The 57414-nt window shown below is 69.5% G+C and carries 51 protein-coding genes (2 of these 51 cut by a window edge); 31 read left to right on the forward strand and 20 right to left on the reverse strand.

All coding sequences use genetic code 11. From position 1 onward, the window contains the following. A protein-coding gene (locus tag ACXJJ3_RS36795) for a hypothetical protein (protein ID WP_458166529.1) crosses the window boundary here: on the forward strand, nt 1–501 show its 3' portion. The gene continues 189 nt to the left of window position 1, outside the view; 501 of the gene's 690 nt are visible here — the last part of the coding sequence; the start codon falls outside the window, past its left edge; the stop codon is at nt 499–501. A gap of 9 nt (nt 502–510) precedes the next feature. Then, the gene (ggt, locus tag ACXJJ3_RS36800; RefSeq protein ID WP_458166530.1) at nt 511–2310 is read left to right on the forward strand and encodes a gamma-glutamyltransferase; all 1800 of its coding nucleotides are present in this window, start codon (nt 511–513) and stop codon (nt 2308–2310) included. On the opposite strand, the gene ACXJJ3_RS36805 is transcribed toward ggt, so the two are convergent. Further along, nucleotides 2297–3376, reverse strand: coding sequence for a M20 family metallopeptidase (locus tag ACXJJ3_RS36805; protein ID WP_458166531.1), 1080 nt, complete (start codon nt 3374–3376; stop codon nt 2297–2299). The genes ggt and ACXJJ3_RS36805 overlap by 14 nt on opposite strands. Nucleotides 3377–3445: 69 nt before the next feature. Between ACXJJ3_RS36805 and ACXJJ3_RS36810 the strand changes: the two genes are divergently transcribed. The 3 genes from ACXJJ3_RS36810 to menC are packed head-to-tail and all read left to right on the forward strand — an operon-like array spanning nt 3446 to nt 5847. Then, on the forward strand, nt 3446–4102 hold the full coding sequence (locus ACXJJ3_RS36810) for a GNAT family N-acetyltransferase (protein WP_458166532.1): 657 nt from the start codon (nt 3446–3448) through the stop codon (nt 4100–4102). Beyond that, nucleotides 4095–4730: a MurR/RpiR family transcriptional regulator gene (locus tag ACXJJ3_RS36815; RefSeq protein ID WP_458166533.1), complete on the forward strand. Its 636-nt coding sequence runs from the start codon at nt 4095–4097 to the stop codon at nt 4728–4730. The genes ACXJJ3_RS36810 and ACXJJ3_RS36815 overlap by 8 nt, the downstream gene beginning before the upstream one ends. Next, nucleotides 4720–5847, forward strand: a complete 1128-nt coding sequence (menC, locus tag ACXJJ3_RS36820) for an o-succinylbenzoate synthase (RefSeq protein ID WP_458166534.1) — start codon at nt 4720–4722, stop codon at nt 5845–5847. The genes ACXJJ3_RS36815 and menC overlap by 11 nt, the downstream gene beginning before the upstream one ends. Nucleotides 5848–5945: 98 nt before the next feature. On the opposite strand, the gene ACXJJ3_RS36825 is transcribed toward menC, so the two are convergent. After that, nucleotides 5946–6206, reverse strand: a complete 261-nt coding sequence (locus ACXJJ3_RS36825) for a hypothetical protein (RefSeq protein WP_458166535.1) — start codon at nt 6204–6206, stop codon at nt 5946–5948. Between the two features lie 24 nt (nt 6207–6230). On the opposite strand from ACXJJ3_RS36825, the gene dapF reads away from it, so the two are divergent. Together dapF and hflX are read left to right on the forward strand one after the other, a co-directional pair. Then, entirely contained in the window at nt 6231–7070 is an 840-nt protein-coding gene (gene dapF, locus ACXJJ3_RS36830; protein WP_458166536.1) for a diaminopimelate epimerase, read from the forward strand. 44 nt (nt 7071–7114) lie between these two features. Next, nucleotides 7115–8587, forward strand: coding sequence for a GTPase HflX (gene hflX / locus ACXJJ3_RS36835; protein ID WP_458166537.1), 1473 nt, complete (start codon nt 7115–7117; stop codon nt 8585–8587). 52 nt (nt 8588–8639) lie between these two features. Here the strand turns inward: hflX and ACXJJ3_RS36840 are convergent, their stop codons facing one another. Further along, nucleotides 8640–11003: an immune inhibitor A domain-containing protein gene (locus ACXJJ3_RS36840; protein WP_458166538.1), complete on the reverse strand. Its 2364-nt coding sequence runs from the start codon at nt 11001–11003 to the stop codon at nt 8640–8642. 188 nt (nt 11004–11191) lie between these two features. On the opposite strand from ACXJJ3_RS36840, the gene macS reads away from it, so the two are divergent. Then, the gene (gene macS / locus ACXJJ3_RS36845) at nt 11192–12310 is read left to right on the forward strand and encodes a MacS family sensor histidine kinase (protein ID WP_458166540.1); all 1119 of its coding nucleotides are present in this window, start codon (nt 11192–11194) and stop codon (nt 12308–12310) included. Further along, nucleotides 12307–12939, forward strand: a complete 633-nt coding sequence (locus ACXJJ3_RS36850) for a response regulator (protein ID WP_458166542.1) — start codon at nt 12307–12309, stop codon at nt 12937–12939. The genes macS and ACXJJ3_RS36850 overlap by 4 nt, the downstream gene beginning before the upstream one ends. A gap of 56 nt (nt 12940–12995) precedes the next feature. Here the strand turns inward: ACXJJ3_RS36850 and ACXJJ3_RS36855 are convergent, their stop codons facing one another. Further along, nucleotides 12996–13841, reverse strand: coding sequence for an oxidoreductase (locus ACXJJ3_RS36855; RefSeq protein ID WP_458166543.1), 846 nt, complete (start codon nt 13839–13841; stop codon nt 12996–12998). 187 nt (nt 13842–14028) lie between these two features. Between ACXJJ3_RS36855 and ACXJJ3_RS36860 the strand changes: the two genes are divergently transcribed. The 4 genes from ACXJJ3_RS36860 (at nt 14029) to ligD (ending at nt 20481) form a co-directional block, all read left to right on the forward strand. After that, the gene (locus tag ACXJJ3_RS36860; RefSeq protein ID WP_458166544.1) at nt 14029–15063 is read left to right on the forward strand and encodes an AraC family transcriptional regulator ligand-binding domain-containing protein; all 1035 of its coding nucleotides are present in this window, start codon (nt 14029–14031) and stop codon (nt 15061–15063) included. A gap of 93 nt (nt 15064–15156) precedes the next feature. Continuing rightward, the gene (gene secD, locus ACXJJ3_RS36865; RefSeq protein ID WP_458166546.1) at nt 15157–17457 is read left to right on the forward strand and encodes a protein translocase subunit SecD; all 2301 of its coding nucleotides are present in this window, start codon (nt 15157–15159) and stop codon (nt 17455–17457) included. Nucleotides 17458–17512: 55 nt separating this feature from the next. Beyond that, nucleotides 17513–19510 carry an ATP-dependent DNA helicase gene (locus ACXJJ3_RS36870; RefSeq protein ID WP_458166547.1) on the forward strand — a complete coding sequence of 666 codons (1998 nt, stop codon included), beginning with the start codon at nt 17513–17515 and terminating at the stop codon, nt 19508–19510. Then, a complete protein-coding gene (gene ligD / locus ACXJJ3_RS36875; protein ID WP_458166548.1) occupies nt 19507–20481 on the forward strand; it encodes a non-homologous end-joining DNA ligase in 975 nt (324 codons plus the stop codon). Before ACXJJ3_RS36870 ends, ligD begins: the two co-directional genes overlap by 4 nt. Before the next feature lie 107 nt (nt 20482–20588). Here ligD and ACXJJ3_RS36880 read toward each other — a convergent pair whose 3' ends face one another. Both ACXJJ3_RS36880 and lexA read right to left on the reverse strand, forming a co-directional pair. After that, nucleotides 20589–21098: a glutathione peroxidase gene (locus ACXJJ3_RS36880; protein WP_458166549.1), complete on the reverse strand. Its 510-nt coding sequence runs from the start codon at nt 21096–21098 to the stop codon at nt 20589–20591. Between the two features lie 48 nt (nt 21099–21146). Then, a complete protein-coding gene (gene lexA, locus ACXJJ3_RS36885; protein WP_458166550.1) occupies nt 21147–21911 on the reverse strand; it encodes a transcriptional repressor LexA in 765 nt (254 codons plus the stop codon). Nucleotides 21912–22278: 367 nt separating this feature from the next. On the opposite strand from lexA, the gene ACXJJ3_RS36890 reads away from it, so the two are divergent. Beyond that, on the forward strand, nt 22279–22767 hold the full coding sequence (locus ACXJJ3_RS36890; protein WP_458166552.1) for a LysM peptidoglycan-binding domain-containing protein: 489 nt from the start codon (nt 22279–22281) through the stop codon (nt 22765–22767). Here ACXJJ3_RS36890 and ACXJJ3_RS36895 read toward each other — a convergent pair. Beyond that, complete coding sequence (locus tag ACXJJ3_RS36895) at nt 22727–23332, reverse strand: GNAT family N-acetyltransferase (RefSeq protein ID WP_458166553.1); 606 nt, start codon at nt 23330–23332, stop codon at nt 22727–22729. The two genes, ACXJJ3_RS36890 and ACXJJ3_RS36895, sit on opposite strands and share 41 nt — an antisense overlap. A gap of 343 nt (nt 23333–23675) precedes the next feature. Here ACXJJ3_RS36895 and ACXJJ3_RS36900 point away from each other — a divergent pair, with 343 nt between their 5' ends. Next, nucleotides 23676–23834, forward strand: coding sequence for a hypothetical protein (locus ACXJJ3_RS36900; RefSeq protein WP_458166554.1), 159 nt, complete (start codon nt 23676–23678; stop codon nt 23832–23834). Here ACXJJ3_RS36900 and ACXJJ3_RS36905 read toward each other — a convergent pair. Together ACXJJ3_RS36905 and ACXJJ3_RS36910 are read right to left on the reverse strand one after the other, a co-directional pair. After that, nucleotides 23827–24783, reverse strand: coding sequence for a nucleoside hydrolase (locus tag ACXJJ3_RS36905; protein ID WP_458166556.1), 957 nt, complete (start codon nt 24781–24783; stop codon nt 23827–23829). The genes ACXJJ3_RS36900 and ACXJJ3_RS36905 overlap by 8 nt on opposite strands. Beyond that, a complete protein-coding gene (locus tag ACXJJ3_RS36910) occupies nt 24780–25094 on the reverse strand; it encodes a metal-sensitive transcriptional regulator (RefSeq protein ID WP_458166557.1) in 315 nt (104 codons plus the stop codon). The genes ACXJJ3_RS36905 and ACXJJ3_RS36910 overlap by 4 nt, the downstream gene beginning before the upstream one ends. Nucleotides 25095–25427: 333 nt before the next feature. Here ACXJJ3_RS36910 and nrdR point away from each other — a divergent pair, with 333 nt between their 5' ends. From nrdR to ACXJJ3_RS36950, 8 genes are all read left to right on the forward strand, one after another. After that, nucleotides 25428–25916, forward strand: coding sequence for a transcriptional regulator NrdR (gene nrdR, locus ACXJJ3_RS36915; protein WP_458166558.1), 489 nt, complete (start codon nt 25428–25430; stop codon nt 25914–25916). Between the two features lie 96 nt (nt 25917–26012). Beyond that, entirely contained in the window at nt 26013–28919 is a 2907-nt protein-coding gene (locus ACXJJ3_RS36920) for a vitamin B12-dependent ribonucleotide reductase (protein ID WP_458166559.1), read from the forward strand. 435 nt (nt 28920–29354) lie between these two features. Further along, a complete protein-coding gene (locus ACXJJ3_RS36925; protein ID WP_458166560.1) occupies nt 29355–29984 on the forward strand; it encodes a hypothetical protein in 630 nt (209 codons plus the stop codon). An 88-nt stretch (nt 29985–30072) separates the two neighbouring features. Beyond that, nucleotides 30073–30726 carry a Crp/Fnr family transcriptional regulator gene (locus ACXJJ3_RS36930; RefSeq protein WP_458166561.1) on the forward strand — a complete coding sequence of 218 codons (654 nt, stop codon included), beginning with the start codon at nt 30073–30075 and terminating at the stop codon, nt 30724–30726. Nucleotides 30727–30820: 94 nt separating this feature from the next. Next, nucleotides 30821–31654 carry a hypothetical protein gene (locus tag ACXJJ3_RS36935; RefSeq protein WP_458166562.1) on the forward strand — a complete coding sequence of 278 codons (834 nt, stop codon included), beginning with the start codon at nt 30821–30823 and terminating at the stop codon, nt 31652–31654. Next, entirely contained in the window at nt 31651–33711 is a 2061-nt protein-coding gene (locus ACXJJ3_RS36940; protein ID WP_458166563.1) for a hypothetical protein, read from the forward strand. The genes ACXJJ3_RS36935 and ACXJJ3_RS36940 overlap by 4 nt, the downstream gene beginning before the upstream one ends. Beyond that, complete coding sequence (locus tag ACXJJ3_RS36945) at nt 33708–34634, forward strand: hypothetical protein (RefSeq protein ID WP_458166564.1); 927 nt, start codon at nt 33708–33710, stop codon at nt 34632–34634. The genes ACXJJ3_RS36940 and ACXJJ3_RS36945 overlap by 4 nt, the downstream gene beginning before the upstream one ends. Nucleotides 34635–34881: 247 nt before the next feature. After that, nucleotides 34882–35739 carry a hypothetical protein gene (locus tag ACXJJ3_RS36950; protein WP_458171988.1) on the forward strand — a complete coding sequence of 286 codons (858 nt, stop codon included), beginning with the start codon at nt 34882–34884 and terminating at the stop codon, nt 35737–35739. A 59-nt stretch (nt 35740–35798) separates the two neighbouring features. Here the strand turns inward: ACXJJ3_RS36950 and ACXJJ3_RS36955 are convergent, their stop codons facing one another. Further along, entirely contained in the window at nt 35799–36092 is a 294-nt protein-coding gene (locus tag ACXJJ3_RS36955) for a hypothetical protein (RefSeq protein ID WP_458166565.1), read from the reverse strand. A 140-nt stretch (nt 36093–36232) separates the two neighbouring features. On the opposite strand from ACXJJ3_RS36955, the gene ACXJJ3_RS36960 reads away from it, so the two are divergent. Next, nucleotides 36233–36571, forward strand: coding sequence for a helix-turn-helix domain-containing protein (locus tag ACXJJ3_RS36960; protein WP_458166566.1), 339 nt, complete (start codon nt 36233–36235; stop codon nt 36569–36571). On the opposite strand, the gene ACXJJ3_RS36965 is transcribed toward ACXJJ3_RS36960, so the two are convergent. The 5 genes from ACXJJ3_RS36965 to ACXJJ3_RS36985 all read right to left on the reverse strand — a co-directional run bounded on the left by ACXJJ3_RS36965 (nt 36572) and on the right by ACXJJ3_RS36985 (nt 42937). Then, nucleotides 36572–37222: a hypothetical protein gene (locus tag ACXJJ3_RS36965; protein ID WP_458166567.1), complete on the reverse strand. Its 651-nt coding sequence runs from the start codon at nt 37220–37222 to the stop codon at nt 36572–36574. Between the two features lie 217 nt (nt 37223–37439). Beyond that, the gene (locus ACXJJ3_RS36970) at nt 37440–40550 is read right to left on the reverse strand and encodes a chromosome segregation ATPase (RefSeq protein ID WP_458166569.1); all 3111 of its coding nucleotides are present in this window, start codon (nt 40548–40550) and stop codon (nt 37440–37442) included. Continuing rightward, complete coding sequence (locus tag ACXJJ3_RS36975) at nt 40547–41203, reverse strand: hypothetical protein (RefSeq protein WP_458166570.1); 657 nt, start codon at nt 41201–41203, stop codon at nt 40547–40549. The genes ACXJJ3_RS36970 and ACXJJ3_RS36975 overlap by 4 nt, the downstream gene beginning before the upstream one ends. After that, nucleotides 41196–41750: a hypothetical protein gene (locus tag ACXJJ3_RS36980; RefSeq protein ID WP_458166571.1), complete on the reverse strand. Its 555-nt coding sequence runs from the start codon at nt 41748–41750 to the stop codon at nt 41196–41198. The genes ACXJJ3_RS36975 and ACXJJ3_RS36980 overlap by 8 nt, the downstream gene beginning before the upstream one ends. Continuing rightward, nucleotides 41747–42937, reverse strand: a complete 1191-nt coding sequence (locus ACXJJ3_RS36985; protein ID WP_458166572.1) for a hypothetical protein — start codon at nt 42935–42937, stop codon at nt 41747–41749. The genes ACXJJ3_RS36980 and ACXJJ3_RS36985 overlap by 4 nt, the downstream gene beginning before the upstream one ends. Nucleotides 42938–43242: 305 nt before the next feature. Here ACXJJ3_RS36985 and ACXJJ3_RS36990 point away from each other — a divergent pair, with 305 nt between their 5' ends. The 4 genes from ACXJJ3_RS36990 to ACXJJ3_RS37005 all read left to right on the forward strand — a co-directional run bounded on the left by ACXJJ3_RS36990 (nt 43243) and on the right by ACXJJ3_RS37005 (nt 46069). Further along, nucleotides 43243–43983, forward strand: a complete 741-nt coding sequence (locus ACXJJ3_RS36990; RefSeq protein WP_458166574.1) for a TrmH family RNA methyltransferase — start codon at nt 43243–43245, stop codon at nt 43981–43983. A gap of 43 nt (nt 43984–44026) precedes the next feature. Next, on the forward strand, nt 44027–45013 hold the full coding sequence (locus ACXJJ3_RS36995) for a GDSL-type esterase/lipase family protein (protein WP_458166575.1): 987 nt from the start codon (nt 44027–44029) through the stop codon (nt 45011–45013). Between the two features lie 80 nt (nt 45014–45093). Continuing rightward, nucleotides 45094–45726 (forward strand): hypothetical protein, encoded by a 633-nt coding sequence (locus tag ACXJJ3_RS37000; protein WP_458166576.1) that lies wholly within the window; start codon nt 45094–45096, stop codon nt 45724–45726. Nucleotides 45727–45730: 4 nt separating this feature from the next. Further along, a complete protein-coding gene (locus tag ACXJJ3_RS37005; RefSeq protein ID WP_458166577.1) occupies nt 45731–46069 on the forward strand; it encodes an iron chaperone in 339 nt (112 codons plus the stop codon). On the opposite strand, the gene ACXJJ3_RS37010 is transcribed toward ACXJJ3_RS37005, so the two are convergent. From ACXJJ3_RS37010 to ACXJJ3_RS37020, 3 genes are read right to left on the reverse strand one after another with little or no spacing between them, the layout of a single operon-like run. Then, complete coding sequence (locus ACXJJ3_RS37010; protein ID WP_458166578.1) at nt 46060–46956, reverse strand: hypothetical protein; 897 nt, start codon at nt 46954–46956, stop codon at nt 46060–46062. The genes ACXJJ3_RS37005 and ACXJJ3_RS37010 overlap by 10 nt on opposite strands. 23 nt (nt 46957–46979) lie before the next feature. Continuing rightward, entirely contained in the window at nt 46980–48221 is a 1242-nt protein-coding gene (locus ACXJJ3_RS37015) for an SWIM zinc finger family protein (RefSeq protein ID WP_458166579.1), read from the reverse strand. Then, nucleotides 48214–51006: an SNF2-related protein gene (locus ACXJJ3_RS37020; protein ID WP_458166581.1), complete on the reverse strand. Its 2793-nt coding sequence runs from the start codon at nt 51004–51006 to the stop codon at nt 48214–48216. The genes ACXJJ3_RS37015 and ACXJJ3_RS37020 overlap by 8 nt, the downstream gene beginning before the upstream one ends. A 91-nt stretch (nt 51007–51097) precedes the next feature. Between ACXJJ3_RS37020 and ACXJJ3_RS37025 the strand changes: the two genes are divergently transcribed. After that, entirely contained in the window at nt 51098–52069 is a 972-nt protein-coding gene (locus ACXJJ3_RS37025; RefSeq protein WP_458166582.1) for a zinc-binding dehydrogenase, read from the forward strand. Here ACXJJ3_RS37025 and ACXJJ3_RS37030 read toward each other — a convergent pair. Further along, the gene (locus ACXJJ3_RS37030) at nt 52059–53288 is read right to left on the reverse strand and encodes a GGDEF domain-containing protein (RefSeq protein ID WP_458166584.1); all 1230 of its coding nucleotides are present in this window, start codon (nt 53286–53288) and stop codon (nt 52059–52061) included. The genes ACXJJ3_RS37025 and ACXJJ3_RS37030 overlap by 11 nt on opposite strands. 241 nt (nt 53289–53529) lie before the next feature. Between ACXJJ3_RS37030 and ACXJJ3_RS37035 the strand changes: the two genes are divergently transcribed. Further along, complete coding sequence (locus tag ACXJJ3_RS37035) at nt 53530–53673, forward strand: hypothetical protein (RefSeq protein ID WP_458166585.1); 144 nt, start codon at nt 53530–53532, stop codon at nt 53671–53673. 80 nt (nt 53674–53753) lie between these two features. Here ACXJJ3_RS37035 and ACXJJ3_RS37040 read toward each other — a convergent pair whose 3' ends face one another. Next, entirely contained in the window at nt 53754–54992 is a 1239-nt protein-coding gene (locus ACXJJ3_RS37040) for an MFS transporter (RefSeq protein WP_458166586.1), read from the reverse strand. 360 nt (nt 54993–55352) lie between these two features. On the opposite strand from ACXJJ3_RS37040, the gene ACXJJ3_RS37045 reads away from it, so the two are divergent. Next, nucleotides 55353–57414, forward strand: the 5' portion of a protein-coding gene (locus tag ACXJJ3_RS37045) for an MXAN_6230/SCO0854 family RING domain-containing protein (protein ID WP_458166587.1). Its footprint extends 533 nt past the window's final position; 2062 of the gene's 2595 nt are visible here — the first part of the coding sequence; the start codon lies at nt 55353–55355; its stop codon lies off the right edge, out of view.

A 57414-nucleotide genomic window follows, 5' to 3' on the forward strand; every position in this document is an offset into this window, starting at 1 on the left:
GTGAAGTGGTGGGGCAACGGCAGCGAGGTCGCCGACGGTCCGGCCCCGCGCGAGACGGCCGCCGCGGCGCCGGGTCCGTCGACGCTGCCGCCCGCGACGCCGGACTCCCAGCACACGATCTCGGCGTTCGGCGTGCCGGTCGTCCAGTTGGTCGAGAACAAGCAGGCCTGGAGCACGATCCACTGCGGCCTCGCCCCGGAGGGCTGGTCGGCCGAGTCGCCGATCAAGGCGAACCACGTGGTCTTGTCGCAGCCGGAGATGCGGACCGCGGACACCGCGGCGAAGGTGGTCCTGCAGGCGGCACCGCAGGCGCGCAGCCTGGTGCGCCCGCGGGTCAGCGACGCGAGCGGCAAGACGTTCCAGATCGGCACGCTCGGCGGCCGGCTGGCCGCGCAGGTGAAGGTGTCACAGCAGTGGCTGCTGGTGTCGTTCCCGTCCGGGACGGCCGAATGGCCCGATGATGCGGTCAAGCGCTTCCTCGACTCCTGTGCGGTGCGGTAGGAAGGCTTCGTGAAGAAGCTGATCGCCTCTCTGTCCGCAGGAACCCTCGTTCTCACCGCCTTCACCGCGACGACCAGCGCGCAGGCGCAGGCCCCGGCGAGGCAACCGGTCTCGATCGGGTACGGCGGCGCCGTGTCGTCGGTGGATCCGGACGCGACGAACATCGGTCTCGACGTACTGCGCCGTGGCGGGAACGCCGTCGACGCGGCCGTCGCGACCGCTGCCGCGCTCGGCGTCACCGAGCCGTACTCGGCCGGTATCGGCGGCGGTGGGTACTTCGTGTACTACAACGCCAAACGCCATCAGATGTTCACGCTCGACGGCCGTGAGACCGCGCCCGCGACGATGCCGGCGGACGCGTTCATGAACAAGGCGACGAACCAGCCGTACCCGTTCGCGCAACTCGTCACGTCCGGCGTCTCGATCGGTGTCCCCGGGACGCTCGCCACCTGGGACAGCGCGCTCAAGCAGTGGGGCTCGCTGCCGCTCGGCAAGGCGTTGACGCCGGCCGCCGACCTGGCCGAGCGCGGCTTCGTCGTCGACCCGACGTTCCGCCTGCAGACGCTGGAGAACAAGGACCGGTTCGCGCAGGTCGTGCCGACCGCGAAACTGTTCCTGCCGAACGGCGACGCGCCGCAGGTCGGCTCGCTGTTCAAGAACCCGGAGCTCGCCGCGACCTACAAGCTGATCGGGCAGCAGGGTCCGTCGGTGTTCTACCGCGGTCCGCTCGCGGGCGAGATGGCGGCCGTCGCGAAGAACCCGCCGAAGACGCCCGGTGCCACGCTGCCGTTCTTCCCCGGGTACCTGCAGACCAGCGACCTCGCGGCGTACGGCGCGATCGACCGCGCGCCGACGAAGGTCCGGTACGACGGGCTGGACGTGTACGGCATGCCGCCGTCGTCGTCCGGCGGAATCACCGTCGGCGAGGCGCTGAACATCCTGCAGCCGCAGCACCTGCGGCAGATGTCGACGACGCAGGCGTTGCACACGTACCTCGAGGCGTCGGCGCTCGCGTTCGCCGACCGGGGCGCGTACATCGGCGACTCGGCGTACGTCGACGTACCGCAGAAAGAGCTGCTGTCGAAGGGCTTCGGGGCCGAGCGGTCCTGCCTGATCGACCCGCGGAAGGCGGCCACCAAGCCGGTGCCGGCCGGGTCGCCCGACGGGAAGTACTCGCGGTGCGGCAAGGGCAGCGCGGTCGAGCCGCGCCCGGACACCGAGGGCCGGTCGACGACGCACCTGGTGACAGCCGACAAGTGGGGCAACGTGGTCTCGTACACGCTGACCATCGAGCAGACCGGCGGCAGCGGGATCACCGTGCCGGGCCGGGGCTTCCTGCTCAACAACGAGCTCACCGACTTCTCCGCGGTACCGGACCCGAAGGACCCGAACATCGTCGCGGGCGGGAAGCGGCCGCGGTCGTCGATGTCGCCGACGATCGTGCTGCGCGGCAACCAGCCGTACATCGCGATCGGCTCCCCGGGTGGTTCGACGATCATCACGACCGTCCTGCAGACGCTGACGAACCGGCTCGACCGCGGGATGACGCTGCCGCAGGCGATCGCGGCGCCGCGGGCGTCGCAGCGCAACACCGCGTCGGTGACGGCGGAGCAGTCGTTCATCGACAAGTACGGCGCTGCGCTGGCGCCGTACGGTCACACGTTCACGCCGGCCGGTGCGCCGGGGAGCTCGGCCGCGGAGATCGGTGCGGTCGCGGCGCTCGAGTTCCTGCCCGGCGGCGCGATTCTCGCGGCGGCGGAGCCCACCCGGCGCGGTGGGGGAGCGGCCGGAGTGGTCACAGGGAAGTGATGATCGCGGCGACCAGGGCCGCGCGTTCGGCCAGGGTCGCCGCGATCACCTGTTCGTGGACGGCGTGGGCGCCTTTGCCGACCGGGCCCAGGCCGTCCAGCGTTGGGATGCCCAACCATCCGGTCAGGTTCGTGTCGGCGGCGCCGGTCGCGGGGGCGCCTCCGATCTGCTGACCGATGGACTGTCCGGCCGCGACCACCTTCGCCAGTAGCTCGTCCGTCGCGGCGGACGGCTCCCACGCCGGGCGGTTCGACAGGATCTGGACGCTCAACCGGGCGTTCCCGGTCGGCTCCAGGGCCTTGATCGCCGCCAGGACCGCATCCTCCGTTGCCGGGTCCATGAAACGGAACCCGATGTCGGCGGCGGCCGATCCCGGGACGACGTTCGTCCGTCCGCCGCCGCTGATCGTGCCGACGTTGCACAGCACGTTCTCGTGCGCGGCGACCACGCGGCGTACGGCGATCAGCTGGTCGACGAGTTCGTCGATCGCGGAGACACCGCTGTCCGGATCCAGTGCGGCATGCGCCTCGCGTCCGGTCACCTCGAGGCGGACCCGCGTACTGCCCCAGCGGGACGTCTTCAGGTCGCCGTTCGGATGCGGCGGCTCGAAGCCGAAGGCGGCGTACGCGCCCTCGGCCTCCGCGGTCACGAGTGCGCGGGCGGACGGCGAGCCGATCTCCTCGTCCGCGACGACCACGACCCGCAGCGGGCGGTGGTCGCGGTCGGCGACCTGTTCGAGCGCGGTTTCCAGGACGACCAGGCCGCCCTTCATGTCGAAGACGCCCGGCCCGTGGATCACACCGTCCGCCTCGCACCACGGCATCCCGCCCCCGAGCTGGCCGATCGGCCAGACGGTGTCGTGGTGGGTGAGGAAGAGCAGCGGCGCCGCCGTACGCCCGGGGAAGTCCGCGATCAGGTGATCGCCAGACGGGTGCGGGTCGCGGCGGACGGTCGCGCCGAGGTCGGCGTACCGCGTCGCCAGCCGGTCGGCGAACGCGTTCAGCGCGGCCGCGTCACCGGTCGGCGTCTCCACGCCGACGTACTCCCGGAGTCGCTCGATCATCATAGATAGCCAACGTATCATCATCCGATCCACGGTTGGCGAGCGTTCATGAGTCGGGGATACCATCCAGATATGAATCGTATCTCGGAGGTGAGCTTTCGCGCGGTCTCGCTCACCACGGCGTCCCGGTTCGCCGAGGCGTCGGCGCTCTACCGCGAGGTGTTCGGGTACCTCGACCCGGCGTACGGGCTGAATCCGCGGCTGCTCGGGGCGCTCGCGAGCAACGGCGGCTCGGTGGTCGGCATCCTCGACGAGAGCGATCAGCTGGTCGCGTTCGCGTACGGCTTCTGTGCGACCGATCGGCGCGGGTTCTACCACTACTCGCAATCCGCAGTGGTCGCCCCCGGGCAGCAGGGGCGCGGGCTCGGGCGGATGCTCAAGCACGCTCAGAAAGAAGTCGCCCTGAGCCACGGGATGACCCGGATGCGCTGGACGTACGACCCGGCGCAGATCCGCAACGCGCACTTCAACCTCGACGTTCTCGGCGCCCGCGGGCGCTGGTTCGCGCCGGACATGTACGGTCCCGGCACCGATCGCGTCGTGGTCGAATGGGACCTGACCCGCGAGCAGCCGTCGGCCCTGGTGGCGGTCGCCGAGCTGGCCGTGCCGACGACTGACCTGCGCGGCTCGTTCGAGGAGCTGCTCGGTCAGGGGCTCGTCGCCGTGTCGTGTCAGCGGCAGCTGGACGGTACGGCCGTCTACTACTTCGGGCCGGCCGACGATGCGTGACAACCGCGAGCTCACCAGCCCCCAGGAGCGGTACGACGCCCGCCTGCAACGGCGCTCGTCGACGCTGCTGCAGCGCCGCGTCGTCGAGCAGGAACGGGCCTCGATCGACGAGGCCCTGGACCAGATCCTCACCGACGGGTCGATCGCGCAGGCGGCCGCCCGGATCGTCGCGGCCCGCCGGCGATTCATCATCGGGTCCGCGAAGTCGTTCTCGTACGCGTCGTTGCTGGCCTTCGACCTCGGCGCCGGGCTGTCCCAGGTGACGCTCGTCGACGGCACGGTCGTGCGCGGCGTCGACGTCCTCACCGACGTCCGGTCGAACGACCTGATGGTCGCGTTCTCGTTCCGCCGGTACCGGCGCGACACCGTCGAGGTCGCGCGCCGGTTCGTCGAGGCCGGCGGCGAGCTGGTCGCGATCACCGACTTCGAGGATGCGCCACTGGCCGAACTCGCCGACCAGAGCATCTACGTCGCCACCGGGAGCGCGTCGTACGTCGACTCACCGACCGTCGTCGCGTCCGTCCTGCACGTCCTGGCGACGCTGACCACCGCGAGCGCGAAGGGCGCCCGCCGCCGGCTGGTCGAACGGGACCGGCTGAACACGGAGCTGGGGCTGTATGTCAACTGAACCGAAGGTGGTCGCGGCCCGGCTGCACCGGGTACGGATGCCGCTGGTGCACGAGTTCCGGACGAGCTCGCACCGCAAGGCGTTCCTGGAGCACGTCCTGGTCGAACTCGAGGATGCGTCCGGCGCCGTCGGCTGGGGCGAGATCGCGTCCCCGTCCGATCCGTACTACGCCCCGGAGACCGTCGAGAGCTGCTGGCACGTCGCCTCGAAGTACCTGCTCCCTGCCGTCCTCGGGGGATGGACCGATCCCGGCGAGCCGGCGACGTCCTGGTCGAAGATCCGCGGCAACAACTTCGCCAAGGCCGGCGTGGACCTGGCCGCCTGGGTGTTGTGGGCCGAGCTGCAGGCGGTGCCGCTGGCAACAGTTCTGGGAGGTACGCGGACCGAGGTGGTCGCGGGGGTTTCGCTCGGCATCGAACCGACCATCGACGAGCTGCTGGCCCAGGTGCAACATCAGGTCGAGGCCGGGTACCCGAGGGTGAAGCTGAAGATCGCCCCGGGCTGGGACGTAGAACCAGTGCGCGCGGTGCGGGCGGCGTACCCCGGACTGGATCTGCACGTGGATGCGAACGGGATCTACAGCGCGGATGACGTGGAGCACTTGCGGAAGCTCGATCACTTCGAGCTCACGATGATCGAACAGCCGTTCGCGCCGCGCGACCTGATCACGCATGCCGAGCTGCAGCGGACCATCGCGACGCCGGTCTGCCTGGACGAGAGCGTCGAGACCCTCGCCGACCTGGAGACGGCGCTCCGGCTCGACGCGCTGCAGGTGCTGAACATCAAGGTGTCGCGGATGGGCGGGCTGACCGCGGCGCGGGCGGCGCACGATCGGGCCCGGGAGGCCGGGATTCCGGTGTGGTGCGGCGGCATGCACGAGTTCGGCGTCGGCCGGCTCGCGAACGTCGCGCTATCCAGCCTCCCCGGATTCACCCTCCCATCGGACGTGTCCGCCTCGGAGAAGTACTACGCCCGGGACGTCGTCGAGCCCCCCGTGTCCGCCGTCCACGGCGTCGTCCAGGTACCCGACGGGCCAGGCCTCGGGCATCAGGTCGACCGCGAACTCGTCGCAGCTCACACCGTCGGCGAACTGACTCTCCGCCCAGGCCAGGAGTGATTCGACCGAAGTAATCGATGCCACGGGCAACAGTCTGGCACTGCGGTGCGGCGCTCCGCACGCACTGGCGGATTGCAGTCTTGGCACAAAGACCGGGGCTATCGCTTGAATCGCTTCGGCTCCGTCGGGAGCGGCGGCGCCGGCGTGGGTGCGACCTCGTCCTGCGACTCCAGCCAGCCGTCGTGATCGGCCAGCAACCCGTCGAGTTCGTCCCGGTCGACGTCCGCCAGCACCACGCTCCACGGGTGGTCCTCGTCGTCGTCCTCGCCGTGGAAACGCCCACGGCGTACCTGCCCGCCCAGCCGGTCAGCGACGGCCGCGGCATCGTCCCGCTCCCAGAAGCACGCGATCAGCTCCACAAGGCAACACCGTACGCTGTGCGCATGAGTACGTTTCCCTGGCTCAAGGGGCACGGCACGGAGAACGACTTCGTGATCCTGCCCGACCCGGACGGTTCCGTGCACGGCGACCTCGACGCGGCCGTGGTCCGGTTCCTCTGCGACCGGCACGCCGGCCTCGGCGCGGACGGCGTACTGCGGGTGATCCAGGGCGACAAGCAGTCGTACGTCGAGGACGGCGGCGACTGGTTCATGGACTACCGGAACGCGGACGGCTCAATCGCGGAGATGTGCGGCAACGGCGTCCGGGTGTTCGTGAAGTACCTCGCCGAGGCGGGCCTGATCGACGGCAAACCGGTCCGGGTCGGCACCCGCGCCGGCGTCAAGGAGGTCGCGCAGAACGACGACGGCACGCTCACCGTCGACATGGGCGCGCCGAAGCTCCCGGACGCGGCCGGGATCGTGGTCGAGGCCAACGGTCACCAGTGGCCGGCCCTGCACGTCGACATGGGCAACCCGCACGCGGTCGCGTTTGTCGACAGCCTGGACGAGCCGGGCAATCTGTGCGACCAGCCGACGTGGACGCCGGCGGCCGCGTTCCCGCGGGGCGTGAACGTCGAGTTCGTCGTCCGGCGGGACGCGTACGACGTCCAGATGCGGGTCCACGAGCGCGGCGCGGGGGAGACCCGGTCCTGCGGTACGGGGACCTGCGCGGTCACGGTGGCCGCGGCGCGGCAGGCGCGGGACGAGCTGCCGGTCACGTACCGGGTCGGCGTACCAGGCGGTGAAGTGAGCGTGACGTGGCGTGCGGACAACCATTTGGAACTGACAGGTCCCGCGGTACTACACGCGCGGGGTGACTTCGATCTAGCCTGGTTGCCTTAAACGAGTCGCCGGTCCTTGGTGGCCCGTGCCACCATGGAAGGCATATGACGACCCATTCACAGGCATACGACGAGACCTCCGACGTCGAACTTGACCTCATCGAGGGCGAGGACTCCGGCGATTCGTTGACGGGTCACGATTCCGAGCTGAGCACGGACGGACTGGAGCTCGAAGAGCGCCAGGCGCTCCGCCGTGTCGTCGGCATGTCGACCGAGCTGACCGACATCAGCGAGGTCGAGTACCGCAAGCTGCTGCTCGAGCGGGTGCTGCTGGTCGGCGTCTGGACCGAAGGCAGCGCCGAGGACGCGGACAACTCGCTGGCCGAGCTGAAGCTGCTCGCCGAGACCGCCGGCTCCGAGGTCCTGGACGGCGTGATCCAGCGGCGGAAGAAGCCCGACCCGGCGACGTTCATCGGCTCCGGCAAGGTCACCGACCTGCGCAACCTGGTCGCTGCGCTCGGCGCGGACACGGTGATCGCCGACGGCGAACTCGCCCCCGCGCAGCTGCGCAACCTGGAAGACCGGCTCAAGGTGAAGGTGGTCGACCGGACCGCGCTGATCCTGGACATCTTCGCGCAGCACGCGAAGAGCAAGGAAGGCAAGGCCCAGGTCGAGCTGGCGCAGCTGCAGTACATGAAGCAGCGCCTGCGTGGCTGGGGTGGCAACCTGTCCCGCCAGGCTGGTGGCCGCGTCGGTGCGGCCGGTGGCGGTATCGGTGGCCGTGGTCCCGGTGAGACCAAGATCGAGACCGATCGGCGCCGGATCAACACCAAGATCGCCAAGCTCCGCCGCTCGCTCAAGGAAATGAAGAGCACCCGCTCCACGATGCGTCAGGAGCGCCGCCGGAACCTGGTTCCGTCGGTCGCGATCGCGGGGTACACCAACGCCGGCAAGTCCTCGCTGCTGAACCAGATCACCGGCGCGGGCGTGCTCGTCGAGGACGCGCTGTTCGCCACCCTGGACCCGACGACCCGCCGTACGACGACCTCCGACGGCCGCGTGTTCACGCTGACCGACACGGTCGGCTTCGTCCGGCACCTCCCGCACGACATCGTCGAGGCGTTCCGCTCGACGCTGGAGGAGGTCACCGACGCGGACCTGCTGCTGCACGTGGTGGACGGTTCGCACCCGGACCCGGTCGCCCAGATCCAGGCGGTCCGCGAGGTGCTGGCCGAGATCAACGCGACCGACGTGCCGGAGATCGTGGTGATCAACAAGGCCGACGCGGCGGACCCGCTCGCCCTGGCCCCGATCCTGCACCGCGAGCCGACCGCGATCGTCGTCTCCGCCCGCACCGGCGAAGGCATCGACAAACTCCGCGAACTCATCGAGGGAGCCCTACCCCAGCCGCACGTCGCCGTCGAGGTCCTCCTCCCGTACGACCGCGGCGACCTGGTCTCCCGCATCCACTCCGAAGGCGCAGTAGACCAGCTCGAACACACCGCCGACGGCACCCACATCACCGGCCGGGTCCACCCCGCCCTCGCCGGCGACCTGACGCCGTACGCGACCGTCTGAGTTCTGTCGCAGAACAGCCCCCGAGGAAGCTCCTCGGGGGCTGTTTCCGGTTCTACTTGCGCTTGCTGACCTGGATCTTCATCGAGGTGCCGGCCTTGGAGAGGACCTTGATGTTGACGCCGTTGTTCGGGACCTTGACGCTGCTCGTCGGCTGGTCGGCGGACCAGTACGAGTTGCTGTCGTTGAACGTCGGTACGGCGTTCTGGCCGCGGATGTAGCTGGCCTGGCCGTTCACGTGGAGGGTGAACGAGTCCGCCTTCTCCAGGCCGAACGGTGCGTCGTACGCCGCGACCCGGGGACGCCAGAGTTGGCCGTCGAGGCGGTTGATCGGGGTCGGGTGGGCGTCGACCGGGAGGATCAGGCCCGCGCCGGGGTGGGTGTTGGTGTTGTTGTCGGACTGCGAGGTGTCCCAGTACCAGATCAGCAGGCCGTCCTGGTACGGGAAGTGCTCGACCTTGTCCGACAGGGTGCTCGCCCAGCCGAAGTTGTACGGGCCGGTCTTCAGGTGCGCGTCGTAGTCGACGTAGTTGATGTTCGACGCGAGGTAGTAGTTGTCGTGCTGGCTCGTGTACGACGACCCGACCGCGCTGAACCCGTTCAGCGTCCAGCCGTCCGGCGAGGTCTCCGCGCCGGAGTCGAGGACCGTGATGGTGCCCGAGGTGATCTTGATGTCGTCGGCGAAGAACCCGAGTCCGCCGGTCGCCGGGTCGGTGGCGTACCGGAACTGCAGGGTGATCGTCTTCCCGGCGTACGCCGACAGGTCGAAAGTGGCCGGCTTCCAGCCGTTGCTCTTCCCGTCGATACCGTTGCCTTCGGCATCGTTGGTGATGTTGCCCTTGATCGGCTTGGCGCCGGTGCCGTCGTTGACGTCGACGTAGGCGTAGTCACAGGCCGTCGTACCGCAGTCCTCGATGTCCCAGTTCGCCTGGAACGTGAGGCTCGCGGGCTGCCCGGCCGGGAGCGTCACCTGGCGGCTCATCGTGTGCGTGAAGTTGTTGCCCTGACCGCTCCACCAGTCCTTCGTCCCGGACGGGGGCTGGACCAGTTGATGCTCGACCTGCTTCTTCGGCAGCGTCACCACCAGGCCCTGGGCCTTCTTCGAGTTGTACTCGTGCGGGCCGAGGTCGACGGTACGGTTCTGGCCGGCGTTCACGATCTCGTAGTCCAGCCAGCCGAGCTGCAGCTTGTCCCACGCGTTGAAGTCGGCCGCCTGTTCGCCGATCCCGCCGTCGGACGGCTTGCCGACCCGGCTCTGGGACATGATCGTCCACCAGTTCACGCCGTTCTCGACGGCCGCGCCGGAGGTGTCGTACTCGTCCGGCAGCCCGAGGTCGTGGCCGTACTCGTGCGCGAACACGCTGATCCCGCCGTTCTCCGGCTGGATCGTGTAGTCGCCGACGTACAGCCCGGTGTCGCCGATCTGCGCGCCGCCGTTCGGGTTGGCCGCCGGGCCGCCCGGGAAACCGGCGTACCAGCGGTGCGACCAGATCGCGTCCTCGCCCTGCCACGGGTCGCCGTCGGCCTGGTCGCCGCCGGCGTGCACGATCTGGAAGTGGTCGATGTACCCGTCCGGCTCGTTGAAGTTGCCGTCACCGTCGTAGTCGTAGCGGTCCCACTGGTCGAACGACTTCAGGTCCGCGGTGATCTCGGCCTTCGTCCGGCCCTGCGCCTCCTGGTCGGCGACCCACTGGTTCACGGCGTCCTGGATCAGGTTCCAGGTGTTGTTGCAGACGTTGCCGGCACACGGGTAGCCGTTCGACCGGCCGTACCGCGCCTCGTTGTACTTGACCTTGACCCAGTCGGTGACCTCGCCGGACACCGAGTACCGGCCGGACGACTGCTTCTCGTAGTACTTCTTCACCGAGTTGCCGTTGCCGAAGTACAGGTCCTGGAAGTGCTGACGGCTGTAGTCGGACTGCCAGACGGTCGAGTTGTCGACCGAGCGGTCCGGGGCCGGGATCTCGTTGTGCAGCGGCCCGTCGAAGCGCGCCGGGCCGGGGAAGTTCGGTGAGGTGTCCTGGTCCGGGTACTTCGGGTCGCGCTCGTTGCCGAACTCCGCGAGGATCACGAAGATCCGGTCGGTCTTCTCCCGGGACAGCTCGACGTACTGGTCGGCCTTGGCCTTGGCGTTCTTGGTACCGCCCTTGGCTCCCAGGTTGACGACCGTACTGCCGTTGCGCTGCTCCGGCGTGGCCTTGCCGTTGATGACCTGGGTCAAGGCCTCCTGCCGCAGCTCACGGCGCTTGTCCTCGAGCGGGCTGGACAGCTCGTCGGGCGCCGGTGCGGCCTCGCTGGTGATCGGCGCCGACCCTTGCGTGGGCGGTGTGGCGGCGTTGCCGGCCGAGGCCGCGGCGATGCCGAGCCCGGTCGTCGCCGCCAAGGCCAGGCTGAACAGCCCGGCGGGTAGCTTGCGCACGATTCCCCTCCGTGGTTGATTACGCTGTGTGATCAAAGCTCCCCCGAGCGTGAATTGGAGCGAGATTACGGGGAAAATCCGGTGATCTGAAGTGGAACTGAGGAAATCCTGTGAAGCTGCGGGGAAACCTGCGTCCTGAGTAGAACGGCTCACGCGTGCCGCGCCGTCGGCTTGGCAGACTGTTCCGGGTGGAGCGCCAGACCGTCGACCTGCTGCAGCCGCTGTGGCGTGCGCTGGTCGTGTTCCGGGTGCTCACCTGGGCGTTCGCCTGCGTCGGCGTGTGGACCCGGTGGGACGGCATCGTGCGGCCGTACGGCGCGGTTCTGCAGCTCGCGGTGATGGGCGTGTGGACGGCTGTCTCGTCGTACGGCTACAGCGTCCGGTGGGGGCGGCGCAACACCCGGCTCGCGTACGCCGACCTGGTCGTCTCGGTCGGTTGCATGTACGCGACGCTGTGGGCGCAACCGCTGGTCGACATCCGCGCGGGCGCGTCCGTCCTGACGTCGGTGTGGGTGGCCGGCCCGGTGCTCGCGCTCGCGATCGCCCGCGGGCGCGACGGCGGGCTGGTCGGCGCGGTCACGATCAGCCTGGCGCTGCTGTCGCTGCGGGGCCTGGACCACATCTCGAAGATCCTCAGCAACGTCCAGCTGCTGCTGGTCGCCGGCCTGGTCGTCGGGTACGCCGCCACCACCATGCGCCGGGCGGGGGAGCGGCTGCGGGCGGCGATCGCCGCGGAGAGCGCGACCGCGGAACGGCTCCGGCTCGGCCGTTCGATCCACGACGGCGTACTGCAGGTGCTGGCCCAGGTCCAGCGGCGAGGTACGGCGATCGGCGGCGAGGCGCTCGAACTCGCCGAGCTGGCCGCCGAGCAGGAGGTTGCCCTGCGCACCTTGATGTCCTCGCGGGCCGCAGTGGCCTCGGACGGTGGCCGGGTCGACCTGTGCGGGTTGTTGTTGCCGTTGGCCACCACCCGCGTCGACGTCGTCGTACCGGCCGGACAGGTACTGCTGCCCGCCGCGACCGCCGCCGAACTGGTTGCCGCCGTCAAGGAAGCGCTGAGCAACGTCAGCAAACACGCCGGCCCCGCCGCGCACGCCTGGGTCGTCGTCGAGGAACTCGGCGACGAGGTCCTGGTCTCGATCCGCGACGACGGCATCGGCACCACGCCCGCCCGCCTCGACCAGGCCCGCGCCGACGGCCACCTCGGCGTCAGCCAGTCCATCCGCGGCCGCATCACCGACCTCGGCGGCACCGTCACGGTCCGCACCGCCCCCGGCGAAGGAACCGAATGGGAGCTCAAACTATGACCCGCGTGATGATCGTCGACGACCACCCCATGTGGCGCGAAGGCGTCGCCCGAGACCTCGGAAGCCGCGGGTACGACGTCTGCGCGACCGCCTCGGATGTGGCGAGCGCGGTCAAGATCGCCCTCGCGACCCGACCCGACGTGGTCGTGATGGACCTCCAGCTGGGCACCGGCTCCGGCGTCGACGCCACCCGCGAGATCACCACCGCCCTCCCCGACACCCGCGTCCTCGTCCTGTCCGCCAGCGCCGAACAGGACGACGTACTGGCCGCCGTCAAGAACGGCGCCTCCGGGTACCTGGTCAAGTCCGCCTCCCTCGACGAATTCGACGACGCCGTCCGCCGTACCGCCGAAGGCGACGCGATCTTCAGCGCGGGCCTCGCCGGGCTGTTGCTGGGAGAGTACCGCCGCCTCGACACCACCGGCCCCGAAGTCCCGCACCTCACCGACCGCGAAACCGAAGTCCTCCGCCTGGTCGCCCGCGGCCTGACCGCCAAGCAAATCGCCACCCGGCTCGTCCTCTCCCACCGCACCGTCGAGAACCACGTCCAGAACACCCTCCGCAAACTCCAACTCCACAACCGAGCCGAACTCGTCCGCTACGCCATAGAAAACGGCCTGAGCGAGTAATCGCTGCCCATCCGGCTCCTGAGCGGTAGGACCACATCGACTCGGATCGGTTGGCATCAGTTCGATGGCACTCCGGTGGCGCGGCGGATGAACGCGTCGAAGGTGCGGTCGGGCAGGACGTCGCGGAGGAAGATCATCGGTTTGGCGCCGTACCCGACGGCGTAGCGGGTCTTCGGGCTGCGGGTGGTGACGGCTTTGGCGATCGTGCGGCCGATCAGTTCCGGTGGTGAGGAGCGCCGCCGGGTGGAGTCCGAGGCGAGGGAGTCGGCGACGGCGTTGCCCTGTGGTGCGTAGGCGCTGTCGGAGGAGACGGCGCGGACCTTGTCGGCGGCGATGCCGGCCCATTCGCTTCTGATGCCGCCGGGCTCGATGACGACGACGTCGATGCCGAAGGGTGCGACTTCGAGACGCAGGCAGTCGCTGATGGCTTCGAGGGCGAACTTGGTGGCGTGGTACCAGGCGCCGAGCGGGGTGTGGATCTTGCCGCCCATGGAGGTGATGTTGACGATCTTCCCGGCGCGACGGGCGCGCATGTGCGGCAGGACGAGTTGCGTCAGCCGTGCGGCTCCGAAGACGTTGACCTCGAACTGGTAGCGGGCCTCGTCCAGGGGCACATCCTCGAGGGCGCCGTAAGAGCCGTAGCCGGCGTTGTTGACGAGAACATCGATGCGGCCGGCTTCGGCGATGATCTTGGCGACGGCTTCTTGCAGGGAAACATCGTCGGTCACGTCCATCCGGATCGGGCGGATGCCGTCGTCGGTGAGGTGCGCCATCCGTTCGACGCGGCGGGCCGCGCCGTAAACGGTGTAGCCGGCGGCGGCGAGCTCGCGTGCGGTGGCTTCCCCGATACCCGACGAGGCGCCGGTGACGAGGGCGATCTTGGCCGTGGGGTCGTTGCTCATGGTGTCGGTCCTTCCTTGACTCGTGTCGTGGACTTCAGCCGCAACGCTATGAATCGACAGCACGGCCGGCACTAGCAGCAGACGCCGTCCGGCTTGCGGATCACGCCAAGCAGGGTCGGCGCGATCTGCAAGCCGAATGGCGCCCGATGCATGTCCGTGGAGCGGCCTCGGCGGCTAGTCTCGACACATGGCCGGCGAACGCTTCGACCTCGAGCCGAGCATCACAGCCCTCCTCCGCGATCTCGGTATCTCCACGGCGAGGGTCCTTCGGCGAGCCGCCCTGCCGGCAGACCTGTTCGTCCGGCGGCCCGTCGAACTGTCGGTTCCGGAGTACTACCGGTTCTGGGACGCGCTGGACGCCGAAGGCCGTGCTTGCGACTCTGATCGAGACCTCGCGGTAACCATCGGGAACGCGATCTCGGTCGAGCTCTTCTCGCCACCGATCTTCGCCGCGCTCTCCAGTCCGGACCTCGGCACCGCAGCACAACGCCTTGCCGCCTACAAACCCCTCATCGGACCGGTCAAACTCGACATCGCCACCGCCGACGAAGTGACGATCACCTATCAGTGGCCGACCGGTCTGAGGCCGCCGGCGCTCCTGGCCACCACCGAGCTCGTCTTCTGGGTTGCGCTGGCCCGCATCGCCACTCGAGAACACATTCGTCCCGTTCGCGTCACCATGCCTTGCCCGCCCGTGAACCGCATGCCACTGGAGAACTACCTCGGCAGTCGAGTCCGAAAAGATGACGGCTACTCCGTCGTCTTCACCGCCGCCGATGCCTCTCGCCCCTTTCTGACCCAGAACGACCAGATGTGGCGTGTCTTCGCCCCCGACCTTCGCCGACGGCTCGCCGACCTCCAAGCCTCGGCCACAGTCGCCGAACGAGTACGCGCCGCCCTCGTCGAAACCCTTCCGGCGGGCGATCCTTCGATCACCGCGGTCACCAACCAACTGGCCACGAGCGCCAGGACCCTGCAGCGCCAGCTCAGCCAGGAAGGCACCTCTTTCCAGGCGGTCCTCGCCGGCACCCGCGAACACCTCGCCCGGCACTACCTCGCCAACGGCAACCTGCGCACCTCGGAGATCGCGTTCCTCCTCGGCTACAACGACACCAACTCGTTCTACCGAGCCTTCAAAACCTGGACAGGATCCACCCCCGACGCGATCCGCGCGAGCACACGGGCTGCTCCGGTTACGGTTGCGACACGGTCGCTTGTGTGATTGTGGGGCGTTCGTACACTGGGCGTTCCACGGCTGCGTGGATGCTCTGTGTCATGACACCCCTACTGCGGGTGCCCACCTCCGGAGGCTTCGGTGAACCGGTCGTCCCTTGTCCGTGCTCTTCTCGCGTTCCTGGTGCTGGCGGCGTCGACGTACGTCACGTTGACGGCGAAACCACAGCTCGGTCTCGACCTGCGCGGTGGGACGCAGATCGTGTTGGAGGCGAAGGATTCGCCCACGGTGAAGGCGACCCGGGAGACGACCGACAAGGCGACCCAGGTGCTGCACCGGCGGATCGACGCGCTCGGGGTGAGTGAGCCGAACGTGACCCGCCAGGGTGAGAACCGGATCATCGTCGAGCTTCCCGGTGTGCAGGATCCGCGCGAGGCCGCGAAGGTGATCGGGAAGACCGCGCAGCTCACGTTCCACGAGGTGCTCGATCAGGTCGCGGCGAAACCGGCCAAGCCGGCGGCGGGGGAGACGTACCTGCAGAGCGACCAGGGCCAGGGCTTCCTCCGGCTGGCGAAGCCGGCGATGACCGGTGAGATGGTCAGCGGTGCGGACGGTTTGCTCGATCCGCAGCAGGTCGCGCAGGGCTGGTTCGTGCAGATGAAGTTCAAGGGCGACGGCGGCAAGATCTGGGCGAACATCACCGGCAAGGCGGCCTGTCAGCCGGTCGGTACGCCGCAGCGGCTGATCGCGATCGTGCTGGACAACGAGGTGATCAGCGCCCCGCAGGTCGACCCGAACGGTGGCAACCAGCTCTGCAACCTGGGCATCTCCGGCGGTACGACGACGATCTCCGGCTCGTTCACCGAGGCGGACGCGAAAGACCTGGCCGCGCTGATCTCGGGTGGCGCGCTGCCGGTGCCGGTCGAGGTCATCGACCAGCGGACCGTCGGGCCGTCGCTCGGCCAGGACGCGATCCAGGCCAGCGCGCTGGCCGCGATCATCGGCCTGGCGTTGACGGCGCTGTTCATCGTCGTGGTCTACCGCCTGGTCGGCCTGATGGCGGTCGTCGGCCTGATCGGGTACTCGGCGATCTCGTACGCCGCCCTGACCGCGCTCGGCGCGACCCTGACCTTGCCGGGGCTGGCCGGGTTCGTGCTGGCGATCGGTATGGCGGTCGACGCGAACGTCCTGGTCTTCGAACGCGCCCGCGAGGACTACATCGCCGGCCGCACCGACGGCCTGCGCCGCTCGTTGCGGAGCGGTTTCCAGAACGCGTTGTCCGCGATCGCCGACTCCAACATCACCACGCTGCTCGCCGCCGGCCTGCTGTTCTTCCTGGCCGCCGGACCGGTCCGTGGCTTCGGGGTCACGCTGTCGATCGGTGTGATCGCGTCCATGCTGTCAGCGCTGGTGGTGACGCGGGTGTTCGCCGAGTTCGTGGTCTCCCGCGGGTTCGTCCTGCGGCGTCCCGGGCTCAGCGGGATCGCCGGCCACGGCCGCGTCCGTACTTGGCTGGAAGCCCGGCAGCCTGCGCTGATGAAGCACAGCAAGCGCTGGCTGGTGATCACCGCGGTCGCGATCATCGTCAGCGTCGCCGGTGTCGCCGTCCGCGGGCTGAACCTCGGCATCGAGTTCACCGGCGGCCGGCTGCTCGAGGTCAGTACGGCGCAGCGGATCACGCCGGACCAGGCCCGCGCCGCGGTCGCCGAGGCCGGGTACCCGACCGCGGTCGTGCAGGCGTCCGGGGCCGACGACTTCACGATCCGGACCGGGACGATCAGCGACGACGAGGCGGAGAAGATCCGCGAGTCGATCTCCCGGACCGCCGGCGACACCGAGGTGATCCGGAACGAGAGCATCGGCCCGTCGCTCGGCAAGGAGCTGCGGAACAAGGGCCTGATCGCGCTGGGGATCGCGTTGCTGGCCCAGCTCGCGTACCTCGCCGTCCGGTTCCGCTGGACGTTCGGCGCCGGCGCGGTGCTCGCGCTGCTGCAGAACGTCGCGGTCGTGGTCGGGATCTTCGCGTGGACCGGGAAACCGATCGACGGTATCTTCCTGGCCGCCGTACTGACGATCATCGGGTACACGGTCAACGACTCGGTCGTGGTCTTCGACCGGATCCGCGAGACCCGCAGCGCCCGCGCGGCCGGCAACCTCGGCAAGATCATCGACACCGCGATCGTGAACGTGCTGCCGCGGACCATCAACACCGGCATCTCGACGCTGTTCATCCTGGCCGCGCTGCTGTTCCTCGGCGGCGACTCGCTCGCCGACTTCGCGCTCGCGCTGCTGCTCGGCATCGTCGTCGGTACGTACTCCTCGAACCTGACTGCCGCGCCGCTGCTGCTCGAGCTGGAACGCCGGTTCCCGGCCCCGCCGCCGCGGCCGAAGCGGGCGCAGGTCGACCGCGACGCCCAGCCGGACCGCGGCGCGGTCGTCTAGGTTGTCCACACCCCAGCCCGCCGACCGGAAATCTGTCGGCTCCGCGGGCTAGGGTGTGGCGGTGGGTGTTGATGTCAAGGAACTGCTGGAAGCTGCCGTGTCCGGGATCGCCGGACAGACCCGGCCCGGGCAGGTGGAGATGGCGCAGGCCGTCGACACCGCGATGCACGAGGGCTCGCACCTGCTCGTCCAGGCGGGCACCGGCACCGGCAAGTCCCTCGGGTACCTGGTGCCCGCGCTGGTGCATGCGATCGAGGACCGCCGGGTGGTGGTCTCGACGGCGACCCTCGCGCTGCAGTCCCAGCTGGTCGACCGCGACGTACCGGCACTGCTCGACGCGACCGAGAAGCTGCTGCCGCGGCGGCCGAAGTACGCGATCCAGAAGGGACGCAACAACTACGCCTGCCTGCACCGGATCCGCGAGGGCGCGCCGGACGACGACGGCATGCTCGTCGACGTGCCGCCGGCCGGCGAGGTCGGTCGTCAGGTGGTCGAGCTGCGCGACTGGGCCGAGCAGCAGCTCGCGGACGGCGAGGCCGGCGACCGCGACCATGCGCCGTCGCACCAGTACCAGGCCTGGCAGCAGGTAGCGATCGCCGCGCGCGAATGCCTCGGCGCCCAGAAGTGCCCGTACGGCGAGGAGTGCTTCGCCGAGAAGGCCAAGGATCTCGCCCGCAAGGCCGACATCGTCATCACCAACCACGCGCTGCTCTCGATCGACGCCTTCGAGAACCGGACGGTCCTGCCGGAGCACGACGTGATCATCGTCGACGAGGCGCATGAGCTGCCCGCCCGGGTCACCGGCGCGGCGGGTGACGAACTGTCGCCGCAGATGGTGGAGCGTGCCGCCAAACGGGCCCGCCGGTTCGTCGACGACGACAAGGCCGACGACCTGATCGACGCCTCGGACGCGCTCCGGGCCGCCCTCGACGGCACCCGTGAGGGCCGGATCGAGCCGAGCAACACGCTCGTTCTGGAGGCCGCCGGCCTGGTCCGGGACGCGGCCCGCGGGTTGTACTCGGACCTGAACAAGAAGTCCGACGACAAGGACGACGACCCGGACGGCGCCAAGCGGCAGTCCAAGGGCGCGGTCAAGGAGATCTTCGACGTCGCCGAGCGGGTCGCCGCGCTGAGCGACGCGGACGTGGTCTGGATGATCGACCGGGACCGGTTCGGCCGCGAGCTCCGGATCGCCCCGCTGACCATCGCCGGCCTGCTCCGCGAGCTGGTCCTCCGGGACCGGACGGCGGTGCTCACGTCCGCCACGCTGACGCTCGGCGGCGACTTCGACGCGATCGCCCGGCAGGTCGGGCTGAAGCCCGGCGACAAGCTCGAGGACGACGCCGAGATGCCGGAGCTCGACGCGGAGGACGAGCGCGGTCCGCTGCCGTGGCGCGGCCTCGACGTCGGCTCCCCGTTCGAGTACGAGAAGCAGGCGATTCTGTATGTCGCGAAGCACCTGCCGGCGCCGCACCGCGACGGGCTCGGCAAGAAGCAGTTCGAGGAGATCGTCGACCTGATCACCGCGGCCGGCGGCCGGACGCTCGGGCTGTTCTCGTCCCGCCGCGCCGCCGAGGCCGCGACCGCCGCGGTCCGCGAGGCGACCGACCTGAAGGTGCTCTGCCAGGGCGACGCGCAGCTCGGCGAGCTGGCCCGCGAGTTCGTCGACGACCCGGAGACCTCGCTGTTCGGCACCTTGTCGCTGTGGCAGGGGATCGACGTTCCTGGCTCGACCTGCAACTTGGTGATCATCGACCGGATCCCGTTCCCGCGCCCGGACGAGCCGCTGATGGCGGCCCGGCAGCGCGCAGTCGACGAGGCCGGTGGCAACGGCTTCATGTCGGTCGCCGCGACGCATGCCGGGCTGCTGCTCGCGCAGGGCACCGGCCGGCTGATCCGCCGCAGTACCGACCGTGGCGTGGTCGCGATCCTGGACCCGCGGATCGTCACCCAGCGGTACGGCGGGTTCCTGCGCGCCTCGCTGCCGCCGATGTGGCCGACCGCCGACCGGGAGAAGGTGCTCGGCGCCCTGAAACGACTGCAGACGTCATGAGCCCGGTGGCCGGTCCGCCGGTGCTGCCGATGATGGCGTCGCTGGGGGAGATGCCGTCCGGCGCGGGCTGGTCGTACGAGCTGAAGTGGGACGGCATCCGGGTGATCGCCGACGTCGACGACGGCGTCTGCCGGCTGTGGTCCCGGAACAGCCACGACGTGTCCGGCGGGTACCCGGAGCTGATCGGCCTGGCGGAGGCGCCCGGCCTGCGGCTGCCCGCCGTACTGGACGGCGAGATCGTCACGCTCGACGAACACGGGGCGCCGTCGTTCGGCCTGCTGCAGCGGCGGATGCACGTCCGCGACCCGCGGCACCTCCGGCACCTGATTACCGAGGTGCCGGTGTCGGTGCGGCTGTTCGACCTGCTCCGCTTCGACGGCGAATGGTTGCTAGAGGCAACGTACGACGATCGGCGCGGGCTGCTCGACTCGCTGGACATCGGCGACCCGTTCTGGGAGATCCCGCCGGCCCTGAGCGACGGCGACGAGGCGCTCCGACTCTCTGCGGAACAAGGGCTCGAGGGCGTGGTCGCGAAGCGCCGCAAGTCGCGGTACCTGCCGGGGCGGCGGAGCTCCGACTGGATCAAGATCAAGCCGGTGCAGACCCGGGACGTCATCCTCTGCGGCTGGCATCCGGGGGAGGGCAACCGGGAGGGCAAGATCGGCTCGTTCTACTGCGGCGCGTACGACGGCGACGACCTGGTGCTGATCGGCAAGGTCGGCTCCGGGCTGGACTTCGCGACCCTGGACATGCTGAGCGCCGAGCTGACCGGGCTGGAGGTCGAGCGGCCCGCGTTCGACCCGGCGACGATCCCGCTCGCCGACCGGCGCCGGGCGCACTGGCTCGACCCGGTGCTGGTGGCCGAAGTCACCTTCTCCGGCTGGGGCGGCGACGGCCGGCTGCGACATCCGGTCTGGCGCGGTCTGCGGCTCGACATCGACCCGGATTCGGTCCTGCTGGACCGTTCCTGAATACATTTGCCGACATGCAGCGGTCGGCGAATTGTTCGGAATGCGGAGAATGTCGCGTGTCGCTGCGACAATTACTGTTCAACTGTCGCAGGAAATTCCGCGCATTGTCAGTCGTTCGTTTTCGGCGAAGGCGCCGGAACGGCGAGTGCGGACTCGATCTTGTCGGCCAGCTTCTCGGGCGCATGGGTGGGCGCGTAGCGGGAGATCACACCGCCGTCGCGGCCGACCAGGAACTTGGTGAAGTTCCACTTGATCCGGCCGCCGAGCAGGCCGCCCTGCTCCCGCTTGAGCCAGTTGTACAACGGGATCGTCTTCGACCCGTTCACGTCGATCTTGGCGAACATCGGGAACGTCACGTGGTAGATCGTGGAGCAGAAGTTGGCGATCTCGTTCTCGTCGCCCGGCTCCTGGTGGCCGAACTGGTCGCAGGGGAAACCGAGCACTGCGAAGCCCTGCCGGCGGTAGGTCCGGTAGAGCTTCTGCAGGCCGGTGTACTGCGGGGTCTGGGCGCACTGCGATGCGACGTTCACCACCAGCAGCACCTGGTCGCGGAAATCGGCAAGAGACTGTTCATTGCCTTCGATCCGCCGCGCGCTGAAGTCATAGACAGTCGTCATGACTCAATGCTGACACGTCACGCCCGACTTCGCTCGCCGTCCGATATGTCAGACACGCCGCAGAACTGTTACGACCTTTCCGAGAATGGTCGCATCCTTGCCGTCGATCGGCTCGAAGGCCGGGTTGTGCGGCAGTAGCAGGATCTCGCTCTTGGTCTTCTTGAACGTCTTCACGGTGGCCTCGCCGTCGATCATCGCGGCCACGATGTCGCCGTTCTCCGCGGTCGGCTGCTGGCGGACCACGACCCAGTCGCCGTCGCAGATGGCGGCCTCGATCATCGACTCGCCCTTGACCTTCAGCATGAACAGCGTGCCCTCGCCGACCATTGCCTTAGGCAACGGGAAGACCTCCTCGATCTCCTGCTCCGCAAGGATCGGGCCACCGGCGGCGATCCGCCCGACCACCGGCACGTACGCCGCGTCCGGGTGCGCGTCGCCGGCCCCGGTCTCGTCGTACGCCGTCTGCCGCACCGGGCCGAGCGCCGACTTGCGGGCTGCCGCGTCCACCTCGCCGGGGTAGCGGACCTCGATCGCGCGCGGGCGGTTCGGGTCGCGGCGGAGCAGGCCCTTCTGCTCGAGCACCCGGAGCTGGTGCGACACCGAGGAGGAGCTGGTCAGCCCGACCCGCTCGCCGATCTCCCGCATCGAGGGCGGGTAGCCACGGCTGTCGACCGAGTCCCGGATCACGTCCAGGACGCGGCGCTGCCGCGGCGTCAGGCCGGTCGCGTCGGCCGGCCCGTCGGGAAGCTCGGCGACGGTCCGGTCGGCGTCCTTGGCCGGCTTGCCCGACGACTTGCCCGCTGCCTTGTCCACGCTGATTGCTCCTCGGGTCGGGCCGGCGTACCCGCACCGGCCGAAAGCTTGCTCGACTGAGATGACCGTAGACCGAATCTTGAGATTCTTCAAACATCTGTTCGAAGGCGTGTCGGTTCGCAAGTTTGTTCGGGTGTCAGGTTATAGAGCGCACGCGGGCACCTTCGGCGTCAGGAATTTTCTGGGCGTGTCCTGGTTGGAAGTGGTTGCGCGACGGGCGGCTGTCGGTTAATCATTCGTACAGACGTTCGATCGAACAGGTGTTCGGGCCGGTCGGGCAGGTCGCTTCTTCAGAAACTGTCGGAGGCGGCCGATAGACAGGAACCACACACCGCAGAACGTGTACCAACCGAGGTCTGGAGGACTGATGAGCACAGCAGCCGTTGCGGCCGACGCCCTGGCCCCGCGCCGCTCGACGAAGGCCGAGCCGCGTCCGGACCTCAGGCTCGTTCCCGCCCCGCCGCGGCGACGGATCGCGGGTGCGACGACCGACCGGATGCCGGTCCGTGGCTGCTCCGGCGAGGCGGTCGGCCGCCGGGTGCAGGTCGAGCCGACCACTCTCCGCCTCACCCGCCGCGGAAGGATGCTGCTCACGACGGTCTCCGTGCTGGTCTTCGGTGCCGCCGTGCTCGTCCTCGGCCTCCGGGTCGCCGGCGTGCTCGAGCCCGGTCCGCACTTCACCCACACCGTCCCGGTCCAGGTTGCTCCCGGTCAGACGCTCTGGTCGATCGCCGAGTCCACCAACCCCGGCCAGGACCCGACGATCGTCGTCGAGAAGATCGCGAACCTCAACAAGCTCGCCACGCCCGCCGACATCACCCCTGGTCAGACCCTGCAGATCCCGGTCGCGGGCTGACCGCCGCGGTCCGCCACTCGTCGGCGAGCAGTGCGTAGACGTACTCGTTCGCCCACTCGCCCTTGAACCGCAACGCCTGCAGGTGATGCGCCTCGCGCCGCATTCCGAGTCGCTCGAGCAGCCGCGCCGACGCGGTGTTCCGGTCGTCGAGCACCGCCACGATCCGATGCAGCCCGAGCTCGTCGAAGCCGACCCGCAGTATCGCCCGCGCGGCCTCCGCCGCGAGCCCCTTGCCCTGGTAGTCGGAGTGCAGCGCGAACCCGATCTCGCCCTGACGATCCTCCGCGCTGGCCCACTTCAGCAGGACCTCGCCGATCACGGTCCCTGTTTCGCGCAGTTCGATCGCGAGCACCAGCCACTGACCGGCCTCGGTCAGCTCACCCTGCGGCAGCTTCCGCTCCAGCGCGACCCGGGTCTCCTCCCGGTCCCGGACCGGCCACGGCGTGTACCGGACGACCTCCGGGCGGGAGTGGAACGCGAACAGGTCGTCCAGATCGTCCATCCGGTGCGGCCGCAACTCCAGCCGCTCGGTCAGCAGCGGATACGCGGGTCGGAATCCAGTCACGATGCCATCCTCGAAGCTATTGTCTAATCTCGTTAGACAGTAGTCTCGACGACCCCGGGTCCGCGCCCCGTCGCTGTACCACCACGTCGGCAACAAGTCCGAGCTCCTCGACCTCGTCGCCCGGAACGGGTTCGACCGGTTCACCGCCGACACCACGGCGTACGACGAACTGCGGACCGTCGACGAGTGGATCGAGCTGACCCGCTCCGGCTCACTCGAACTCCGCGCGTTCTACGCCGACCATCCCGGCCTGGCCGGCCTGATCCAGGCGAAGGCCACCCCCGGCCGGGACCGCGGCGACGGCTCCCGCGCCGAACTCGTCCGCGCCCAGATCGACGCCCTGGTGCGGATCGGCGTACCGGAACCAGAGGCGCGGCACCTCTTCGAGGTCACGGCCCGCTGGAGCCTGGCCGCGGTCGTCTCCGCCGACAACCTGTTCGCCGACGGCCTCGAACTCTTCCTGTACGGCGTCCGCGCCCGCCTGCTCGAACTGCTCAGCTGACGGTCGCCAGCCACAGGTCCGCGTACCGCTCGGCGTCGACCGCCGTCGCGACCTGGATGACCGGCGCCGGACCCTGGACGTCGTTCGCCTGGTCCGACGCGGTCCGGGTGTCGACGATGGTCCGCCCGCGCGACCAGCCGCCGGACAGCTCGACCCGGACCGGATGCCGCTCGGTGGTCAGCCCGGACGGGTCGATCACCGCGCACACCGCGCCGCCGTCGCCGATGCTCGCGCCGTCGGACTGGTACCGCTCGCTGCGCTTCTCGATCAGCTTGCCGGCCAGCTCCGCCGACGGCGATCCGGTCAGCCCGCGGGCCTGGTCGAGGGTGACGACGACGTCGTAGAACACGTCCAGGCCGTACATCGTCACCCCGATCCCGAGGTCGTGCGCCGCGGCCAGCACGATCGCGGCCGCCTCCGGATCCGTCCAGACGTTGAACTCCGCGGACGCCGTCGCGTTCCCGATCCCCGCCGAGCCGCCCATGAACACGATCTCCCGCAACCCGGCGGCGGCCTCGGGGTATGTGCGGAGCAGCAGCGCGATGTTCGTCAACGGCGCCAGTGGGATCAACGTGACGAGCTCGCCGGTCGCGGCCGCGTCCCGCAGTACGTCACGCAACAGCTCGACGGCGTGCCGTGGATCGGTCGGCCGGGTCGACCGCGGCCAGTCGAGGTCCCCGAGCCCGTCCTCGCCGTGGACGTGCCGCGCCGGACGCACCGGCTGGATCAGCGGTACGGCGGCGCCGCGCGCGACCGGGACGTCCGGACGACCCGCGGCGTCGAGCACCGTGAGGGTGTTGCGGACCACGTCGTCGATCCCGACGTTCCCGCCCGCGCAGGTCACCGCCTTGAGGTCGAGCCCCGGGTGCCGGGCCGCGAGCAGCAGTGCGCACGCGTCGTCCAGGCCGGTGTCGACGTCGAGGACGACCGGGATCCGCGCGCCGGTCACGACCGCACCAGCCGGGCGATCGCGGCGGACGCCTCCTTGATCTTCGCGTCGGCCTCCGGGCCGCCGGCCTTCGCGGCGTCCACGACGCAGTGCGCGAGGTGGTCCTCGAGCAGGCCCAGCGCGACCGATTCCAGCGCCTTCGTCATCGCCGAGACCTGCGTGAGGATGTCGATGCAGTACTTCTCGTCCTCGACCATCCGCTGCAGCCCCCGCGCCTGCCCCTCGATCCGCTTCAGCCGCCGCAGGTACGCGTCCTTGTCGCCGATGTAACCGTGCTGCGTATGCTCAGCGGCCGGTTCGGTCACACTCACCACATCCTCCCGGGTTCCCGCCGAACCATATCCCGCCGGCGGCCCGGGACAGCGCGCTGCGCGGGCCGTAGTTTGCGCCTCGAAACGGCCCTCGTGGTGGCGCCACGCGGGAGTACACGGGGCCGCGCGGGTGTTGAAACCTCAGACACGCGCGGGCAATCGGAGCGTGCTTGCAAACTGTCGGAGCAGGGATCTAGGATCCCTAGATGTAGTGGTTACACGGGTGTAATTTTCCACAGGTAGTGGTCAGTTGCCCACAGGTTCTACACAGGTTGTCCCCAGGCTGATCCACATGCCATCCCCAGGATGGCTCACGGGAGGAAGTGATCCGTCGTGCACTGTCCGTATTGCAGGCATGCCGACTCCCGGGTGGTCGACAGCCGGGTGGCCGAGGACGGCGGAGCGATCCGCCGCCGGCGGCAGTGCCCGGTCTGCGAGAAGCGGTTCACCACCGTCGAGCAGATGCAGCTCACGGTCGTGAAGCGCTCCGGCGCGACCGAGCCGTTCAGCCGCGAGAAGGTCATCAACGGGGTCGGCAAGGCGTGCAAGGGCCGGCCGGTGAACGCCGATCAGCTCGCGCGGCTCGGCCAGAAGGTCGAGGACGCGCTCAAGGGCGGCGGCTCGCCGGAGGTTCCCGCGCACGAGGTCGGACTCGCGATCCTCGGGCCGCTACGGGAGCTCGACGAGGTCGCGTACCTGCGGTTCGCCAGCGTGTACCGGCAGTTCGCGTCGGCCGACGACTTCGAGACCGAGATCGCGTTGCTGCGGGCCGAGAAGGAGCCGCAGGGCACCGAGCCGCCACAGCCGGCTCAACAGACATAAACCGGGGGAACGGAAGTAGTTCCAGGTAACACCCAGCAACACCCAACGGGGCGGTCCCGACAGACCGCGGTAGCAGACACAGGGCGAGGAGCAACCATGACAGAGACGGTGACCGGCCACTCGGGGTCGACCAAGCGGTCGGCGGCCGGGTTCCGCGGGCGGAAGAACGCGCCCACGGGACTCACCATCGAGCGCGTCTTCAGCACCGAGGGCATCCACCCGTACGACGAGGTGACGTGGGAGCGTCGCGACGTGGTACAGCAGAACTGGAAGACCGGTGAGACGGTCTTCGAGCAGCGCGGGGTCGAGTTCCCCGACTTCTGGAGTGTGAACGCCTCGACGATCGTCACCACGAAGTACTTCCGCGGCGCGCTCGCGCACAACAACCGCGAGTCGAGCCTCAAGCAGCTCCTCGACCGGGTCGTGAAGACGTACCGCAAGGCCGGTGAGGAGCACGGCTACTTCACCTCGCCGCAGGACGCCGAGGTGTTCGAGCAGGAGCTCACCTGGCTGCTGCTGCACCAGTACTTCAGCTTCAACTCGCCGGTCTGGTTCAACGTCGGTACGACCTCGCCGCAGCAGGTGTCGGCCTGCTTCATCCTCGCCGTGGACGACTCGATGGAGTCGATCCTGAACTGGTACAAGGAAGAGGGCCTGATCTTCAAGGGCGGCTCCGGCGCCGGCCTGAACCTGTCCCGGATCCGCTCCTCGAAGGAACTGCTCCAGTCCTCCGGTGGTACCGCGTCCGGCCCGGTCAGCTTCATGCGCGGCGCGGACGCGTCGGCCGGCACGATCAAGTCCGGCGGCGCCACCCGGCGGGCCGCGAAGATGGTCGTGCTGGACGTCGACCACCCCGACATCGAGGAGTTCGTCGACACCAAGATGCGCGAGGAGGAGAAGATCCGCATCCTCCGCGACGCGGGCTTCGACATGGACCTCGGCGGTCGCGACATCACCTCCGTGCAGTACCAGAACGCGAACAACTCGGTCCGGGTCTCGGACGAGTTCATGCGTGCGGTGGAGGAGAAGGGCGACTTCGGGCTGCGCGCGCGGCTGGACAACTCGGTGATCGAGACCGTCGACGCCCGCGAGCTGTTCGACAAGATCTCCCAGGCCGCCTGGGCCTGCGCCGACCCGGGCCTGCAGTACGACGACACCATCAACGACTGGCACACGACCCCGGAGACGGGCCGGATCACCGCGTCCAACCCGTGCTCGGAGTACATGCACCTGGACAACTCGTCCTGCAACCTGGCCTCGCTGAACCTGATGAAGTTCCTCCGCGACGACGACCTCTTCGACTCGGAGAAGTTCGTCAAGGCGGTCGAGCTGATCATCACCGCGATGGACATCTCGATCTGCTTCGCGGACTTCCCGACCGAGGCGATCGGCGTCACCACCCGCGCGTACCGGCAGCTCGGCATCGGGTACGCGAACCTCGGCGCGCTGCTGATGGCGACCGGGCACGCGTACGACTCCGACGGTGGTCGCGCACTGGCGGGCGCTATCACCTCGCTGATGACCGGTACGTCGTACAAGCGGTCCGCCGAGCTGGCCGGCATCGTCGGCGCGTACGACGGCTTCGAGCGGAACAAGGACGCGCACACCCGGGTGATGCGCAAGCACGCCGCGGCCAACGACGCGATCCGCACCATCCACGAGATCGACAAGGACGTCCAGCAGCACGCCACCGCGGCGTGGGAGGGCGTGCTGAAGGTCGGCGCCAAGAACGGCTGGCGGAACGCGCAGGCCTCGGTGCTCGCGCCGACCGGCACCATCGGCTTCATGATGGACTGCGACACCACCGGCATCGAGCCGGACTTCTCGCTGGTCAAGTTCAAGAAGCTGGTCGGCGGCGGCTCGATGCAGATCGTGAACACCACGGTCCCGCGGGCGCTGCGCAAGTACGGCTACACCGAGGAGACCATCGAGGCGATCGTCGAGTACATCTCGGAGAACGGCCACGTCGTCGACGCCCCGGGCCTGAAGCCGGAGCACTACGAGATCTTCGACACCGCGATGGGCGAGCGGGCCATCAAGCCGATGGGCCACGTCCGGATGATGGCGGCCGCGCAGCCGTTCCTGTCCGGCGCGATCTCGAAGACGGTGAACCTGCCGGAGACCGCGACGGTCGAGGAGATCGCCGACGTCTACTTCCAGGGCTGGAAGCTCGGCCTGAAGGCACTCGCGGTGTACCGCGACAACTGCAAGGTCGGCCAGCCGCTGGCGGACGCGAAGGCGAAGAAGGCGGCCTCGGCGGAGGCGGTTGCGGCCGAGGCGGCCGTCGCCGAGAAGATCGTCGAGAAGATCATCGAGTACCGGCCGACCCGCAAGCGCCTGCCGAAGTCGCGGCCGTCGCGGACCACGTCGTTCACCGTCGGTGGCGCCGAGGGCTACATGACCGCCGGCTCGTACCCGGACGACGGTCTGGGCGAGGTCTTCCTGAAGATGGGCAAGCAGGGCTCGACCCTCGCGGGCGTGATGGACGCGTTCTCGATCGCGATCTCGATCGCACTGCAGCACGGCGTGCCGCTGGAGACGTACGTCCAGAAGTTCACCAACCTGAAGTTCGAGCCGGCCGGTCTGACCGACGACCCGGACGTCCGGATGGCGCAGTCGATCATGGACTACATCTTCCGCCGCCTGGCCCTGGACTACCTGCCGTTCGACGACCGGGCCGCGCTCGGCATCTACTCGGCGGAGGAGCGGTCCCGGCAGCTCGACACCGGCTCGTACGAGCTGGCACCGGTCGAGGTCTCCGAGCCCGAGTCCCTGAAGACGGTCGAGCCGGCCGCCGACGCCGCCGAGACGGTCGAGAAGCCCGCCGACGCGGCCGCCGCCAAGCCGATCAAGGGCGAGGCCCACACCACCGCCGAAATGCTGGAGCTCATCACCGGCACCTCGGTCGACGCCCCGCTCTGCTTCACCTGCGGCACCAAGATGCGCCCCAGCGGCTCCTGCTACGTCTGCGAAGGCTGCGGCAGCACCTCCGGCTGCAGCTGACCAGCCACCAGTAGCTGACAGCACTACGGCCCCCGGGAACTTCCCACTTCCCCCGGGGGCCGCGGTGCGTCTAGCGCCCGATCCGAGTCCGCCGCCGGTCCTGCGCCGGACTCGGCCAGCGGATCAGCAGAAGATCCAAGTACTCGACGCCAAGCCTCTCCACGCTCCGTTCGTCGGCGAGGTTCCGAGACCGATCCGTGGCATCGCGGTTCTGTGACTCAGTGTGACTGTCGGCGTCTGGCTCATCCGTGTCCTCCTTCGGCGTACGCGGCCCTGCCGCCCTAGGCCGATCACGGTCCGCACCCACGCTTGCGGCCGTACGCCGTACGGCCGTCTCAGCACCGCGATACCCCCGCGCGAAGTGTCGGAGGTGTGGTTCATGATGGGTTCCGCGGGTCGTGAGGATTTGCTGAAAAGCGTTGGAGGGGTGGGCTTATGAAGAACCGGCTGATCACTCTGGTGGACCTCGGTCTGGACAGTTCGTTCGACGCGTCGATGACCTTCGTGCAGGGCATCACCGGCAACATCAACGCCGGCTGGGACCGCCCGTACCTCGACGTGAACTTCGTCCGCACCCGGGACCACGAGACCGCGTTCTCAGCCCTCACCACCCCCTCGACGGTCCTCCACGTGATGGCACACGGTGACCACAGCGAGGAGCCCTCCTTCCTCTCCACCGACGGCGAGACCCAGGTCTCGCTCAAATCCCTGGCCGACTGGTTCCTCGACCACCAGTGGGGCATCGCCAGCGGCGTCGTGATCGCCGACGGCTGCAAGACCGGCATCGGCAAATGGCAACGCGCCATCCGCGACTGCATCCAGGACGACATCACCTACATCGGCACCAGCACCGTCATCGGCTGGTACGAAGCCACCGTCTTCTGCTCCGCCTTCTACGGCGCCCTGGTCCGCAACCGCGGCCTCGGCCGCACCCCCGCCGAACAAGGCTGGGACGCCGCCAACCGAGCCATCCGAGCCTACGAAACCCTCACCGACAAACCCTGCCCTTACAAACCCGTAGTCCTCACCCCCTCCCGCCAAGCCCTCCGCTCGCTCACCGGCTGACCCGACACGCACCACTCCACCACGGTGGGTGCTGCGTGCGAAACTTTCTGTGGTCCCAGCGGCGGGTGGAACACGGGGTGTGGTCGGTTTGGATTCGCTGCAGACGTTCCAGGACCTGATCGGACCTGCCGCATGGCAGAGGCTGCTGGCTGAGGGGACGTTGCGCAGCTACCGTCCGGGGCAGACGATCCTGCGCCAGGGCGACCCGGGAGGATTCCTGTTCGCCCTCGAGTACGGGCGCGTGAAACTACTCGCCAGCGCTGAGGACGGAGCGCAACTGCTGCTGACGATCCGCGGCGCCGGCCAACTGCTCGGCGAGCTGGCCGGTGGAAAAGGCCGACGGACAGCGACGGTCGAGGCGCTGGACCGGTGTACCGCGTGCTATGTGCCGACTGCACGGTTCGAGCGCTTCGTCGCCAAGAACGGTCTTGCCGCCGAGTTCCACCAGTACGTCGTCGGCAAGTTCGATCAGGCTGTGTCCCGGCAGGTCGACCTCGCCCATCGTTCTGCGCTCCGCCGGATCGCTCGGCTGCTCCACGACACAGCCGTGCTCGCGCCTGCAACTGCGACGAACCCGCTGCGGGTGCCGTTCACCCAGGAGGAGCTCGCGGCGGCGCTGGGCCTGGCCCGCAGCACGGTCGCGGACCAACTTACGGTGCTCCGGACATCCGGTGCGCTAGCGCCGGGCCCGCACTTGATCGTGGCCGATCTGGGGCTTCTCGCGGAGGCGTTCCGGATCTGAGGCACGTGTCACCCGCGGACTGTCCGATTCCGGACAAACCGCGTGGCCGATCTCGCGGACGCTGTGTGGACCGTCCCTTACCGAGGAGGCCACGATGAGCACCCCGATGGATCCGCGCTACTCCGGCGCGTCCGCGCTCCCGCCGTACCGCGCGCTGCTGGTCGTCGACATGAAGGACTACAGCGGCAACCCCAGCCGGTACCAGACCGAACTCACTCGGCTGATCCCCGAGATCATGGAGGCGGCGTTCGACCGGGCAGGGTTGGCGCGGGCGTGGTCGTCCAAGACCGCGCACAGTACGACGGGCGACGGCTACGCGCTGATCCTCCCGCCGGAGCTGCTCCCGCATCTGCTGAATCCGTACCTGACCGCGCTCCAGGAGGAACTCGAGTGCCGCAACCGCAGCCGTCCGTACGGCTGGAACGGCCCGATCCGGTTCCGGGTCAGCATCAACGTCGGCCCGGTCGTGGACTCCGGCGAGAACCTTCTGGGCGACGGCAGCGGCGCCGAACGTGTGACACTTCACCGCCTCCTCGACAGCGACCCTGTACGCCACCTGCTGAACGGCTCCGACCCCGACGTCACCCAGGTGGCAGCGATCGTGTCCCGGCGGGTGTACGAGGACGCGGTCCTGTCCGGGCTCGCCGACGAGCCTGAGTCGCTGTACGTCGAAGCCGGCGTCGAGGTAAAGACCTACCAAGGCCAGGCATATCTCCGCGTCCCCAAGCCGTCCGCGGGTCTACTGATCAACGGGTTCCTCGACAGCCCGCGCCCGCAGAACCCAGGAGCGGTAGGCGTGGCGCCTGCGAATCCTTCGCCGGGAATCGGTCTGCAGATCAACGGTGCCACAGGTCCGATCCACACCGGTGCCGGGGCACAGTACAACGCACCGCAATACACGACCGATCCGCACGGATACCAGCGATGACACCTACCCTCGAAGCAGCTGGAGCGGAGCCGCAGACTTCCGACCACCAACCGATTGCCTCCCCCGGGCCGCTAGATGACGGCGCCAATCCGGATGCGAAGGCTACAACTGAGATCAACAACAGCAGCGGACCCGTCCACGCGGGTAGTGGAAGCCAACTGAACGACATCAAGTACCTGTTCAACCGGCCGCGCGAAGCCCGCACGACGGCAGTCAGCCCGGTCGAGTTGCGCAAGCTACGGAGCTACTTCGTGCCGCCGCCGAACTTCAGCCGGGCGGCGGAGGTACTCGCCCAACCGGAAGGTTTGGTGATCCTCAACGGAGTGCCGGACAGCGGTCGACGGACCGCTGGGTTGATGCTGCTCTCCGACGGCATCCCGCCCGACAGCACGGTGCGGTTCATCCCACCAGAACTGGAGTTGCACGCCACGCAGGCTGAGCGCCGGATGTTCGCAGGAAAGGACGTCCGCGACGGAGACCGGCTGTTGCTTGATCTGTCCGAAGTCGATGCTGACTCGTTCCGTGAACAGCAGGCCTGCATTCATGACCTGCAGGCTGCCCTCCTGGCGTGCAAGGCCAAGCTCGTTGCTATTCTCCCGCACTTGCCCGGCGAGCAGTTGCAACCCGATTTCGTGCCCTACCGAGTCGACATCGGCAGGCCTGCGATGTCCACGGTCTTGCAGCGGCAGCTCAGCACTCACGGAATCCGAGTCCGCAGTTCCTTCCGCCAGGACAAGGCTTTCGCGTCGGCAACCATGTCTGCACTTGTCCAGGTCGTCTATCAGGTCCGTGACGCGTACCTGGAACATCCGGACACGGACGCCGATGTGCTGCTTGGGGAAGTTCTCGACTCTGGTGAGCGTCGGGCGGAGGGCGCCAGGAAGGCGTATCAATCAACCAAGGACCAGCATGCCCGCGCTCTGCTGATCGCAGTGGCGCTGCTCCATGGTCAATCGACACGCGCGATCTTCGTTGCGCAGCATCGCCTCTTGGAGCTGTTGCGAACGGCGGATGATGATCGGACTCACCCGCTGGACCTGTCCGGTGTGGAGAAGTCCCTGGCCGAGCTCGCTGTGGAGCTTTCTGTGACATCGGACCAGCGCATCGCCTTCGCTGACCAGGCGGTTGCGACCGAGGTACTCCGATGCTTCTGGGACGAGATGCCGTGGCTGCGTGACCCGCTGGGCGAGTGGCTCGGAGAGCTGGCCGGCGCGGGCATTGTCGACAGGTTCGAGCTCAGCGAGATAGCGCAGAGGTTCGGCGAACATTGCCGGCGTACCCGACAGGCTGATCTGGCGCTGCATTTGGTCGAGCAATGGTCCAGTGACCGGCAGTCGCCAGTTCGGTTGGCTGCATATGCGCTGCTGGCGGATCTGCTCGTCGATGATCAGACTGATTCCCTGGCGCGGCAGACGCTCTATGCCTGGGCGAGGGATCTGAACCTCTCGGGTGGACGTGCCGCAATCGTGATCGCGGCCTGCGTGAACATCTTGGCTCACGGCTACCTGGACCAAGCGGTCGTCCGGTTGTCGTGGCTCACCAAGCACTCGGAACGCGAGGTCCATTACGCGGCGAGGGACGGCCTCACTCGGCTGGCCGAGGATCCTGCCACTCGCTTGCAGGTGATCGACATGTTGCTCGAACCGTGGCGCTTCGCGCCTGCCAACTTCGCGGCAGCGGCCGCACCGATGGGCATGTTGCTGTTTGTCGGTGATGAAGCTGCTGAACGGGTTGTCGAAGGATGGCAGCGAGCCGTAAGCGAGACGGAACCGCACCGCAGAGAGTTTCTCCTTCGGCCCTGGCTCGAGGCCCATGAGGAGTGTTTGGCACAGGAGCGCGAGCAAGACGCCAATCGCTTGCTGCAGATGCTTGCCGCGATCTGTGGACGCCAACGGGAGCTGCTCGATGCCGCGGCCGACAGCATGCTTTCGTGGCTGAACATGCGCAGCGACGACCCAGTCCGCCAGCGAACTGCGCGAGCTGTCAGCGAACTCGTCAAGCGCGAGAGGCGATCGTCAGGGTCCACCAGACCGACTGGCTTGGAGGCAGGAGCATGACTGCGAATCGCAGGCTCGCGTACTCGGTTGCCCTTGGGCTTCCGACGGCAGCGCTGCTGGTGTGGATGATCGTTTTGCTGGGCTGGGCCGGTGTGCTTCTGTCGGTGGCGACGGGTGTCGGCGCGTTCGTGGCGTACCGTCGACTGGCTGGTCGATCGGCGGGATCAGATCGCGCAGAAACGTCATCGCTGGCAACGAGCGGCCTGCCAACGGCCGACGAGACGGTGTTCCTGGATCTGGCAGCGACGGTCCACTGGACGGCGGCCAGGCCAGAGTCGTATCACGTCGACGTGGCTCGTGCCTTTGTCCTGCGTCGCGCTCGCGAGGTGACGAGCAAGTGTCATCCGGCGCAGTACTCGCTCGCGCAGCACGAGCTAGCGGCAGCTATCGGTCGGCCCCAGCCTGTGGAGGACTTAGAGGTGTGGGCGACCGAGGTTCGGTTCGATCTTCCGCAGGCTGTCCAGCAGCACCTGGCGCAGATGGACGAGGCGCACCGAGCCGGGTTGCTGTGGGAAGTCAGCGCCCTGAACCAGCGCAGGATCCGGGACCATCTCAGGAACGACGCGTTGCGGACTCCCGCCTCGGCGATTGTCTGGTGGCTTGCGCAGAATGAGGGTTCGGTTCAGCGGGCCGTCGAGCTCGCCGATGTCCTGGCCAAGCTGTCGCAGCTGGCAACCGGACAGGACCAGCCGGACGGAACGACTGATGTCCAGGCGATGGTCGATGCGATCCAGAGACTTGAGGACACAGCGCGCCGACCGGCAGCGCACGACCTCGCGGAGGCGTTTGATCAGGCAGGCCTGGCCGAAGTGGCGACATCGCTGCGAGAGCGATACGGCCTGCCCACCTTGCGATCTGTCGTCGATCTTCCAGCATCCTCGGACGGAGAGGCCGAATCTTTCGGGCTCGCCGGCGAGGGTTGACACCTGCCATGGAGGATCGGGCGAGCGACACGCGGTCGGCGACTACCAAGCGTTAGCCGTGTGAGACTTTTTGGTGGGCTCGTTGCGGGGAGGGGTCTGTTGTTCGGTTGTGTGGACTTCCGCCTGCGGTGAGGGAACGGCACGTATGAAGCTTCATCGGGATTCGCTCCTGGCGGCGGCTGGGGTTGTGGTGGTTTTGTATGTGGTTTCGCTGGTGGTGGGGTTGCCGGCGTGGGCCGCGGTGGTTATGAGCGTGGTGTTGTTGGTGCTGCTGGCCGTGGTGTGGAAGCAGCCGGAGCAGCCTCGGCCGGTGGTGGCTCAGGCGGCGCCTTCCGTGGTGGTGCGGGAGCCGGAGCCGGTGTTTTCGGGGCCGCCGTCGCGGACGGTGGCGGATGTCCGGTTGCCGTCGGCTTCGCCGGACTTTCAGTTCAGTTTCTCGGCGGTGGTGCAGTGGTCGACCGTGTTGTCGGGGTCGCGGCATGCGGATCTCGGGGCGGTGGCTGTTGATGCGTTGCTCGATCGGGCGCGGTCGTTGACGGCGCGGCAGCAGGTGACCGAGGAGTCGCTGAACCAGCATCGGCTGGCGGCGTTGCTGGGGGAGCCGGCGCTGGACGAAAAGGGGCAGGTGCGGAGCTGGGCGACCGAGGTGCGGCTGCGGTTGCCGGATGCGGATCAGAAGCATCTGCAGCACCTTGCCGCGCTGCATCGTCGTGAGCAGACCACGCTGATCGAACGGCGGATGGAGCAGGACAAGCGTGCCTACCTGAAGGACGACGTCTTCGCGACGCCCGGGTCGGCGGCCGTGTGGTGGCTGGTGAATCATCCGGGTGAGGTCGAGACCGCGCTCGGGCTGCTCGACACGCTGGCGGAACTGTCGGCCGCGGCGAACGACCTCCCGGGGCGGCGAACCACCGCCGAGGAGATCGAACGCCCGCGGCCGACCCGTGCCGAACTCGCCTTCAGCACGGCGGTCGAAGAACTGACCGGGGCGGCGTCGACCGTGGCAGATCCGAACGGCGCCACGGCGAGCCCGACAACCCCGGCGGCGGAGTCGCACCAGCGCCCGGTGCCGAAGAAGTACCGGGAGCAGTTCTTCACCGAGTAGGCCGGCGAGACGGGCAGTCAGCAGGGTTGGCCCGGCCCGCCGGCGATCGATACGCATGGCTACTCGTCCAGCCAGCGGATCGTGGTCCGGCCGTTGTGGCCGTGAACGGACAGCAGCGCGTCGATCCCGTCCTGCCAGACGGTCGTGGTCGGGTAGCACCCGCCCCAGCGCAGCGCGACCGTCCCGTCGCTCCACAGCACGCCCTCCGCGACAACGCCCGTACCGCTCACACCGGACACGTCCTCGTGCCGGAACAGCTGGAAGCAGCGCGGGCCGGAACGGTTCGCGATGCGCAGGTGACGCTGCTGTGCGGTGCGCAGCAGCGTCGCGGTTCGTCCGCTGGTCTCGTCCATGACCCAAGTCAACGGCCGGCGGGCTGTCCGCACCAGGAACTCGACCGGTATCCACAGCGCACAAATTCGGCCCACCGACGGTCACCGAATCGCCATATTCTCATTGCACGGAGTAATCGACCTGCAAGGGAGCTGGACGGATGACGATCATCGACGAGTGGACGGGCCGGCACGCCCACGCCCTGCGTACGGCGCTGCGGCTGACCAACGAAGCGTTCGCCGAGCGACTAGGCATCTCGCCCCGGACGCTGACCAAATGGCGGGAGAGACCCGAGTCGGTGCCGAGCCCGCTGCTCCAAGAGGCCCTCGACACCTACCTCAACCAGGCGCCGCCCGACGCGCACGTCCGGTTCGCCGCCAACCTCGGTCTGGACGGCGGCCAGGTGCCGGTTGACAGCGCGGTGCTGACCCAGCTGAACACCACACTGGGCGACCTGACGCGCGCTCTGGCACGCCTGCAGCCCGGCGGGTCGGAGTGACTACTCCTCGGGCGCGATACCGACCAGCGCAGCCGCGGCGCAGATGTGGACAGGGGTGAGGTCGGTGGGGGAGACGGGAGCCTGAAGCAGCGTGCCGCGTTCGTACGGCGTGAGCGTGATGTCGATGCCCGGGGCGCCGGCCACCATGCCGCGGACGTACGTGAGCCAGCCCATCATCGGGATGCCGCGCCGGAAGACGCCGGCCGCGGCGGCCAGTTCGGTGTCGGCGATGCTCGCCCACTGGGGTTCCCAGATCGTCACGACTGCCCGCAGGACCTGCGCGAACCGCTCCGACTGCAGGAGCGCGTCGTCGTCGCTCCAATGCAGCGTCAGCTGGTCGGAGACGGTCGTCATCGTGCCGCCCATGGACAGGTCGAACAGCCACGGCAGCTCGCCCGTGCTCTGCAGATGCAGCCGGGTCGTACTCGTACCGTTCGCCAGGACCTTCGTCGTGGCCTCGACCATCTCCTGCAGCGGGGTGGAGCCGTCCGCCTCGAGGACGTGGTACCCCCAGCGCTCGTCCTGGGTCCAGTTGTGGACGTCGGGGAACGCGACGGCGACCGCGGTCAGCGTCCGGCCGACGCGGAGCGCGCGGTGCTCGACGGTCTCGTCACGGTGCGACCACTGGGCGCGGAGCAGCCAGGATGCCATTCACGCCCTCCGATCATGAAGCGGCCGTTTCGGCGGGGATGCTGGCGACGGTACGCCGTCATACGACCGCTTGACCAGAGCTCCGTGCACTCGCTGCGCGCGGGTACGGCGGCTCTCCGGAAAAGTCACCGGACCATACTGCTGTACCCGGAGGTCCGCGGTCTGCATCGGGGTCCTCTTTTGGTAACCACGTGTCGAAATCTGGACAAGTGTCAAGCTACGTCAGGGTCGGCGAGGCCAGCTCCAGGGTCGGGGTGGAGCCGCGGTACGACGACATCCACTCGCGGAGCAACTCGACCCGGGCCGAGTTCTCCTCGTTGCCCTTCACGACCGGAGCCTGGTTGTACGGCATGGTGTCCGAGCTGCGCCGGAGCTTCACGTACAGCCGGGACGAGGCGAGGGCGTACCGCTCCATGTCGTCCTGCAGCGCGCCGATGACCGTGATGTTCCGGTCGCGGCCGATCTGCTCGAACAGCGCCACCGCCTCCCGCCGGTGCTGGGAGCCGAGGTTGCGGCCGAGCTCGTCGAGGATCAGCAGCAACGGACGGTCCGACCCGCCCGCGAGCGCCGCCGCGCACACGAGCTTCACCGCCTTCTCGTCCATCTGGGCGGTGTTGCCCTTCACGTTGAACGCGGAGAACGGCCCGCCCTCCGAACGCCGCCACTTCGGCGTCACCGTCCAGCGCCAGGGCTTGTCCGGCTCGGCCGGCGGGTCCGGCTCCGGGAACTCGAGCTTCGCGCCGTACCCGCCGTACTGCTGGTCGAGGCGGTCGAACTCCTGGGACACCAGCCGGAGACGGGCCTTGATGCCGTCGGCGAGCGACGTGCGGTGTGCGCGAGCCGTGCTCTCCGCCTCGTCGAGGCCCTCGCGGGCGCGTTCGAGGGCGGCGTTCCGCTCGGCGCGCTGGCTGGCGATCTGCTGTTGCTGCAGGCTGTCGAACGTCTCGTGCTGCGCCAGGTGGCTGCTCAGCGTGCGCTGCAGCGCCGGGACCAGGCCGACGCGGTCGCCGAGCGTTCCGTTCGTCCAGCCGTCCGGGCCGTTCAGGATCTCCCACAGCTCGGCCGGGATCTCCTCGCGGGAGCGCGCGTTCGGGAAGCAGCGGCGGATGACGTCGTCGAGCTGCGTACAGGCCTGGTGGTTCCAGTCGGCGGTCGTCCGTCGCTGAGCGTCGTCGGGCTGTGCGAGCAGGAACTCCTCGGCCTCCTCGGGGGTGCCGCCCCAGGCCGTCGTCCGGGTGGTGAGGTCGAGCGCGCTCTGCTCCTCACGCAACGCGAGCCGCCGGCCGGTCAGTTCGTCGAGGATCCGGTCGTGGTCGCGGCGGGTGGCCTCGAGGTTCTTCAGCCGTTCGTCGCGGACGAGTTGCTGCCCGGCCGCGGTCTCCGCGGACTCCTTCGCTGCCTGCAGCCGCGGGGCGAGCGAGTCCCGGTCGGTCTCGTGCCGGTCGACGGTCTCGCGCAGCGCGAGGATCTGCTCCTGCACCGACTCCGCATCGGCGAGCGCCCGAGCGGCCGCCGTCCGGCGCTCCGCCTGGTCGACACGCGCCCGCGCCTGCTCCAGCGCGGCGGAGGCTTGGGCTCGGGCCTCGACCGCGGCCTCCACACGGCGGCGGGCTGCCTCGATCCGTGCGGTCCGGCCGGTGATCGGCTCGTCGAACTGCCCGACCGCGACCACACCGGCCACGTCGTCGATGTTGTCCTTGGTCGCCCGCTCGCCGATCGCCGCGAAGAACGCGTCCAGCACGAACCGCTTGTCCGCCGACTTCGGCCCGCGCTTGCTGGACGCCGTGGTGCCCGGCCGGTTCGCCAGCACCAGCAGGAAGCCGGAGTACCCAGCGTCGGCGAGCGCGGTCGCGGCCACGGTCGCGTCGCCGGAGTCGATGACGACGGCCTCCCGGTACGGCGCCAGCCGCGGCTCCCACTCCGCACGGTCCGACGCGGGCAGCTCGGTGATGTCGGTGAGCGCGCCGCACTCGATCCCGGCGTTCTCCAGGACCTGTTGCTGCGGCGCCGACACCGTCTGACCGCTCTCCGCCTCGCGCAGCTCGGCTGTCGCGTGGCCGACCGCGGAACGCGCGGCGTGGTCGCGGCCGATGTGCTCCTCGAGTACGGCGCGGGCCTCGACCTGCTCCGCACCCGCCGCCGCCAGGTCTCGCCCGTCCGCGGAACGGCCCGCGTCCAGCAGCCGTCGGTGCTCCTGACCGAGCCGCTCCAGCTGCTCCCGCACCGACCGCTGCGCCAGGTCGAGCTCTCGGTCGCGGGCGTCCAGCTTGTCCCGCTCCTGACGGGTCAGCTGGACGTCGCGGAGCAGGTTCTCCTCGTTGCCGAACGCGTCGATCTCGGTCTCGATCGCTTCCTTGCGGGCCTCCTGCTCGGCGGCCCGCTCGTCCAGCGCCGCGACCTCCTGGAGGATCTCGGTGTTCCGCGCGGAGCCGTCGATGAGGTGCCGGGCGGACCGCGCCCGCCAGGACTCCTTCGCCGCGGCGAGCGCCTCGCGGGCCGCGGCCCGCTGCAGGATGCCGGCCTCGACGGTCGCCATCTCCTGCTCCCAGCGCTGCAGGTCGGTGGTCGCCTGCTTGGTCGCCTCGCGCTGGGTGTGCTCGGCGGAGCGGTGCGCCTGCTCCTGCTCGAGCTCGTGGTCCAGGCCGGTGAGCGTCGCGATCGCGTTGAAGATCCGCGCCGGGCCGAGCTCGTTGAGCGGCTCGGCCAGCAGGTTCGCGGTCGGGCTGGAGCGGACCGAGGTGGACAGGAACGAGACGCACCGGACCTGGCCGCCGTACAGCACCTGGGAGAGCTTGTTCGCGTGGAAGTCGGTGCGGCCGTTCGAATGCGGGAGGGCGGCCCAGAGCGCGTCGGCGCCCGCGGCGCGCTCGGCCTCGGTCGCGCCGTACGGGATGTGCAGGCCGTGTTTCCAGCGCAGGTCGATGTACGACGCCTTGCGGTTGATCCGGATCCACACCGTGACCGCGGCGGTCTCGATCTCGTCGAGGTCGGTCAGGTCCGGGTCGGAGAACACGCCGACGATGTACCCGCGGTCGACGTTCGACCAGTTGCCCTCCTGGCCGGCCGCCTCCGCAGTGAACAGCAGCTCGGCCGCGCCCGGCGCACCGCTGGTCAGTCGCCACTGGTCGTCCGCGTGCAGCAGGCTGAGCGCGGCGATCCACGACGACTTGCCGGCGCCGTTGGAGTCGGTGGGGCCCTGCCCGGCGACCGTGATCAGGCCGCGGCCGATCATCGGGATCGGGTGCGTGGACAGCCGGGACAGGTCGACGACCTGCACCCCGAGCAGCACCTTCGACCCGAGGATGTCGAACGGCCCGTCGTCACTCATGCTTCTTCTCCCACTTCGACAGGGACCCCGTGGCGGGCGCGGATGGCTTCGGCGATCGGGCTGGCCGGGGCAGCGGCGAGGATCAGCTGGTCCTGCAGGCGACGGCGAGCGGCCGGCGTCAGCCGCTGCAGCTGCGGACCCGGGATGTATGACGGACCGCCCGAGTGGTCGCCGGACAGCTGGATCAGCCCGGCCGCGCGCAGCCGTTGCAGCGAGAGCCGCCGCTCCTCGCCGCTGATCCGGGTCGTGCGCAGCTCGTCGACCGTGGTCGGCCGGGCGGACTTCCAGCTGTCGCCGGTCAGGATGCCCTCGCTGCGGGGAATCGCGACCGAGTGGATCAGCACGAGCACGAGCACCGCGCGGTCGATCACCGACAACGGCTGCCAGCCCTGCGCGGCGAGGCTGGCCGCGATGTCGTCGTCGAACCCGGCCGTCCAATGGGTGCCGTCGACGTGGACGAGTGTGCGGCCGATCAGCTTGAGCATCCGCTGCACCTGCCGGCGGAGTGTGACGTCGCGCAGACCGGCCAGCTGCACTTCGGCGACCGGGTGCGCGGCGAACTGCACGGCGCTGAACGCGGCCAGCACCTCGTCGCGGGACCGGTCGCTGAGGTCCTGCAACAGCGGGTCGAAGAGGGCGTGATGGTCAGTCACCCGGCACCTCCGCCGCAGGTGGATCGGGGAGATGACGGCACAGGTCGCGGAGCGTCGAGAGGTCGGCCGGGCTCCAGGTGACCACGCGCGGACCGAGGCGGACCTCGCCGGCTGCGTCGTTCCAGAGCAGCCAGTGCGTCGCGTGCAAGCGGCGCAGGCTGCCGATGATCAGGGTCATGTCGCTCGGCTGCTCGGCCCGGCCGCGCATCCCGGCGTACACCGACCGGACCTGCGCGATCGTGCCGGTCCCACCAGGCCACGGCGAGGCGCTGCGATCCGTCCAGCAGCAGGCGACGCAGATCGCCAGCAGGCGAGCGGTCTCGTTCGGCAGCTCGACCGGGACCGGGGGAGCGCCGAGCTCCTCCAGCACGCTGTGACCGGCGCCGGACGGGAGCGTCGGCACCAGCCAGACACCGTCCGGCGACGAGGCGCGCGTGAGACCTGCGACGGCGGGCGTGTCCGGGTCGACCTCGATCGGCCCGGCGGACTGTACTTTCGCCCACCAGAGCGCGTTGTACAGCCGGCGCTCCACGGCCTCGGTGCTCACGAGACCACCCGGCGGAACACGCCCTCGGTCACCCACGGCGTCCCGGCCTCCGGGTCGATCCGCATGCCGTCGGACCAGACCAGCTCGTACTCGAGCTCGTCGTGCAGGTGCGCCGCGGTCAGCTCGGCGAGCACGCGCCGGGCCGTGATCCAGTCGCCGGCGTCGTCCACGACCTCGACGATGTCGACCGATGCCCGTCCGGCCAGCACCCGCTCCGCCTCGCGGCGCAGGTCCTCGCGGTCCGTCGCGGCGGCCGATTCCGGGGCGTCCAGGTCGCTGGTCGGACGCGGCGGCGCCATCCGGGCCGTCCCGCTCCGGCGCCCGGTCTCCACCGCCTCGACCATCGTCTGCGCGGAGAAGTCCGGCGCGGCGGCGTCGAACAGCAGACCATCCAGTACGGCGGCCAGCGTCTCGGGCTCGCTGCTCCGGGTGAACGTCAGCCAGGTCTCGATCGGCAGCAGCCCCAGCGCCCGAGTCGTACCGGCCCGCTCGACCAGTCGGCCGGCCGCGAGCTGCACGGCGTCGGCGTACGCGGCGAGGGCCATGCGGAGCGACGTACAGTCCCGATGCAGTGTCGGCCAGCGGCCCAGGACCAGGCGGTGCACCTCCCCGGCCTGCTCGATCAGGCGCTCGTTGCCCCACGCGAGCTGGGCGTTCTCCCGCAGCTGCGCCGTCGTACTGGTCGAGACCAGGATCGCCAGCTCGTTGCCGAGCAGCCGGAACACCTTGGTCAGCCGCTCGACGGACGCCTTGCCGTCCTCGGCCGTCGCCTGTGGGTCGCTGACGCTGTGCGCCTCGAGAGTGAGCAGCTGATGCAGCTCCGCCTGACCGCCCTGGACGGACATCCGGCGCAGGAACATCAGCATCACGTACGGCGCGAACGCGGCGCGGTGGCGCAACTCGTTCGGCCGGTCGACGAGTTTGGTGATCGCGCCGTACTGCCTGAGCAGGTCGAACCGGCGGACGATCATGTCGTGCGGATACGCCCGGCAGGCGAGGGTGGCCTGCTCGACGGTCAGCCCGTCGCTGCCGGCCTCGGCGAACGCGTCCAGGATCGCCTGGTCGACGTCCAGCAGCTCGGGATCGACGATCATCGCGCCGGCCTCGCGGGCGAGCACGGCGAACACCTGACGGTAGACGCGCAGCACCGCGGCTTCGGCCTCGGCGTCGAGCAATGTCGCGTCCATCCGCACTCCCTCCCGTGAGAAAAGGACTCTAACCACCCGCACCGACAGACCAAAACTCGCCTGCCGGGCGCCTGTGGAAAACCGGATGACGGCGGGCATGCGGCTGCCTACGATCCGGAGTGTGATGAGAATCCTTGGCTGACGCGGTCGGGAAGGCCGCGTCAGCACCACGGCACCCACGGGTGTCGCCCCGCCGGAGCGGACCGTCGTGTCCCCGGCGCGCTTGCTGATTCTCTCCGTACGGAGCCTGCACATGACTGTGCATCCCTCTGCTCGCCCCATCGGCGCGCAGCACCCCCGTGTCCGTGACCTGCTCGCCCTGCGCAAGGACGGCTCGCCCGGCCGGATCATGGTCGAAGGAACGTGGGAACGACCGTCTGCTGACCACGTCCGCCACCCTCGAGGCGTTCTTCTGGTGCCCGGAGGCCGGGATCCCGGACGTCGACCGGTACGCCGACCGCGCGGAGGAGGTGTACCGCATCTCCGAGAAGCTGCTCACCCGGCTGTCGCGCAAGAGCCGCTCCGACGGGCTGATCTCGATCGCCCGGGTCCCCGAATGGCGACCGCAGGCGTTCCGGTTCTCCGACCGTTCGCTGGTCCTGGTCGCCGACGGCGTCGAGTACGCCGGCAACCTCGGCACGCTGATCCGTACCGCGGACGCCGCGAACGCCGACTGCCTCGTCCTGACCAGCCGCCGCGCCCGCCCCACGCATCCGGCCGTGTACTCCGCGAGCCGCGGCACCGTTCTCTCCACGCCGATCGTTGAGTTCGACGACATCCCGGCCGCGGCCGCCTGGCTGCGGAGCCACCGGTTCCGGGTCCACCTCGCCGACCCGGCGGCGACCGGGACGTATCGGGTCCCGCGGTACGACGGTCCGACCGCGTTCGTGGTCGGATCCGAGGGCGCGGGCCTGTCGCGGGCCTGGCACGCCGAGGGGTTCGACGCGGTGTCGATCCCGATGCTCGGCCGGGCGGACTCGCTGAACGTCGCGCTGTCCGCCGGGATCCTGCTGTTCGAGGCGCGGGCTCGGAAGGAAGGATGGTGACGCGTTCGGCACAATGGGCTGGCCGACAACAGAAGGAGAGCCCGTGACGTTCGAGCCCGGCGAGGTCGTCGCCCCGTCCGACCCGCGCATCATCCTGGAAGGACAGTGGGGACACCAGCCCGGCGTGGCGGTCACCGTCAACTCCGGCTCCCGGATCTCCTTCTCGTACGCCGGTCAGCGGCTGCAGTTGCTCTTCGACACCGACGGGCTGACGGTCGCGCCGCACCTGTGGATCACCGTCGACGACAACGAGCCTGCGCTGTACGTCGTCGACGCGCCGGTGATCGAGCTGTCCGCGCCCGACGGCCGGCATCAGGTGACGATCGTGGTCAAGGACGTCAACGAGCACGCGAACCGGTGGAACCCGCCGTTCGGATGCGCGGTGGTCTTCGCGGGGCTGGTGCTCGACTCCCGGTCGGTGCTGCGGCTCAGCGGCCGGCCGGGCGGTCCGCGGCTCGAGTTCTACGGCGACTCGATCACCCAGGGCGTCCGGTCGCTGAGCGCGCACCCGGAGTCGGAGGGCGCGGACGGTACGACGTCGTACGCGTATCTGACCGCCCGCGCGTTCGGCGCCACGGCGTACCAGGTCGGGTTCGGGAGCCAGGGGATCAGCAAGCCGGGGAACGGCGAGGTGCCGTCCGGTGTGGACTCGTTCGGCTGGAACTTCGCGGGCTCGCGGGCCGAGCGAGTGGAGCAGCCCGACGTTGTCGTGATCAACCTCGGCGTCAACGACCCGACGCTCGAGATCGAGGAGTACGCCGGATACGTGCGCCGGGTGCGGGCGGCGTACCCGGGGACGACGATCGTGTCGCTGACGCCGTTCAACGGCAAGCACGCGGACACGATCCAGGCTGCGGTCAAGACCCTCGACGACCCGAACGTCGTCTGCATCGACTCCACCGGCTGGATCACCGAGGACGACTGCACCGACCAGGTCCATCCGACCGTCGCCGGTCACGCCAAGATCGCCGACAACCTCGTCACGGCCCTCGAACAGCACACGTCGCTACGCCGTCCTCCTTCTATTTAGTACAGAACTGGCCGCCGCGCAACAGACTGTTTTTCAACTTCTCGACCCCGCAGACTCGATGGGGTCGAGAGGAGCAATCTGTGGTGACGGCAGAGGACGTCGAGACAGCAACCGAGTGCGTGGTCGAGGCATTGCGACCGGCCGTGGACGCCGACTGGGCGGTGCAGGCCGGGTCGATCGAGTGGAGTTGCCGGAAGACCGCCGAGCACATCGGGCAGGCCAACCTGCACTGGGCTTCGCAGCTCGCGGTCGGTGCACGGACGCAGTACGTCCGCTGGTCGGCGCAGGCCCAACCGCTCGCGCCACCGGCCGGCGTACTGGACTTCGTCGAGGCGGCGGGGCGGATCCTGGCGCTGGTCGTCCGGGCGAGCCCGGCGCGGACGCGAGCGTTCCATCCGTGGGGGATCGGCGATCCGGAAGGGTTCGCCGGGATGGCCTGCGTGGAGTGGTTGGTGCACGGGCAGGATCTGGCCGCGGGGCTGGACTGCGCGCTGGAGCCGCCCGCCGACTTGTGTGACCGGGTGCTGACGCGGCTGTTCCCGCACGAGCCGCGTGTGGTGGACCAGCCGTGGCCGGAGTTGCTGCGGTTGACCGGCCGCACGTCGGGCGCGCCGGAGAAATGGAAGTGGCGCCCGACCCCACTCGACGAACCGTGGGACGCCACGCCGGTGCCCGAACCGATGCCGTTCACACCGCTGCCCGCGGAAGGATAACCAGATGGCAGACACCGTTGACGAGTACATCGCGTCGTTCCCGCCGGACGTGCGGGAGATCCTGGAAAAGGTACGCCGCACGATCCACGACGCCGTACCGGGCGCCGAGGAGAAGATCAGCTACCAGATCCCCGCGATCACGCTCGACGGGACAGGTCTCCTGCACTTCAGCGGCTGGAAGTCCCACATCGCCCTCTACCCGATCCCCCCGATCGGCGAGGACCTCACGCAGTACATCTCCGGCAAAGGCACGCTCAAGTTCCCCCTGAACAAGCCGATCCCGTACGACCTGATCACCCGCATCGCCCAGGCATTCGTTGCCGCGCGCAACAATCAGGAATAGGCAGGGGCGATCGCCCGCGCGAGCGTCACGATCGGTTTCGGCCGCATCTCGTCCCACGGGAGCGAGACGACCGTCACGTACTCGTCCCGGCTGGTCTTGAAGAGCAGATAGCCGTCGTCCTGCTGCCAGCCTTCGGCGCCGACGGTCACGCGGTGGGCCAGCCCGGCGGTCGCGGCCTGTTTGACCATACCGAAGTCCGCCATGCCGTCGGCGCTCGCGAAAGCCGCGACCGTGCGCATCGCCGAGCCCCACTCGCAGGTGAGGTGATTGTCGACCAGGGCATCGCGTCGCAGAACGGCTTTCGTACCGAGGATCCGTTCGGCGGCCGCGGTGCCGACGGCGCACTCCGGTCGAACGACCGTGGGAGGTGCTGCGGCGAGGCCTCCAGCGAGGGTGGTGACTGCACGGGCGATGGACCGGAGTTCGTCCATCGTGCCGGCGCCGGAGTTCTCGACACTGAGCCGGATCTGGCGGCCGGCGACGCGGAAGACCAGCCACGGCGCAGCCGCGGCCGGGTTGAGCGCCCACGAACCGTCGCCCATCCCACCGTCGCTGACCTTCGCGGCGTAGCCGCCGGCCGCCACCGTGGCTTCGTCGACCTTGCGGAACCTGACCGCTTGCTCAGTTGTCACGGGCAGGATCGAGACGAAGACGCGAATGCGGTGTGCGGCCGTTGCCGGATCCACCAGAGTGCAGCCGTCCGACAGCGGCGCCGCGGGACGGTACTCGCCGCGTTCGGTGGTCCAGTTGCCCGGGAGTGTTGGGCGTACACGTTCGCACAGGTCGCCGGATAGGTTTGGAGTCGGGGCTGCCTGGTTGGTGGTGTGGGGGCTGCAGCCGAGCAGCGCCAGCAGTAGGACAGCGGTGATCGTCGCTCGGCGGTGCATTGGTTCCTCCCCAGGACAGTGCTTCAGAGGAGAGTAGTGGGATCCGCTGACGGTGGGCGGGTCAGGGTCCAGTCGTTGAAGTGGTTGTCGAAGCGGTACCAGAGGTTGTCTTTGCCGAGGCGGAGTTGGAGTTTGCCGGTGGTGATGCGGTTGGCCTCGGGGATGGCTTGGGGGAGGGCGGTGACGGCTTCGGTGAGGGCCTCCGCAGGGACGTCGTGGGGGTCGTCGACGGTGACGGCCAGGCCGCCGGGGCCGCCGTGGTGCCAGGCGGTGGCCCAGGTGGTGAGGCGGCGGGCGGGGATGCCGGCGCGGTGCGCGAGGTCGGCGAGTTCCGGCGTACCGAGGGCGGCGGCTGCGCGGCGGGCGAGGTCCTGGTCGAAGGTGAGCGCGGCGTGGGCGTCTCCGGATGCGAGGCGCCAGGCGCGGTGGGCGGCGTCGGTGGCGAGCGCGACCAGGTCCCGTACGTCGACGCCGGACGACCGCGGCGGATCCAGGACCTTCACCGCGGCCGGAACGCCGGGAGCTCCCAGCGGTCGAGGCGGCACCGGAATCGGCACGACGGGCGCAGCTGCCGGCAGGTGGCGGGCGAAGGCGGCGATTGCCGGGATGCCCGCCGGGGCGGGCGGATGTGGTGGTGTGGATGGCGCGGCTGTCCCGCCTCGGCGGGCTCGTAGCGCTGTGAGCAGCTCGTCTTTTCGGCGTCCCCGGAGCAGCAGCAGCGCGAACGGGTCGTCGTCCAGCGCGTCCGCCACCAGGTAACACACCGCCGCGGAATGCTTGCACGGTACGGCGAAGTCCGGGCAGTTGCAGTTCGTCAGCACCTCGCCCGCACCGGGCAGCAGGTCCAGCCCGGTCGCCCGTACGTCGTCCACGACCTCGGGCGGCAGCTCCCCGTCGAGGAGTGCCGCGACCCGCCCGATCTGCGCCGACACCACGTCCAGCACGGCATCCCACTCGGCCGACGAGAACGCCCGGATCCGCACCGTTACCTGGTACGGCGTGACCCGGCTGCCCTGCACCACCGCCTCGACCTCGCCCGGGCTGACCGTCAGTTCGAGCACGCTGCCGCGCCGCGCGTACGACCGGCCGCGTGACAGCCGCCCCGGATCGAGTCGCGCCCGCTGCTCCAGCGCCTCCAGCCACGCGCGGCCCCACCAGGTCGCCCCGAACGTCCGCCGGCTCCCCGGCCCACGCGCCGCCGGCAGCCCGGCGTCCTCGCCGGAACGGCGCCAGCCCTGCCACGGCGTACGGCCCTCGTCAGCCATCGGATTTCCCTACCGCAGAAGGGTTGTACGCGCTCGCGGACCCGGACTTCACCGGCCCGGTCGACAGCTCGACGAGCTCGGCCAGTTCGGTGTCGGACAGCTCGCTCAGCCACGCCTCGCCCGACCCGACGACGGCGTCCGCGAGGTCGCGTTTCGCGTTGATGACCGTCGCGATCCGGTCCTCGAGCGTGTTTTCGGTGACGAGCCGATGCACCTGCACCGGCCGGTCCTGCCCGATCCGGTACGCGCGGTCGGTCGCCTGGTCCTCGACCGCCGGGTTCCACCAGCGGTCGTAGTGCACGACGTGGGTCGCCTGCGTCAACGTCAGTCCGACCCCGCCCGCCTTCAACGACAGCAGGAACACCGGCGCCGCGCCCGCCTGGAACTGCTCCACCATCTCGGAGCGTTTCCGCACCCCGATCCCGCCGTGCAGGAACAACGTCCGCACCTGACGGGCCGCCAGATGCGCCTCGATCAGCCGGCACATCTCGACGTACTGGCTGAAGATCAGCACGGACTCGCCCTCGGCCAGGATCACGTCGAGCAGCTCGTCCAAAGCGGCGAGCTTGCCGGACCGCCGCTCCAGCGGGCCTTTCTCGTGCAGGAACTGCGCCGGGTGATTGCACACCTGCTTCAGCTGCGTCAGCAGACTGAGCACCAGCCCGCGCCGCGCGATCCCCGACGCCTCCTCGATCTTGGCCAGCGTTTCCTTCGCGACCGCCTGGTACAGCGTGGCCTGCTCGGTCGTCAGCGGTACGACGACGTCGTGCTCGGTCTTCCGCGGCAGCTCCGGCGCGATCCCGGGGTCGCTCTTGCGCCGGCGCAGCAGGAACGGCCGCGTCACCCGGGCCAGCCGCGCGGTCGCCTCCTCGTCGTGGAACCGCTCGACCGGTACGGCGACGTCCTGGCGGAACCGGTCCAGCGGGCCGAGCAGCCCGGGCGCCGACCAGTCGAGGATCGACCACAGCTCGGAGAGCCGGTTCTCCACCGGCGTACCGGTCAACGCGATCCTGGTTGCCGACGGCAACGTCCTGAGTGCGCGGGCGGTCCGCGACAACGGGTTCTTCGCGTGCTGCGCCTCGTCCGCGACGGCCAGGCCCCATGCGATCTCACCGAGCAGCCGGTGGTCCTGGCGGACCACGCCGTACGTCGTCAGCACGACCTCGTCCGCGGCCAGATCGCTGAGTGTCCGCCCGGCGCCGTGGTATCGCCGGGTCGGGACATCGGGGGCGAACCGCTCGAACTCGCGTTCCCAGTTGCCGAGCAGCGTGGACGGGCAGACGACGACCGTCGGGCCGCGGCCCTTCAGCTGCAGGTGCAGGGCGATCACCTGGATCGTCTTGCCGAGACCCATGTCGTCGGCGAGGCAGCCGCCGAGGCCGAGGTGCGCGAGCTGCGCCATCCAGGCGACGCCGCGGCGCTGGTAGTCGCGCAGCGTCGCGCGCAGACCGACGGGCTCGGCGAACGGCGCGGGCTCCTCCGCGGACCGGAGCCGGGCGAGCAGTTCGGCGAGTGAACCGTCGGCGTCGAACGGTACGAGTTCGCCGTCGACGTCGATCGTCCCGGTGAGCGCGGCTCCGAGCGCCTCGGCGCCGGTCAGGGTCCGCGTGGAACGGTCCCGCAGCCGGCGGACGACGTCCTGGTCGACGCGGATCCAACGGCCGCGCATCCGGATCATCGGGCGCTTCGCCTCGGCCAGCGCGGCGACCTCCGCCTCGGTCAGGTCCTGGTCGTCGAGCGTCGGCCGCCAACGGAACGCGACCAGGTCGTTCAGGTTGAAGTCCGGCCCGGTGACGGCGCCGGGCGTCGGTGTCGCGACGCTCGCCCGGAGCGCCAGTTGTCCGGCGAAGAGCTCGGTCGGCCAGAGCACCTCGATCCCGGCGCCCTCCAGTTCGGGGCTGCCTTCGGCGAGCTCCTCGAGCGCTACGTCGTCGATCGGGATGTCTTCCGGCGCCGCGTCGCGCAGCGCCGTACCGAGCGGGGGCCAGACGCGCGCGCCGCGCCGGAGTGCGAGCAGCAGGTCCGTCTCGGCACGCTCGCCGAGCGCGGTCAGTACGGCGGCGGGCGCGCTCCACAGATCCGCGACATCGACCAGCAGACTCGGATCCAGCCCGCTCCGCAACTGCAGCACCGCCCGGAAGTCCTCGGCCGTCTCGGGCGGCTCGATCCGCAGTACCAGCCGGGTGCCCGCCTGCTCGGCCAGCGCCGTCTCGTCCAGCCAGGCCGTCGCGCCCGGGAGCGTGGCCGGCTCGACGGCGGCGAACGGCGCCGCACCCGGACGGACCGCGACGGCGGCCGCCGGAGTACGGACGAGAGCGTCGGCGAGCGCGTCCCAGAAGGAACGGATCAGCTGCTCCGGCTCGACCAGCCGCACCGGACGGGTGCCTGCGATCGGCAGCGCATGACCGTACGCCGGCATCGCGGCGCCGAGGTTCCGCAGCCAGGCGTGGTCGATCGGATCCAGCGGAGCCACCCGCCACGCGCCGTACCCCTCCGCGCTCCGGTCCGGCACCAGCCGGCCGCGACCGATCAGCACCAGCCCCGCGAGCCCGGCCGCCCGCCACGCGGCCCAGCTCTCCGAGGCGTCCCCGTCCGGCTCGGTCAGCCGGCTGACGACCTCGTCCATGGTCAGCAGCCGCGCCGGCACGATCGTCCGGCGCACCGCCGTACCGCGGGGGAGGACCAGCTCGACGGTGCCGTCGGCGGTCTCGTCGGCGAGATCGCCGTACAGCGCCAGCCGGCCCGCGCGCGGCGGATCGGCGGGCACGAAGACGGCGTCGAACATGCCCGCACAGTACGCGGCAGCACCGACAGAACTTGACCTGAACCAACGTTGAGGTTGCAGGCTCGGAGTCCCCAACAGGAGAGATATGGACATGCGTGCAGCAGTGGTGACCGCGTTCGGCGGTCCGGAAGTGATCGAGACCCGCGAGGTACCCGACCCCGTGCCCGCCGCCGGGCAGGTGCTCGTCGAGGTCGAGCTCGCGGACCTGATCTTCGTCGAGACCGCGATCCGGCGCGGCGGCCACGGCAAGTTCTTCGACGTCGAACCGCCGTACGTCCCCGGCAGCAACCTCGGCGGCCGGGTCCGCGCCGTCGGTCCCGGCGTCCCCGCGGACTGGATCGGAAAGACCGTGGTCGGCCGTCCGGAAGGCTTCGGCGGCCACGCCGAACTCGCCGTCCTCACCCCCGAGGCCGAACTGCCGCCGGAGCTCGACCTGCCGACCGCGGTCGCGGTGTACGGCGACGGCTTCACGGCGCTGATGCTCGAGGAACTCGCCCCGCCGATGATCGGCCGGAATGTCCTGATCACCGCCTCCGCGGGCGGCATGGGCCTGCTCCTCACCCAACTCGCCCACAGGGCCGGCGCCCACGTGATCGCCGCCGCCCGCGGCGATCGGAAGCTCGAACTGAGCCGAGCCCAAGGCGCCGACGTACTGATCGACTACAGCCAGCCGTCCTGGGACAAGTCGGTGCTAGAGGCAACCGACAACCAGGGCGCCGACATCGTCTTCGAAGGCGCCGGCGGCGAACTCGGCGCCACCGCCTTCACCGTCACCCGCGACGGCGGCTGGTTCTCCGCCCACGGCGCCCCCAGCGGCACCTTCGCCCCCATCGACCCGGCAACCGCCGAACGCCGCGACATCACCGTCAAGGGCATCATGGACCTCCGCGCCGACTCCACAACCACCACAGTCACCGCCCACGACGTCCTCACCCGAGCCGCCACCGGCGACCTGAAACCGGTCATCGACCGGATCTACCCCCTGGCCCACCTCGCCGAGGCCCACCAGGCGCTCGAAAACCGCGCCCTCCACGGCAAGGCCCTGATCCAGGTCAGTCGCTGACCGACCGGTCCGAGGGGTTGTCCGCGGGGTGGTCCGTGATCGCCGGCGGAATCGGGCGGGCGACGACGATCTGGTTCCGCCCGGACCGCTTGGCGGTCAGCAGCGCGTCGTCGGCCGCCAGGACGAGCTGGTCCATGGTGCCGGCGACGTCGGGGTAGACCGCCGCTCCGAACGACGCCGGAATGCCGTCGAGCTTGGCGGTCCGGCCGTCGGTGGTGCTGACCGGGACGGCCAGGCCGACGAGCCGTTCCCGGATCCGCTCCGCGATCTCGAGCACCTCGCTCTCGAGCGCTCCCGGCAGCAGGACCGCGAGTTCGTCACCGCCGACCCGCGCGACGAGGTCGCCCTGCCGAACCTCCGCGCGGATCGACTCGCCGACAGCGCGGAGTGCCTCGTCGCCGGCCGGGTGACCGTACGTGTCGTTGATCTCCTTGAACTTGTCCAGGTCGAGCATCAGCAGGCCGACCGTACTGCGCAGAGTGTCGGCGCGAGCGAGCTCGACGGGCACGGCGCTCGCCCAGTACGACGACGTGGCGAGACCGGTCTTCTCGTCCGTACCGGCGGCGCGTTGGTACTGCGGCAGGAGCAGGTCGCGGTGCAGCGCCAGCACCGTGACCATGAGCACCGGGACCACCCATGGGTATGACGTCTGTACTGCGGCGATCGCGATCCCCAGGCCGAGACCGGCGCACACGACCAGCTGGTCCGACAGCTCACCGAGCGCCTCACGTGCCGTCGCATCCGGGCTGGACAGCAGGATCGCTCCGATGACCAGCGCGTAGTTCACCAGCCACCAGGTCGCAGCGGCGGCAATGACGACCAGAAGTGACCAGAAACCGGTCGGCAGCCGCGGAGGGCCGACGAGACCGCCGCCGCGCAGCACCGCCGCCGCGGCCGCACTGGCCAGGATGTACGTCGCAGTGGAGAAAACCTTGCGGTGGGCGACGGTCCGACCGTAGACGCGGAACCACGAGTAGCCGTACGCCAGCACGACCAGCGGGATGACGAGCGAGAGCGGGAGCAGCAACAGCGCCGCGAAGATCCACAGGCACTTGAGGTTCGTGTGCGGTGAGGTGTTGGCGGCCATCTCGCGCCGGCGCTCGATCCCGCGGGCGGCCTCCAGGTGCAGGATCGACGCCGCGGCCAGGACCGCGAACGCGATCCACTCCGAATGCCGAACACCGGAATTCGGGCCACCAACGGTGCTCCGGACGGACAATGTGGTTATTGTCACCGCAATCACGTCCACCGCGATCACATAACCCAATGCCGGTCTCGGCAACGACCAGAGCTTCCATTGTCGGGGTGGCACCCAACTGCTCCGACCGATCAGAATCATCATGAGCCTCACACGCAAGTCGACCTGAGCGGTTCTACTGCCATCGTAACGGCCTGTTCACGTCAGGTCACCCGCGGGTGCGGGCATTCCATTATTTGGTCACTTCAGAAGGGTCGAAATCATGCAGACGGATGCGCACGTCAACGGCAGCGGCAACGACTGGTTCACCGGGGGCAACGACTGGTTCACCGGCGGGAACGACTGGTTCCGGGGCGGTAACGACTGGTTCGTCCCGACCATCGCGGACGACGGCAACGACTGGTGACAAACGGGAAATCTTTACCTGCTTCTTACAATTCGGAGCACTTCCGGCCCGAATAAACCAGGTGGTCGCAGATATTTACCTTACTGTGATTCTGCGAAACTGTCACCGATTCGGCGGGCGCGCGCCCAGGCGGCGCCCGCCGCGGCCGCCAGCAGTGTTCCCGCGATGCCCATGACGGCGAGTGCGTACGGCGCACCGATCGATTCGGCGAGGCCGCCGGCGAGCAGAATTCCGGCGCCTTGGCTGCCTTTCAGCGCCGTACCGGCGACGCCGAACGCCTGGCCGCGCCGGTGGTCGGGCACCGACTGTACGAAGGCGGCACTGGTCGGCAGGTGATACGCCGAGGCGGCTCCGGAGACCAGCCAGAGACCGAACGTCGCGACCGGTCCCGGGGCGAGCGCGCACAGCACCAGTGGCAGACACGCCGCGACGGCCAGCGGGCCGAGCAGTTCCAGCCGATGGTCGGGCGCCAGGCGAGTTATCAGCCACATCCCGATCACACAGCCTGCTGGGCTGGCCGCCAGCAGAAGACCGGCGGTCGTGGTGCCTCGTCCGATGTCGTGTGCGTACGGGACAGCGAGACCTTCGACGGTCACGTAGAACCCGGCAACGGTCGCCAGGATCACCAGGGCGCGAAGCTTCGGCGTACGGAAAACCAATGAAACCCCGTCCGTGAGGTCGCGCAGGTAGGACGCCGGTGGCGCATCAGTGTCAGGCGTCGGGACGGGACGCGCGTGGACGCCGAACCAGATCAGGATCGCCGACAGTACGAAGGTCGCGGCGTCGAGCAGCAGACCGCCGGACGTACCCACCGCGACCACGACGGCGCCGCCGACACCGAAGCCGAGCACCTGGCTGAACTGCGCCACCATGTCGTTCGCGGCTTTCCCGAGCACGTAGTGATCACCGGGCAGTACCGACGGCAGCATGGCGCCCCGCGCCGCGTTGAACGGGGAGCCGCAGGCCTGGAGGGCGATGAGGAGGGCGATGACCGCGATCAGGGGGAGGGCGTGGATTGCCATGGCTGCAACGAGGATCGCGCGGGCGAGGTCGGTGACGAGCATGACGGTGCGGCGGGGGTAGCGGTCGGCGATGCCGGACAGGAGGGGGCCGAAGACGAGGTCGGGGATGTAGGTGAGGGCGTAGGTGACGGCGGTCAGGCCGGCCGAGGAGGTGCGGTCGAAGACGCGGACCGAGAGGGCGACGCGGGCGATCTGGTCGCCGGCGACGGACAGGACGCCGGCCAGGAAGAGGGCCCGGAACTCCGCGTGCCCGAAGACGTCGCGCCAGCGCGCCCGTTCGATCGCCCCAGCAGTCATACCTTGCACGTTAACCACATTCCGTGGTCTGACACCTCCTGACTGTGAGCAAATCGACGGGCCTACGGCGCATCAGTGCCAAATCTTGGTCAGATCGGGGACCCGGTGAAGCGAGATTTGGGTGAACGTTCTACTCTGGAGATCTCCGGTGGCGGGGTCTGGGCGGGGCGGCCCCGACCCTGCCACCGGAGCTCTTCTTTGTGGGGCCCCTGCCGGAGGGAAACTGTCGGTGGCACCCGGTAGCGTTCTCAGTGCCAGGGGCGGCTCCTGGACGTGCTTCCTTCTCCTTCACCAGGCAACGTAGCGCGTCCGCTCTCCGCCCCTGGCGCCTTCATCCGGACGCCCACGGGGAGATGACGTATGCCCGACCAACCAGCGGCCGCAGTCCTGTTGCGCCGACGCCGGCTGGTCGATGCCACGGCGCTCACGCCACCGGTACGGCGTTCCGCCTGGCAGTGGTTGCGGCGGCCGTTGACGATCCAGGCGGGGCTGTCCGCGTTGCAGGCGGACCTGATCCAGCGCGGCCTGCTGCTCTCGGTCGGCCTGTACCGGTACTGCGCTTCGCTGTCGGCACCCGCACTGGCCGGATTCGGCGGCGCGATGCTGGACCTGCTGGATGCGGAGTCCGGGTTCGACACCGAGCACACGCCGTTGTTCCGCGGCTTCCCGGAGAGCGTGCCGGGCAACACCGAGACCTTCTATGTGAACCGGGTCTTCGCGCGGCTGCTGCAGGAGCCGGAGCAGCCGTGTGTGTTGTGCGGCGACACCAATTCCGTGCACGCGGTCTCGCCGTGCGCGCACCTGGTCTGCCGGACCTGCTGGGACGGCTCCGACTTCAGCGCCTGCCCGCTCTGTCTGCAGCGCATCGACCCGGACGATCCGTTCCTGCAACCGTCGATCGAGGAGGACGCGGAGGTGCACGTCCGCTCGGACCGGCTGCGGCTGCTGTCGCTGGCGACGGCCGACTCGGTCCGCCAGACGGTCGAGCGGCTGCTGGCGCGGCGGTCGCCGCTGTCCGCCGCGGATCGCGCGGACCTGAAGATCCTGCTGGACGGCGCCAGCTCGGCCTGGCTGCCCGACGACATTCCCGTGCGCGAGACCCGGGCGCTCGTGGTCGCGCATTTCCTCGCCGCGGAGCCCGAGATCATCGACCGCGCCGGCACCGCCACCGACGTACTGCGGGTGAGTTATGCGCTGATGGACGCGGATCCGGGGCTGCGGACGCCGCCGGCCCGGCGGAAGTCGTTGCCGCGGGCAACTCGGCGGCTGCTGCTGCAGCGGCTGGACCGGATGCCGGTGGAGACGCTGGTGGAGGACATGCTCCGGCACGAGCGCGCCTGGAAGCGGATCGGGGAGAACCTGCATCCGTTCGAGTTCGCGACCCGGTTCCCGGTGGCTGCGCTGGCGTTCGCGATCCTGCGGCGTACCGACCTGGATCTCGGCTCGGCGGCCGGGCGGGCGGTGGCCGGCGAGGCGTCGCGGCATCCGCTGGTGCGGCTCGCGGACGGGCGGCTCGTGCTGACCACGTTCGGCTCCCGGGTCGAGGCCGGGTTCGCGTACGGCCGGCCCGATCAGGCGCTCGACCTGCTGCGGCAGCGTCCCGGCGAGCTGGTACGGCGACTGGTCCAGCTGGCGCGGGCCTTGCCGCCGGAGCAGCACGCCGTGCTCGTCGAGGCGCTGACGACCGCGGTCTCGGACGTCTCGCCGGTCGTCCTCACTGCCGCGCTCGGGCAGGTCCGGACGCCGCCGGGCGATCTGCGGCTGTTCTTCCCGCGCGGCGGGACCGCCCGGATCTGGACCGCGGTCGACGAGCGGGAGCCGTTGCCGGCCGCGCTGGCCACCGAGCTGTCCGCGGTGCTCACGGGCGAAATGTTGCGAAGGGCAACGGTTCTGCCGCGCTGGCGGCGGGCGTTCCTGGACGAGGAGCTGACCCGGCTGGCCGCGCCCGGCTCGGAGCGTAGTACGTCGGCGAGCCTGCTGCGGATGCCGCGGGGGAGCGCGATGCCGATCCCGCAGGACGAGCTACTGCGGCTGTTCCTGCACTGGGTCGAGCCGCGCGGTCGCCGGGTGGACCTCGATCTGTCGGTTGCGGTGTTCGACGACGACTGGGGATTCGCCGGGCTGTGCGACTACACCCGGCTGCGGTTCGACGAGGACGCGCTGGTGCACTCCGGTGACCTTACGTCCGCGCCGGGACCGGGCGGTTCGACGGAGTTCGTCGACATCGACCTGCGGGCGGTGCGCCGGGTCGGCGGGCGGTACCTGCTGCCGGTCGTGTTCAGCTACAACGACGTACCGTTCGAGGAGCTGGAGCGCGGGTTCGCCGGAGTGCTGCGACAGCCGTCCGGGCTGTTCGACCCGGCGGCCGTCGAGGACCGGTTCGACCTGTCCGGGCCGGCGAAGATCCTGCTCCCGTTCGGCG

The sequence above is a fragment of the Kribbella sp. WER1 genome, assembly GCF_054189145.1.

Coding starts and splice junctions, on each gene's coding strand:
- ACXJJ3_RS37025 (WP_458166582.1), top strand. CDS start 51,098: ATGCGTGCAGCAGTGGTGACCGCGTTCGGCGGTCCGGAAGTGATCGAG.
- ACXJJ3_RS36890 (WP_458166552.1), top strand. CDS start 22,279: ATGAGCACAGCAGCCGTTGCGGCCGACGCCCTGGCCCCGCGCCGCTCG.
- ACXJJ3_RS37015 (WP_458166579.1), bottom strand. CDS start 48,221: ATGGCTGACGAGGGCCGTACGCCGTGGCAGGGCTGGCGCCGTTCCGGC.
- ACXJJ3_RS36945 (WP_458166564.1), top strand. CDS start 33,708: ATGACTGCGAATCGCAGGCTCGCGTACTCGGTTGCCCTTGGGCTTCCG.
- ACXJJ3_RS36960 (WP_458166566.1), top strand. CDS start 36,233: ATGACGATCATCGACGAGTGGACGGGCCGGCACGCCCACGCCCTGCGT.
- ACXJJ3_RS37040 (WP_458166586.1), bottom strand. CDS start 54,992: ATGACTGCTGGGGCGATCGAACGGGCGCGCTGGCGCGACGTCTTCGGG.
- dapF (WP_458166536.1), top strand. CDS start 6,231: ATGAGTACGTTTCCCTGGCTCAAGGGGCACGGCACGGAGAACGACTTC.
- ACXJJ3_RS36880 (WP_458166549.1), bottom strand. CDS start 21,098: ATGACGACTGTCTATGACTTCAGCGCGCGGCGGATCGAAGGCAATGAA.
- ACXJJ3_RS36925 (WP_458166560.1), top strand. CDS start 29,355: ATGAAGAACCGGCTGATCACTCTGGTGGACCTCGGTCTGGACAGTTCG.
- ACXJJ3_RS36860 (WP_458166544.1), top strand. CDS start 14,029: ATGGCCGGCGAACGCTTCGACCTCGAGCCGAGCATCACAGCCCTCCTC.
- ACXJJ3_RS36855 (WP_458166543.1), bottom strand. CDS start 13,841: ATGAGCAACGACCCCACGGCCAAGATCGCCCTCGTCACCGGCGCCTCG.
- ACXJJ3_RS36950 (WP_458171988.1), top strand. CDS start 34,882: ATGAGCGTGGTGTTGTTGGTGCTGCTGGCCGTGGTGTGGAAGCAGCCG.
- ACXJJ3_RS36965 (WP_458166567.1), bottom strand. CDS start 37,222: ATGGCATCCTGGCTGCTCCGCGCCCAGTGGTCGCACCGTGACGAGACC.
- menC (WP_458166534.1), top strand. CDS start 4,720: ATGTCAACTGAACCGAAGGTGGTCGCGGCCCGGCTGCACCGGGTACGG.
- ACXJJ3_RS36920 (WP_458166559.1), top strand. CDS start 26,013: ATGACAGAGACGGTGACCGGCCACTCGGGGTCGACCAAGCGGTCGGCG.
- ACXJJ3_RS36805 (WP_458166531.1), bottom strand. CDS start 3,376: ATGATGATCGAGCGACTCCGGGAGTACGTCGGCGTGGAGACGCCGACC.
- ACXJJ3_RS36935 (WP_458166562.1), top strand. CDS start 30,821: ATGAGCACCCCGATGGATCCGCGCTACTCCGGCGCGTCCGCGCTCCCG.
- ACXJJ3_RS36970 (WP_458166569.1), bottom strand. CDS start 40,550: ATGAGTGACGACGGGCCGTTCGACATCCTCGGGTCGAAGGTGCTGCTC.
- ACXJJ3_RS37020 (WP_458166581.1), bottom strand. CDS start 51,006: ATGTTCGACGCCGTCTTCGTGCCCGCCGATCCGCCGCGCGCGGGCCGG.
- ACXJJ3_RS36940 (WP_458166563.1), top strand. CDS start 31,651: ATGACACCTACCCTCGAAGCAGCTGGAGCGGAGCCGCAGACTTCCGAC.
- ligD (WP_458166548.1), top strand. CDS start 19,507: ATGAGCCCGGTGGCCGGTCCGCCGGTGCTGCCGATGATGGCGTCGCTG.
- ACXJJ3_RS37035 (WP_458166585.1), top strand. CDS start 53,530: ATGCAGACGGATGCGCACGTCAACGGCAGCGGCAACGACTGGTTCACC.
- ACXJJ3_RS36850 (WP_458166542.1), top strand. CDS start 12,307: ATGACCCGCGTGATGATCGTCGACGACCACCCCATGTGGCGCGAAGGC.
- ACXJJ3_RS37010 (WP_458166578.1), bottom strand. CDS start 46,956: ATGCACCGCCGAGCGACGATCACCGCTGTCCTACTGCTGGCGCTGCTC.
- ACXJJ3_RS36985 (WP_458166572.1), bottom strand. CDS start 42,937: ATGGACGCGACATTGCTCGACGCCGAGGCCGAAGCCGCGGTGCTGCGC.
- ACXJJ3_RS36810 (WP_458166532.1), top strand. CDS start 3,446: ATGAATCGTATCTCGGAGGTGAGCTTTCGCGCGGTCTCGCTCACCACG.
- hflX (WP_458166537.1), top strand. CDS start 7,115: ATGACGACCCATTCACAGGCATACGACGAGACCTCCGACGTCGAACTT.
- ACXJJ3_RS37005 (WP_458166577.1), top strand. CDS start 45,731: ATGGCAGACACCGTTGACGAGTACATCGCGTCGTTCCCGCCGGACGTG.
- ACXJJ3_RS36815 (WP_458166533.1), top strand. CDS start 4,095: ATGCGTGACAACCGCGAGCTCACCAGCCCCCAGGAGCGGTACGACGCC.
- ACXJJ3_RS36955 (WP_458166565.1), bottom strand. CDS start 36,092: ATGGACGAGACCAGCGGACGAACCGCGACGCTGCTGCGCACCGCACAG.